Origin of the sequence: Hippea jasoniae, assembly GCF_000744435.1 — a bacterium.
Lineage (GTDB): Bacteria > Campylobacterota_A > Desulfurellia > Desulfurellales > Hippeaceae > Hippea > Hippea jasoniae.
Map to the genome: position 1 here is coordinate 1 of NZ_JQLX01000011.1, position 57,671 is coordinate 57,671.

Sequence of the window (57,671 nt, forward strand, 5' to 3'; positions counted from 1 at the left end):
TTTCACCCCTCCACCGGGAATTCCGCTTGCCTCTCCCGCACTCTGAGCCCTGCAGTATCCAATGCAATTCTTGGGTTGAGCCCAAGGCTTTCACATTGGACTTACAGGGCCGCCTACGCACGCTTTACGCCCAGTGATTCCGAACAACGCTCGCACCCTACGTATTACCGCGGCTGCTGGCACGTAGTTAGCCGGTGCTTCCTCTGAGGGTACCGTCAAGCATAAAGGGGTATTAGCCCTCTATGACTTCTTCCCCTCTGACAGGAGTTTACGACCCGAAGGCCTTCATCCTCCACGCGGCGTCGCTGGGTCAGGCTTTCGCCCATTGCCCAATATTCCCCACTGCTGCCTCCCGTAGGAGTCTGGCCCGTGTCTCAGTGCCAGTGTGGCTGACCATCCTCTCAGACCAGCTACCCGTCGTAGGCTTGGTAGGCTTTTACCCCACCAACTACCTGATAGGCCGCGGGCCCATCCTGAAGCGAGAGCTTGCAAGCAGAGGCCCCCTTTCCCCCTGCCTCTTGTGAGGCAGGGAACTATCCGGTATTAGCCCACCTTTCGGTGGGTTATCCCAGACTTCAGGGCAGGTTACCCACGTGTTACTCACCCGTGCGCCGGTTTACTCCTCTCCCGAAGGAGAGTTTCTCCCACGACTTGCATGTGTTAGGCACGCCGCCAGCGTTCGTTCTGAGCCAGGATCAAACTCTCATGTTAAAACTATGAAAGATATATATATCCTTCTTAGCTAAAACTCTGTTTCTTTTTCAGGGCTTTATCTTTCCATACTGACTTTTAAAAGATCATGTCGCATCCAGCGACGGAATGAGAATATAATACACTTTGGGGGATTTGTCAAGGGGGAAAATGATTTTTTTAATTTTTAAGAAAATATTGTCATAATAAGGTTTCACTGAGAATTAGTTATGTGATGTAGATTTTTTTTGAAAAATTCTGGCTGTAAAATGGCAATACTTATATTGGTTTTATATGCGGCTTCGATTTTATTCATTAAACCACCAGCCATGGAACTGTTCTTTGAAACAACGCAATCTATTTTAAGCTCTTTAAACATGGCAACATTGAATTCAACACTAAACACACCCTGCATAGCTATAATCCTGCTTCCTTTGATGCCACAGGATTTGCATCTTTTAATCGATTCTATATCGGGTAAAACCCTAAAGTATGCAATATCTTTAAACTCTTTAAATACACATAGATGCTTTGAGCCTATAGTAAACAGAATGCTGCTAAAGCCTTTCAAAAATTCCTTAAATTTCTGATAATCTTCAAAGAAGTAGGCTTTTTTGTAGTTTATTTGATTCTTTTCAATCAATTTTCTCTTTCTTGAAATGTATTTTATACCCAATTTTTTTGAAACCTCTTTTGCTATATTGCTAATCTCAAAAGCGTAAGGGTGTGTAGCATCGATTATTCTATCAATATTGTTTTTTATAACAAATTCCTCTAAACTTTTTTTGTCAAAAACGATATTAACAACCCTGTCTTTCAAATATTCAAAATCTTCTTTACCGTAGCTTGTAGCCACACTTATGAAAAAATCTTCCTTTATGTTTTCTGCTATCTGTTTTGATTCCGTTGTACCACCTAAAATCAAAATCATAACAGCTTTGCAACGGCCCTAAAGGCTGCAGCAGCCACAGCAGAGCCGCCTTTTTGACCAACATTCGTTATATAGGGAATATTGGTTTTTAATAACTGTTCTTTAGAAAAAGCCGCTTTAACAAAACCCACAGGAAAAGCTATTACTACGGAGTTTTTAAGCTGATTTTGTTTGTATAAATCAATTACTTTCAAAAGAGCCGTAGGAGCATTGCCAATAACAAAAATAATACCATCATATAATCCGTTGGCAAATTCAATCGATGTTTCTGCTCTTGTCAAACCTTTTTTTCTGGCAAGTTCAAGCACCCTTTTATCGTTTATAAAGCTCTTTAGCTCCAGGCCAAACTCTGCTGCCAATCTTTCGGTAATGCCTGCCTTAACCATCTCAACATCACATACAACACTCCATCGCTTTTTAATTGCATCTTTTACCAAATCAATAGCATTATGCGAAAATCGCACAAGTTCTGCATACTCCACATCCCCTGTGGCATGAATAATCCTTCTAACAACCTCTGCCTCCTCGCTGCTATATTTAGATAAATCCACCAAGCTATCAATAATCTGAAAACTTTCTAACTCTATCAGTTTCCCTTTCATCTTTTCAAAACCGCTACAGATAGATAGGCTTCCTTAAGTTTACTTGAGTCCGTATTTAGCAAATCTACAATCTTTTCATCTTCAAGGCAAATATTACTGCCAAGTATGGCGATTTGAGGATTTATTTTATCGATAATTTCATAAAGCAAATCAAGCCTGTTATTTACCTTCATCACAACAACCGTTTCAAAAAACTCAAACAGATTAACGATAAAATCAACTCCTTTTTTTAACTCAACAACACAAAAACTTTGATTTTTAGTGGTTAAAGGAACTTTGATCCTTGAAACAAATTCAATAAATGATGGTATACCTGCTATAGCTTCATAATCAACATCGCTATCCCTTAGCTTTTTAGCAAGATAGCTAAATGTAGAATAAATAGATGCATCGCCTATTGTAAGAAAAGATACTATTCTACCTTCATCAATATAGGCTTTTATCTTTTTTGCCTCTTCTGAGTATGCCTTTTCCAATTGAGCCTCATCGTTAGTCGTTGGAAAGTTGAACATCTCAACATGTTTATCTTTTAAGATATACCCTGCTGCTTCAAAGGCCACACTGCGTTTAGATTTTTGTGATTTTGGAACAATAACAATATCGCTTTTCTTTATAGCTTCTTTTGCTTTAATGGTTAACCCATCCCTGCAACCAGGACCAACACTTACAACAAACAACTTACCTGACATCTTTTAAAACCTCACCAATTATTATCACAGCGGGTGATTCAATTTTATCTTTAATCTCACTTACTTTCGATAAACTACTAAAAACTACTCTGTGGTTTCTACCTCCTAAATCAACACCAACAGCTACAGGCATCTCCTTTTTCATGCCATGCTTCAAAAGCAACGCCGCAATAGTTTCAAGATTCTCAACACCCATATAAACAACCACGGTTGCTTTTAGGTCTACTATAGCTTTCCAATCATACACCTCCTCTATTGAGCCTCCCTGTTTGGGATGACCGGTTATAAATACAACAGCATCCGAAACACCCCTGCTTGTCAATGGAACCTTTAAAAATGAGCTGAAGATAAAAGCAGCGGTAGTGCCGCTAATCCATTCAACCTCAGCATTTAAGCTATATGCAATATTTATTTCCTCACTAACCCTTGAAAAAACTGCCGCATCACCACCTTTCAGTCTACCAACAGTTTTGCCCTTTTTAAGAAACTTTTCTATTAACATATTAATCTCTTTTTGGTTGATGGAGTGTCTGTGTGGCGCTTTTCCTACAAAAATCTTTTCTTTATCAAATAGATCAACAATTTGTCTATTTACAAGCCTATCGTACAAAATCACATCACACTGCTTTAAAGCCTTTATTGCCCTCAAACTAATCAAATCAAAAACAGGAGGAGCAGAGATTATAAACAATTTACCTTGACCACTCATAAAACACCCTGTTTAAAAATTCTACATCATCAAACGACTTCGTATCGCTCCTTAAAAAATCCTTTTCTTTAACCTTTACAACCTTCATCTTCAGCTGCCTGAACAGTTTCCTTTTTTGAGGCGGGGTAGGATTTCTATTCATAGGGCCAACCTCATAGATGTAAATATCAGGTTTTAAAACAGCTATAATCTCTGGTGTGGTTCTTACAAAATACCTGTTGGATTTTACAGCGCAGATGCCACCTGCCTTTTTGATAATATCACATACAATGGAATTTTTGCCTGCAACAATATAAGGCGTTTGCATAACCTCAAAAACAACCCTTGGCTTATGTTTTATAGTCTTTAAAGTCAAAAGTTTTTTCCTTAGTGTTTTTAACAGTTCGTTAGATTCTTTCTGTCGCAAAAGCACCTTTCCCAATTCAGAAATTTTTTTCATAATACCCTCAAGTGTTTGGGGGTTGTAAACAAATATCTTTGCATTCTTAAACTTATCCATAGGAATCTGATTTTTTCTTTTAACAATAATTAAATCAGGTGCACAGGACATAATAAGTTCTATATTTGGCTTTAAATGGCTGCCAACCTTTTTGGCGTTTTTAAACAAATCAACATGGTTGGTTTTGCCAACAACGCATCCGCAGTTCAATTTCTGCAAAACATCAGCAACATCTGGTGATAAAATAACAATTCTTGAATAAGCAAAAGCATAATTAGTAAAAAAAATAACGATCAGAGCAAATACGACTTTCAATACCGTATGCTTCATCTATCAACTCCTTCGATATTAAGTTTGACTTGCCAAAATAAAGCAACCTTCCCTGTTTCAACAATAAAATTAAATCAAAAAAACCGATAGCTATATTAACATCGTGAACAGAAGCTATTACTGCGGAATTCAGGCTCTTTAAAATTTTCAAAAGCTTAAGTGTATTTTTGACATCAACGCCAGAAAACGGTTCATCAAGCAAAACAATGCCGCTTTCCTGATTGATTGTTTTTGCTATCAATACAACTCTTTTTTGGCCACCCGACAAAGAGCTAAAAAACCTATCTCTTAAATGCTGAATGCCGAATATATCTAAAATCTGCTGCGTCTTTTTTAGATCTGCCGCTGCAAATCTCCCATCCGATAACGCATACCGACCCAACAAAACGAGGTCAAAAACCGTTTTATCAAATGATATATCGCTAAATTGAGGCAAGTATGAGATTAAAGCAGCTCTTCTTTTTGGTGTTAACTTATATATCTTTTGTTTATTTATGTATATTTCATTTTCAGATAAACCTGCCAGAGTGTTTAAAAGGGTGGTTTTGCCACTGCCATTTTCACCTAAAATCGCCACTTTTTGCCCGGCTTTGATAGATACATCTTTTATATCAAGCAAAAAATCCCCAAATGATACAGATACCTTTACTAAGTTAATATTCAACTTTTGCATTACCCCTATCTCTAAACATGACAAACAAAAAAAACAAACCCCCAAGTATAGATGTCAAAATCCCAACCGGCAATTGTTCGCCCATAGGCATTATGCCTCTTGCTGCAGCATCTGATAAAACAAGTAAACTTCCGCCAAACAGCGTAGAAAAAATCAGATACAGTTTTAGATTGCTATGAGCAAAAGCCCTACTGATATGAGGCACTATCAAACCAACAAAAGGTATTATGCCACTGAAACTAACACTTACAGCTATCAAAACACTACTCAAAACAAAAAAAAGGTTTCTAAAAAACCTCACATTTACACCCATTGAAAGAGCTGTAGTATGATCAAACGAAAGGATATCAAGCTCAACACAAAATCTTATAATAACAATCAAAACAACAACCAAAACAGTAAAAATAAACACAACCTTAGAGAAGCTTACATCGTAAAATCCACCCATCAGCCAGTAAACAATGCTTCCAATGCTTTCTTCAAAGAAATACTTTATAAAACCTATTAAAGCCGTAGCTATAATATTCAAAACAATACCTGCAAGTATAAGGTCTGTTTTGTTGCTTGAGTATGAAGATAAAGACAAAATAAAAAATACACCAACAAGACCACTCAACAATGCAAAAATCGGCACAAAAAATATATTAACACCAATAGCAATAGATAGTGCAGCCCCAAATCCGCTTGAGGCTGCAATGCCTGTGGTAAAGCCATCTGCAAGAGAATTTCTTAAGATAACCTGCAAAACAGCTCCGCTTAAGCCAAGAGAAGACCCTATGCAGTAAGCCTCAAGTGCACGCGGCAGTCTAAAATCAAAAACAATCAACTTTTGTGTGGGTGTTAATGCCAAAGGATGTATGGTAATGCTACCTATAACAATGCCCAGTAAAATAGCCGCTAAAGAGACAAAAATCAGTATTACAAAAATCAAAATACCTTTCATTTAAGAATTATACCGTTGTCTTTTGCAACCTGTTTTATATGGTTTATGTATATATTTATCCAGTCGGGGTTTTCACCCAAGCCGTGAATTTCACATATAACCTTTATATGGGCTTTTTCAAAAGCCCTTTTCCATGAATCTTTTTTTCCACACATATCGTTATTTGCATGGTCTCCAGCTACAACCATCAAAGGTTTTAAAACAACCTTTTTAACCCTTGCCTGTTTAACAGCTTTCAGTGTATCCTCAAGAGAAGGGAAACCTTCAACCGTACCCACAAAAATTCTATCTGTTTTGTATATTTTCCTTAATGTCTTTTGAAGCTCTGCATAGACACCTGTTGAGTAATGTTCGTTACCATGCCCCATATACACCAACGCTGCGTTCAACTTTTTAGCAAGCTTAACATCCCTCGATAAGGCTTTGGCTGCTATTTTTATATCTTCATGATAATCATACTTCCAGACATTCCTGCCTAAAGCCGGTCTGCCTATAACAAGTTTTTTAAACGGCATATATTTTTTCTTCATTGTGTGAATTGAATTTAAACCTTTAATGTATGATAGCAAGTCATTAAACTCTTCACCATCATAAATCAGCGTAGGCTGAACAATTATAGTTTTATAACCCTGATCCTGAAGATCAGCTATAGTTGCAAGAGGTCCTTTAACATAAAGAAAATCCCTATATCTTGGATTATTTTTAAATTTTTTATCATGCTGTCTTTTATGCCAGATTCCCCTTATAATGTTTGATGTAAAAGCAAATACAACCTTTTCATGAGGAAATGCCTTCTCGGTAGCCTTTTTAATGTTTTCAATATCAACAAATCCAGTGTTGTAGGTGGTTCCAAAATCGGCAAGAACAATCGCCACACCCTTTTGCTGTTTATGCATTTTTGCGCAAACTGGTGATACAAACGAAATAAGCAATAAAAAGACAAGAAAGAGAAAACCATACCGCTTCATACAGCACCTCCAAAAAATTCTTTTACAAACTTTTTTGAAAACAGAAAATGTGTATAACTTGCAAGTGTAGCATTGGATATAAATCCATCCATATAGGTATCAGAAGTAGTTATCTTCCTTATCTTCAAAGCATAAGGCTGATTGACATCAACTAAAGAAGAGTAGTGAAACTCATGCCCTATTACAGGTTTACTAAAAAATTTCCCTGTTGTATCAGTGACCTCAACATAACCTAAACTTTTCTTTTTCTTATTCAATATGCTTTTTGCATCGAAAATTCCGCTAAAGTCAAAAAACTGATTATCAATAAAAATGCCTTTTAGTAAAACAATCATCCCCCCGCATTCTGCAAGTGTAAGTTTACCTGAAAGAATATGTTCTCTTATACTTTGCAATGATTCTTTGTTTTTACTAATTACAGAAGCATAAAGCTCTGGATAGCCACCGCCTAAATATAAAAAATCTGCATCACAAACAGGCTGGTTTTTTAAAACAGAAAAGTATTCAACCTCATAACCCAATTTCTTTAGGGCATCTATATTATATGCATAATAGAAATTAAACGCCTCATCATAAGCGATACATGCTTTTTTATCAAATACGGCTAAAGTGGTTTTCTGCTTTTGTTTGCACTCTACTTCTAAGGCAAGGAGTTTATTTAAATCTACCTCTTTCTTTATTTCATAGCCAATTTCATCATAGAATTCTTCATTTTGCTCGACTGCGGTCGTTAGCCCAAGATGCCTGCTTGGAAGCGTTAACTCTTTATTTCTTGTGATAAAGCCAAAAATTTCAACATCTGTGTAATTTTTTAAAGTTTTTTCTATCATGTTTTGATGTCTTAAACTGGCAATATTGTTTACAATGACACCTGCTATATTCACATTTTTGGCTAAATCTTGAATGCCCCTAACAACTGCGGCTAACGAATAAGACATGCCTTTGGCATCAACCACCAAAACAACCGGGATGTTTAAAATCTTTGCTATTTCATAACTACTTGCCTTAAATTGTTCGTCAATTCCATCAAAAAAGCCCATCACGCCTTCAATAACCGCTACATCACTCAAACAAAGTTTATCGTAAAATAACTCTTTTAATTCATCAGGACCAAGAAACAAAGAATCAAGGTTGTAAGCAAAAGAGGAGGCTGCCTTTGCAAGATGTGCTGTATCGATAAAATCAGGACCGCACTTAAAAGGTGCAACAGACAAACCTTTCTGTCTTAAAGCAGATACCAAACCTATAGTTATGATTGTTTTGCCACTATTGCTACGATCTGCAGCTATGAGAAACGCTGGCTTTCTCATCTAAGAGATGCCAGAGAAGTTAAAAAACATGACAACAAACCTCCCAATACCCGGGGAATTTACAGGCTTTAAGGTCTTCTGGCTTACGGGCTTCCAACCTACTCACCCCGCCTTCCCATCGCACAGGCGACAGTGGCATAAATGGGGTTTTCGTTCCCGATCACAGCTGCGGGTACAGCGTGGGATTCTCACCCAACTTCCCTTTAAAGCCTGCTTTATTTTATCAATTTATCATGTTTTTTCAATTAAAACTTGATGATTATTCAGCTCTATGATAAAGGAAAGATATGGTTTACCCTTTTGTTTTCAAACTTTCAGGAAAAAAGATACTTTTTATAGGTGGCGGAAGGGTAGCAAAAAGAAAGATAATGTCGATAATATCATCAAATCCATTTATAACAATCATAGCAGATTCTATAGATAAAGAATTAACAGAAATCACATCAAATATTACAATTATTCAAAAAAAGGCCACAGAGGATGATATCACTAACAACTTTGATTTTATATTCATATGCACAAACGATTACCAATTAAACAGAAAGCTTACAAAAAAAGCAAAAAAGCTGGGCATACCTGTAAATGTCGCAGACAACCCTCAAGAGTGCGATTTCTTTATGCCAGCCGTTATAGAGTATAAAGACTTTTTAATAGCCGTATCTTCGAAAGGCAAAAACCCCTCAGAAGCAAAGAAACTGAAAGAAAAGATTGAAAAAATAATAAGAAATGGTCGGGGTGAGTGGATTTGAACCACCGACCCCCTGCTCCCAAGGCAGGTGCGCTAACCAAACTGCGCTACACCCCGACGCAGGCAAAATTTAGCACAAAAACCTAACTAAATCAACACAAAAATCACTAAAATTTTTAAATTAAGCGAAAAATTTTTATATAATTTAGTTATTTAATAATCAATTTTTCTCTTGTCAAATAATACCCTCTAATGTAAAATATTATAGAAAAAAGTTAAGGGGGTATTATATGAAGTTTTTGGAGTTAATCCTTGTCATTATCACTATTGCAGGAATGTGGAAGGTCTTTGAAAAAGCTGATAAACCTGGCTGGTATAGTATTATTCCCCTATTTAATACCTACATCCTTTTAACAATAGTAAACAGACCCTGGTGGTGGCTATTGCTATTCTTTATCCCTATTATAAATATATATTTTGCTGTCGTAGTAAGTATTGATCTTGCAAAAAGCTTTGGTAAGGATTGGGTTTATGGTATAGGGCTTTTGTTTCTGCCTTTTGTTTTTTATCCAATGCTTGGTTTTGGGCAGGATAGATATATCGGCCCTCCAAACAGAATAGAGCAATTCGGAGATTAAAATGAAAAAATTATTAATATCTATATTCGTCTTTCTATTTCTCTGGCAATCTTCAATAGCAAAAAACAACCCAACAAAAAAAGACGATAAAATCAAACAGGCACAGGAAACCATAGAAATAGCAAATAAAAGCTTAAAAGAGCTAAAAGCTGAGCTTAAAAAACATGAAAAACTTAAACGGGACGCACTCCAAGATATGTTAGAGGATGCAACAGGGGTTCACATGAAACCGCATTATGCTGAAGGCGCCCCTCATATGTATAATCACATACCCACAGATCACGAAGTCATGCACAATCTTTCACCCTCAACCAGATTTGAAGATGAAAGAAGAACTGTTAACAGGCTAAAAAACGAAATAAAAGCTGTTGAAAAAGCCAAAAAAGAAGCTGAAAAAATCCTTAAAAACTCATCTAAATAAAGGAACTTAAGCATGTTTGTTTTTTTGCGATTTTTCCTTGCTTTATTAATTACGATTATGTCATTTTCAGCTTTTGCAGCATCACCCATGCAGGTCATAGATGACTATGTAGAGCCAGATACATCAAACAACTTTTTTGTCAAATTTAAGATGAAGGAATTTCCAAAAAGCGATATACTTGTAAAAATCGACTGTAGCAAACCTATTTATTTTAATCCAGACAACAGAAGGTTTGAGATTATACAGAAAATGATTCAATGGGGGTGTAATAAAAAGTTTAATGTTGAACTGAATGGCTCTGGAGTGTTTTTTTACAAAAAAGAAATTGTTAAAGTAGACAGAAGCAACGAGGATATAGACTATCACGCAAGGGTGGTTTACTGCCCTACTAATAATGTGGATAAATTTGGGTTTGGTAATTCCTACAGATGGCATAAAGAATTAAAACCCCAGCCCTCAAAAAATCCAAAAGAAAGGGTTTCTGTAGATGTTGGTGTTGATACACGCTATTACTACATAGCAAATTGGACAGAATACAGGGTTTGCAAAAATATTGATAAAAATAACAAAAGTCAGGTTAGTGTTTGCAAAAAAGTAAAATCCAAGGCAAAAGGGTATTTTGACGATTTAGTGGAACTTACAAAAATGCTATACAACCTACCAATAAACAATCCATCATTTTCCTATAAAAATATTGAAATAACAGCTTCATCTCCAGAAACAGTTTCTGCAACAAAATACTTTGGCATAGATACAAAGAAATTTGGCTGGATTGAATTTAGTGGTCGTGTTTTTACACAAGAGGGCAAAATACCGCAAGATGCTATTGTTAAATTAGAATCAGTCTCAACTTTAGTGGATAAAAATGGAAAATACAGGATAAAATACAAGGTATCAAACAAAAACGCAATAATGCATATAGATCAGGATTTTATTTTAGACAAAAGAATCAACAATCTCAGCATAACAACAATCCATGATAAGCTTGTGGCAAACGGCAGATATTATACTGTAAAATTAAGGATTATTGGAGATTCAAAACCCCTTGTAAATAAACCGGTTGTTTTAACCTTTGCAAGGGAAGGATTTTTTAAAAACAACAAAAGGGTTCATTATTTAACCGATGCAAAGTTCTCTAAGACAATAAAAACCAATGCCAAAGGATGGGTGGTTTTGAAAATAAGAATGCCCAAAGCAAAGTCAAATACAATAAAATCATCCAATATAGAAAAACTTTTCCCCATCCAGGCAACATTAAAGGTAAAACTTAAAGGACAGCAAGCCTCAACTACAACATCATTGCAAATCTTTAGCCCTTATCCAAAAATCACAAAGGTATTGCTCCCCGGTGGCATGGACGCTCAGCAGTGGCAGATAAACCCATCAAAAATTTTTATAGAGGATATTGACAGCAACAGATTTAACATAAAAATCATGGGCTATGGCAGATTTAAGACAAAAGGCGGAAAGATCTACTCAACCCTATTTAGACAAACAAACTTCAAAGGTAAGGTTTTTGAATTCTATTTTGCCTCAAAACAACTTGGGCTTGATCTAAACAAACAACCTGAGGTATGGAAAGAGTTTTTAGAAACCAATATAAAAACGGCTGTTAGTTTTTTGCTTGCTGCAAATGAGGGAACATCGTTTCAAAGATTAAGAGAAATCAAGTCAAAAAACCTAACAAATGCGATAGATTACGATACAGCTGCAGGCATAGTAAAGACAGGCTTTTCAGCTGAAGGCTACTACAACGCCACTTTGGGTTTTATCCATGAAACAAAGAAAGATTATGTAGGAAGCGCAGACTGGGTTTTAGGAGGTATATCTTTAACAAATGATGTGATTAGCCTTATTAAGAAAACCCCAACCACACTTGCCGCAAATCTACAAATGGAAGTAATGAAGGCGATTTATGAAAACGCCAAAACCACATACAACATCTATAAAAAATACAGAAAAATCACAGACAGCTATAAAGATATAATCTTTATTCCCATTTCTATTACTGTTTCAGATTCAAATGACTATTCAACATCAACAATTAAAAGCATAGCCGTTCGCTTCTGGAAGGAGAATAATTGAAATGTTTAAAAAGGTGTTTTTTACTTTTGCAATGCTCTTTTATGCCTTTAATATTTATGCGGCATCGAATAACGATATTAAAAACTTAATAAACCATTACTATAGTGCAATCCAGAATGAAAATATAAACTGGATAAAAAGTAATTTTAAAAACATCAACAACGGACAGCTAAAAATTTTCAAAGCTGTTTTTAAGGCTACAGATCAAAAAATCATATATGTTAAAGTAAAAAGAATACAAAACTACTCCACCAAAGCCATAGTTTTTACAAGTGTAAAATCTGAAGTATTTAGCAAATTGAATAACAAACACTTCACCTCAACCCAAAACAGTGTATTTTTGTTAGAAAAAGATTTAAAGAACAGATGGAAAATAGCAAGAATCTTATCTTATGAGGATTTTAAAATCCTTCTGCAAGCCCATCTTATTAAGGCATTAATGCCGCAAAATAACTCAAGCTTAAATAACTATAGCTATAACTCAGCAGATAGTGGTGAAAATTTTTTGCCTGATAATAACTCACAACATCGCAACAAAACAGGTGTAAAATACAGCTATGTTGGATGTTTTCGTGATAAAGGCAATCCATACGGCTACAAAAACAGAGATATTAACGGATTTGGCTTTAACAGCAAGAGCCTAACCATACAAAAATGCATAAACGAATGTGCAAGAAGGGGCTACAAATACGCAGGTTTGCAGTATTCTATTGCATGTTTTTGCGGCAACTCCTTTGGTAAATTCTCAAATGCAGGCAACTGTAACATGCCATGTTCTGGCAATAAAAATCAAATTTGCGGAGGCTCTTGGGCAAATAGCGTATACAAAATACTAAACCCAAAAACCGAAATTAGCTATCCTGAAGGTGTTGAGGTAAATATCGATAGACCGGGTAAAGATTATAAAAATTTTGATTTACCTTACCCTGATTACAATTTATGCAAAACAGCCTGCGAAAAAGAGCCATCATGCAGGGCATGGACATATATAAAACCATACACAATCCAGGGCGCTAAACCACGATGCTGGCTAAAAAACGGTATTCCCAATCCTACCCACAATAACTGCTGTATTTCAGGTATAAAAAACAAAACAAAAACTCAAAATAAACCATCAGGGATTGTTGAAAACTGGTTTAAGCACTGGAAAATATTAAACTCCATAGATTTTAAGATAAACAACAGCAATGATAAATTTGGCTGGAAGTATCCCGTCATAAAAATCGGTGATGCAATGCCGCCAGAAGGAGCAAAAGGCTCTGTAATATATCTGCATCCGATATCACAAACAATACCTCTCCATCTAATTGGACACTACCATATCGATGAAAACGATTCCTTTTTAAAATTCAGGGTTGCAGGCAACAGAAACGGAGACTGGCTGATGATTGTTAAAATAAATAACAAAACAGTATTAAAAAGAGTCGTAAACGGAAAAAGATGGCATGAATACAATATCAATGTCAAAAAATACAGAGGAAAAAACATAAAAGTTGACTTATTCATAAAAGCCAACGGCTGGTATTACGAATATGCGTTTATAGACGAAATCATATTAAAATAAACTTTCACATTAAAAACAAAAAACCTTAACTGTTAACAAACGGATGATTTTTTAGTGGCTTAGAGTGTAACTACAGTGTAACATCACCAGCATTTTTGAGGGGTTTAATTAATAAGTTCTATTGATTGAGAGATTTTGTTGATTTTAGGAATTGGCGTTAAAATAAAAATTCCTGGCGCGCCCGGTAGGATTCGAACCCACAACCCACGGATCCGAAGTCCGTTGCTCTATCCAGTTAAGCTACGGGCGCATGGAATAATTATATCACATCATAAAAATCAAGCAACCCCTACCAAAACAATCGCATAATAAATCTATCAAAATAATAAGTTCATTGGCTCAAAAGCGAATAACTTATGTGTAAAGTCGGTGTGTAGCTTATGCTGTTGATGACTAATTAAATCAGGATTTGTGATGATTTTGGGTGTAACTATGGTGTAACCTGATAAGCATTTTAGAGGGTTTAATCAAAAAATTTTACTGATTGAAAGATTTTATTGACTTTAAAGATTAGCGTTAAAATAGAAGTTTCTGGCGCGCCCGGGAGGATTCGAACCTCCGGCCCACGGATTAGAAGTCCGTTGCTCTATCCAGCTGAGCTACGGGCGCATCAGCAACACTTTACTACCACAATTTGATAAAAAGTTCAATAAAAAAATTGCAACTTTTAGGTGAGGGCGTTATAAATTAGTTATGTTAAATGTGAATTTCTGGCTAAAAAAACTCATCAAAGAGTGGATTTTTGCATCATCACTCCTTGGATTGATTATATTAAGCATCTATCTAAAAAGATTTCCACACTACGATATCGGGGATTTTAATGTTTTATTTAACCTATTTTTGCTATTTGTGGTGCTAAAAAGCGTTGAAAATGCTGGATTATTTGAATTTGCAAGAAACTTGATATCGGGCAAATTTATAAAAACAAAATTGGTTGTCTTATCAGCTGTTTTATCGTTGTTTGTTACAAACGATGTGGCGCTTTTGTGCACAGTACCCATTACCATTATTTCAAATGTTGAATATAAATCGATAGTTGTCATTCTGCAGGCAATTGCCGTTAATGCCTTAAGCAGCCTGCTTCCAACGGGAAATCCGCAAAATATGTATATTTATCTTTTTTACAATCTAAACCTTCCTGAATTTATAAAATCTATCTACCCGTTAAGTATCACATCGTTTTTTATTAGCGTTTTAATAGCAGTTGTTCTTGATATTTTCAAAACAGACAGCTCACAAAAACAAAGAAATCCTGTAAATAAAAATCTATTAATAAGTGTTGTGGATCTGATTTTTGCAATTCTTGTTGTTTTAAAAATTCTGCCTATCTACTTTGGTTTTTTGCTGCTTGCATATTATGCCATATACAACAGAAAAGCCTTTTTAATTGATTACATCCTTCTTGCAACATTTTTCGTCTTTTTTGGCTTAACCGATAACTTAAAGCAAGTTATAAATATACACCTAACCTATAACAACGCCGTATTCATAACATCAACCCTGTTAAGCCAGTTTATGAGCAATGTGCCTGCAGCCCTATTCTTGAGCGATTTTACCAACAAATGGCAACAGCTTCTGTGGGGTGTTAGCGTTGGTGGCTTTGGTAGTCTTATAGGCTCTTTAGCAAACCTCATCGCCTACAGGCTTTATGTTGTTCATGTGGACTCATCTGCTAAATTTTTAATAAAATTTCTCATACTAAATTATATATTTTTTACTCTGGGATGCGGCCTGTACTTTATAGTGCATTAAACCTTGTTAATAATCTCAAATCGTTGTATAAATTAAACATGAAACTTTTGTTGGCTACTTTTGTATTTGTCTTTAGTTTATTAATTGGCAATTCAGCTAAAGCTAAAAATATATGCGATAATATCAGTTTGATGAAAATTATGCCCTATATGCCAGCTGATTACAGGATTATCAGTAAAAAACCGCTAAAAGATACAAACCTGTGCGATATTTTAGTTCAGATAAACTCTCAGATTATTCCCATCTATGCAAATTCTCATATAGCGATTGTTGGAACTGCCTACAAAAACGGTATATCTTTGACAAAAAAAGAAATATCATCATACCTAAAAGCACAATTCAAAAAGAACTTTGAAAAATATAAAAACGATCTTAAGCAGTGTGTGGCAGCCACCTACAAACCCAAACCCTCAACAAAACGATTTTTCTATCTTATTACAAATCCCGATGACCCTTTGTGCGAAAACGCAAAACAGGATATAAAAAACATAGCAAAAAAATTTAATGTAGGCATAAAGGTTATTTTTGTTCAGCCAGAAGGGAAGAGCAAAAGGGTGGAGGACTTTATATGTTCAAAAAAAACCTTTAAAGATTATATTAACAGCAATTATGGAGATAAAAGCAGTTGTAAAAGCGCAAAAAAATATTTAAATAAAACTAATAATATAATTTTGAACAAATTAAAAATAACATCCTTTCCTTTCCTTGTTGATAAAAAAGGTAAAAATCAGTATGGCATAAACCCTGTATTGATAGAGAAATTTATAAAAAACATTGAAAAATAAGCTATAAAATAGATGTTAATTTTACGTTAAGTAAGCATTTATATTTGAATTAATTTTAATATTTTGCTATGAGTAAGCTTGGGGAGAAGGTACAATGAACAGGTTATTGGTTATATTTTTAACAATTATAGTATGCATAACATTTATATCAACAAAGGCATTTTCTATCCCTTATATTACCAGACTTTTACAGGAATATTCATACAAAGCTGACCTTTCTGAACAAACAAAGAAAGAAAGCGCTGGATATGTAATTATATTTACACGTCAGGATCTCGACAAAATGAAAATTAAATCCTTAAGTGAACTTATAAACAAAATCCCCTTTATGATCTATGGTGAAAATGAATTAGGATTGAGTGTTGTTGATTTTACTCCTTACGATTTTGATTCATTTAATCCCGTAGTTGTTTATATAAACGACAGAGAAATTATAACGCCTTTTGGAAGCAATGGCTTTCAACTGCTTGGTCAACTGGATACAGAATATATTGATCATATTGAAGTATATCTTGGTATGCCATCATTCGAAATTGGGCTAAACAGTGCATATATAGTAATAAAAATTTACACGAAAAAAGGTTATAGAGAAAACGCAACAATATCTGGAACGATGGCAGGTAGTTATGGAACTTACGAATCATATATTTATACTGGTGGCACAGAAAACTCTACATCATATTTTCTGTATGGTAATTATAAAAACTTGAAAAGAAGAAAATATCATCATAACAAATCATCTCTCTCAAAAAACAAGCAAACGGGAAATATTTATACTGAAATTGACAGCGGCAATATAAGAGCGGAGATGAACATACTATTTGGAAAATTTAATGACTTTATGGGCTCAAGTGCAGAGATTACACCTCTAAAAAACAAGGTATATGTCAGCTATATATATGGAGGTTTATATTATAAAAACAACAAACAAAATATAAAAGCTCATATAAACTATCAAAGAATTTACTCGAAAGCCAATGAACAATCAAAAGGGCCCACATATTTCTTTGGACAGCTTCAAAAGGGAATTGCCCCTTTTAATCACTACAAAAACTATATGAGACAAAGCTCAATAACCACTTTTTTTCAAAAGGGATTTAACTCGAAAAATAACCTCTTCATTGTGGGTAGTAGAATTAAAGTAAATCACCTCAAGTTTATAAAATTAACAAATGAATATGGAAACCTACCGGCAGCAGATTTTAACACTCAATATACATACACTTTGTTTTCTGAAGAAAGATATCAGTTAAATCAATCAAACATTGCCTTGCTCTCTTTTAAACAAAACTGGGCATTGAATAATGGTGGCGTTGCAGACTATTCCCTCCAATCAGGAAGAATTGGGTATATCTATAACGGCAATAAATATGGATTTAAATCTTTTCTGTTTGCCGGAAAGTTTTTACCACCTGCCAATATATTATACTATCAGAAATTATTAACAGACAAACAATTAAAGTCACAAAAAATAATGGTAACATCAGCTAAAATAAAAATCAAAACAGAAAATGCAACCTATGGGTTGTTGTATAGTCTTTTATTTGCAAAAGATTTCGTCTACTTAAACAGATTAAAAGGATATTTTGAAAATGAGCCAAAAACAGAAACAATTCATGCTTTATCGTTTACATCAACCTATTTTTTCAATCCGTTCAGTAAAATGGAGGATGGTATCTGGATTTATAGATTAATAGGCAGAGGTAATACATTAAGCAGATATACGGTAACAGGAGGATATATTACTTTGTTTAACACAATAGGAAAATTTGATTTATACAATAGCATATCATTCCAGCACGGCCATCCATATTATAAATCAGGTTTTACGTATGATTGTACAATAACATACAGTCCAAATAGAGATCTATCTATATATCTTAAAGGAATAAATATTTTAGGCAGATCCCCTAAAATCAACTATATAAGAATAAATCCTTATACCGGACAGAAAAACTTTTTAAATAATGTAAGTAGTTTTGACAGGACAATATGGGTTGGAATAGAGTACAAGTTCTAAAAATATTCATAATAGCTTTTTCTTTGGTATTATTAGCAACCAAAATCAACAGCGAAACATTGACGGATTTAAAACTCAGACTACTATCCTCAATAGCCCATATTATTTGTTCACAACGAGAGGTTAAAATCTATCTTGCAGACAAAAGCTTTATACAACTCCCTCAAAACAAATATAATTTAAGATTCATCAAAAACTGTTCTAAAGCAAACCTTGTATTAACATCAACACTAAGCAATCTAAATAGTACCTGTCTAAAAAAGCCTATATTCGTAACAGACTACGGCGAATACATACACCATAAAAACCTGATAATAGGTGCTTTATTCTGGCAGAAAGGAAGGCCTGTTCTGTTATTTATCAAGAAAAATCTTGAAAGGTTTCATGTAAAACTCCCCCCAACCTATTCAAGTTATACAGAGTAAAAATGAATCCATTAAAGAAAATCAATATTTTTTCTCTACAGCGCATTATATTTTTTATGCTCATTGTTTTCTTCATATCACTTTTTATTCTTTTTGAGCAATTCTCAAAAACACAGATAAAAATATTCAATGATGCTGAAAAAAACCAGATACACCAGATAGAAAAACTAACACATCATCTTTCAGATTTAATACTTTCAATATTCAATACAAACAAAAGCATGTTTGAAGTTTTAAAGAAAAATCCTATGTTGCGAAAGAAAATAAATAACACGTTAAATCTTTTTGTAGACGATACAGTAAAATATATCTATGTAATTAGAAAAGACAAATATGGTAAGTTAAGATATATTCTTGATGGTTCAAATAAAAGACAAAGGGCATTTTTTAATCAACCTTTTATTCCAGTCAATCCAAAAATTTGGAGTATCGCCTTTAAATATAGAAAAGATGTTTATTCCACCCAAAACAAAGCCTATGGTATATGGATAACATATATACATCCTATTATTTATAACAATAAAATACAGGGAGTCCTAGCGGTAGATTTATCTACAGATGTGTTCAAAAAAGTTATATCATCAATTTCTCCTTTGAGAATTTACCTTGCTTATATGGTTGCATTTATACTTCTTGTCATTGTTTTAATGGGAATTCAATTATACCTTTACCTAAAAGAACAATATATAGGTAGAATTGACTATCTTACTAGACTCTACAATAGAACATTTTTAAGAGAAATAGAAAGAAAGCTAAACCTTAAGGAAATTTCAGTTATAATAGTAGATATAGATTTTTTTAAGAAAGTCAATGATAGGTATGGTCATGCAGTTGGCGATATGGTACTAAAAAGTGTGGCAAGAAGACTTTTATCGGCAACCCGCTCCAATGACTATATAATTAGGTATGGCGGAGAAGAATTCTTAATAATACTGAGACACAAAGTTAAAAACGTATATTGCATAGAGAGTCCTAAAGACGTGGTAATGATTGCGGAACGTATAAGGAAAACAATTAAGAAAAAGCCCATTAGAATAAATGAATTAAATTTAAATATAACTGTTTCCATAGGCGTTGACCCATTCACCTGCAAAAGAAAAACCCTTCTTGACTCAATAGAAATTGCAGATGAAATGTTGTATAAAGCCAAAAATAACGGAAGAGATAGAGTAGAAATAGCAGAAAAATAAAATTTACTACAAAACACCTAAAGGATGGATAATATTTGCCTTAATAAGCAGTTCTGCATCGGCAAGAATATCTTTTGTTTTGCCCATCGTTAAAAGCCTGTGGTTTTCTCCTATAACAACACAGTAATCTGCTATCATTTCAACAAGCCTGAGATTATGCGTTGCAATTACTATCGTTTTTTTATTGCTCTTTAGTTTTTTTAGCATATCAACGACCCACCACTGGGTTTTTGGGTCAAGAAAAGCGATAGGCTCATCAATCAGCCACACATCAGGATTTAGAGCATACACCGAAGCAATAGAAACCTTCCTTTTTTCTCCCTCACTGAGGTTAAATGGATACTTATCAAGAAGATCCGAAAGATTAAGCTGGGATGCAATTTCAAAAACCTTCTCATTAGTTTTATCAGAATCATATCCAAACTGATTAAATGCAAGTGCGATTTCATCTTTAACTGTGGGCAAAAACAGTTGAGAGTCTGGATCCTGAAAAACAAAACCCACCTTTTTTCTAAAAAACTCGTTGAATTTTCTGTCTTTAAAAATCTTTTGCGAAAGCTGTTTTCCAAAGGCTTTCACCTGTCCGCTTTCTGCAAAATACAAACCATCTAAAATCTTCAAAAGCGTTGATTTACCGCATCCATTTGCACCCAAAATTGCAGTGCATAAACCCTCTCTAATCGAAAAACTTATATCATCAAGTGCCTTTATGCTGTCAAAATAAGAAAAACTCACATTCTCAAGTTCAAATATGTTTTCCATAAAGCATCACACTAAAAATCAAACATATAACGCAGAAGCTAAAAACAAAACTATAGGAGCTTTTAATCTGCGTTTTAGGTGTATAAGCTGAGGGCATATAACCCCTTGATTCCATTGCAAGCCACACACATTGACTCAATTTTAAAGAACGCTTAAGAAGCATTCCAATTCTATTTGATAGCCATTTGTAAGAAAAATTAAGGTTATCTTGCCTAAAAACACGACTTTTTTTGGCAATCAAAGAGTTTTCGCCATAATGAAGAAGCAGAAAAATATATCTATAGCTGATAAACAACGATATTAAGATCACTTCAGGAACAAAAAATGTTTTCAATACGGCAATTATATCGGTCCATTTTGTTGTTAAAACAAGAAGCGTTGTATAAGCCACAGAGGCTGTTATTCTTAAAACCAAAAGAGCCGCAGTATATAAACCCTGCGAGGTTATACCAATATCGATACCTTTTCCAAACAAAGAAACCTTAAATAGATGCAAAACCACATCGCCCTTTAAAACAACATTAAAAAGTGCTGGTAGAGCTAAAACCACCGCAAAAAACGGTATAAATAGAATTGTGCGTTTTAGAAAGAAAAGAAGAGGGATTTTTGAGGCTACGGCAAGAATTATACAAGAAACAATCAACCCAACAATAGGCAGCAAACCCTTAGAGAGGTTTGCTGCTATGATTAAAAGCAAAATACCCGCGGTTTTTAGGTGAGGCTGCACAAGTTGCAAAAAACCACTTCTGGAAGCAAAGTTTGAAGAAAAAACAGAACTTTCAACAAACCTATAGAAAGACTCAAGTGTCTTGTCAATGAAGTTCATTGAGCCTTTTTCTTAAAAAAAACTAAATCAAGTAGATAAAACACACCAACAAGCAGAATAATGCCCAAAAAAGCGCTCAAAATATAACCTGCTGTATCGTTTAAACCCCTTACAGAGTAGTCACTAAAGGGTGCATTCCATAGAGATGAAAATTTCTTAATTCCTTCGGGCACAAAACCCACAAGTTTTTGCAGGGTATCAGCAGACCACTCACCCCAGGCATCACCTTCTGCCAGCAATCCAAGAGGTGTAAGAATAGCCATGGCAACTAAAAATATAGACAACTTAAGCAATGTTTTTTTCATTGAGACCCTCCCTTAAGGCAAAAATTTCGGGTGTATACTTATAAACAAATGCCAGCACGCCAACTGTAATAACCACCTCTACAAAACCCGCTATGGTTAGATGGGCAAGCATCATGGCAGGCACAGCCTGACTTAAGGGATAAGGACAATAAAGTGGTGTTCCGTTTGCCGCATGATACAAAAGCGGTTGTATGCCAAGCTCAATTCCATCAAGTAAGGCTGCAGCATTGATCCCTACATATGAGCCTATAGCTGCTGCAACAAGCTGTCTTTTTGAGCCAAACGGAGCATCTTTTGAAATAAGTTTATAAACACCATATCCAACAAGCGGTAAAGCAATGGCCATATTGAACACATTAGCTCCATAGGCCAAAATTCCCCCATCACCAAAAAAAACAGCCTGAATAAACAACGCCATACTGACAGCAAGCACAGCTTCCCACGGACCTAAAACTATCGCAATCAGCGTTCCACCGATCCCATGCGCAGTTGTGCCACCCGGCACAGGTACATTAAACATCATAACAAGGAAGGAAAAAGCACTAAAAATACCAAGCAGCGGCAGTGTCCTGTTTGAGGTGTTTTTTATAACCTTTTTTGATGCATAGGCAAGAATAGGTAGAGAAATCGCATACATAACACCGCATGTTTGAGGACTTAAATACCCATCAGGTATATGCATAAAGCACCCCCTACAGATTGTTTTTCAAAACTTCCTTAATCTGCTTGTAAACCTGCAGAAAATCACCATTTTCCTTTATCAAGTCCACAACCGATGGTTCATATTCGATTACCTTCTCGTTATACGGAATATAAAAAATTCTGTCAAATTTTTCTTTATCTTCTATCCTGCTTTCAACCTTTTCAATATCCTTTTGTGATCTTACCCTGTTTATTGCAAGATAGATATACTCGATACCGATCTGCTTAGCAAGACTTAACATGTAATCCAAAAAAATCCTAAAATTTAATGGATTGATCTACATAAGAATCTAAGAATCTCATCCACTATAAAATCAATATCAACATTCATGCTGTTTAATGGTGCTGTGTTGGGTTTTAATTGACTACTAAAAGCCTTATCAACATAGAAAAGAAGCTCATCAACATTATCAACCCATACCATCAAACCGTTATCTATCTGCCATTTATCGTAATGCGAAATAAAGCTGCGGGTAGAGATTGTGGGTGTGCCCAAAAAGCAGGCCTCTGTGTTTATCGTTCCCCCTCCCCCGATAAATAGATCAGCATCCTTAAGCAGATGCTGCAGAATAATCTTTTCTTCCACTACATAGGCAAACGGAAACAGCTGTTTTAAATAATCGCTTTCATATCGAGGAATAATGATTATATTAGCATCAAATTTTTTGTATATAATCGGCAAAGCTTCGTATAGAATTGGATATCGTTTTTTCACATAGCTTGATTTATACTCCTCCTCCCTCACAACAACGGTAAATTTACTCCTATCAATGCCGTATTTTTTGTAGAAATTTTGAACATACTCTTTATCAAACTGAAAATCCTTTAACCATAACAACGGATCTATGAACTCATATTCAATAATTTGCTCTTTTTCCAAACCAAATCTTAAGAAAATCTCATCGGGCACCACAAAGGGTTTAAACATTTTTGTTGAAAGCGGGATTGTAAGCCTTGCTTGAGGTAACGCCATTTTAAAATTTGTCCTGTAATCTGAAAGCGGTATATCATAAAAATTGCATACAGGTATGCCAAGTCCATAGGCAATTCTTACAGCATCAACCGATGATAAACATATCAGCTTTTCAATATCAAAATCCTCAACAATTTCTAAAAGTTTTAACTGCCTATTTATCGAGTCATATAGCTTGTCTTTTAAATCTTCTCCACCAAAATTTCCAACATTTATATATTCAAGATTATAAAGCTGAAGCAGCTGCAATACCTCGTTGTAACCATCACCTCCCCTTGTGGTTATCAATATAGGGCTATTGTTTTGAATTTTTTTTATTATAGGATAAAAAAACAGTACAGATTTGGGGGTTATCAGGTCAAACCATATAAATTTACCATTCTTTTCTTCAAACTTCTTCTTCACTACAAATAAACCTTTTTAATTATCCTCAAACCAAAATAAACGACAGTCTGATACTTTAACTACCCTTAGCTATCTGCCGCAGTACCACGCATCCAAAATCAGCTTATATCTTTTTAATGTGTTATGCAAAGAGAATTCTTTAATTTTTTTGTTCTGAGAAAGCATTTTCTGTCTGTAACGTTCGTCTCTTAAAACCTTTAATATGCTATAAGCAAATTCTTCTATATTACCAAGCTGAACTCTATATTTTAAAACCTCTTCACTTCCTTTATAGTCATATGCAACAATCGGCAAATTCGCCTTCATAGCCTCCAAAAGAGCTATAGAAAAGCCCTCGTAATATGAAGGCATAGCAAAGAGAACCGCATTTTTAAAATACTTATAGGGATTATCAAAACCAACAAATTTCACCCTCTCTTCCAACCCAACTTTCTGCACAAGCTCAAGCAATTCGTCTTTTAAAATACCATCCCCAACAATAATTAGATTCTCGTCAATTTTATCACTGATTAACTTATACGCTTTTATAAGGTCTTTCTGCCCTTTCTGAGGGTGCAATCTCCCAACATGCAAAATATAATTACCATAGTTGCAATAATTATTTTGTAAGTTGAAATTATTTTCCACACCATTGTAAACGAGTGCGGCACCTTCAACTTCATTCATAATAGCTTTACTAACAACAATAACATGTGCATTATGATAGCAAACTTTACTATTTTCTTTGTAAAAATAATTAGATAATAAATGAACCCTTTTGTTTTCGTATCGAGATAAAGTATTATGAACAACAAATACCTTTTTTCTCTTGTCAATTATCTTCAGGTGACATAGTATAAAATTATTGTAATCTTCATGGCTGATTACAACATCTGGTTTTAGGGTTTTTAATATCTCTGTTAACCTATTAACCCTATACCTAAAAATCTGAGTTCCAGCGCTCTTTTTAGTTATATCCGTTTTTTTTGTTTTGATTTTCAAAATAGTTATCTTGTTGTTCAATCTGTATTTTATAGGTTTATTGTCTTCTGCTAATACTATGCTTATTTTGTAAAACTTTGCTAAAAAATTTGCCAGATTAACTACAAGCTTTTGAACACCGCCAATATCCAAATTCTGAGTGAAAATTACAATATGTTTACTTTTCATCTAATCCACACTTTATACAAACTCATATTCCTGTATAAATCTACCGCTCATCTTTGACTACCAATATCCATATTTAAAGCAACTCTTTGATGTTTCTGTAATTTACACCATTTCTAAGTAAATTCTTGTACATTTTATGAATTAAACTTCTTTTAAAAGTGGCAATTATAACCTGTTTTGAAAGATCTATATCTTTTAATTTCAAACAACTGTCTTTAAAATCATCAATCACACCCAATACTTTTATGTTATTTTTCTGCAAAAATTCTTTAAGCAGTACCCCTGCCTGTCCGCACCCATATATATAAACTTCCTTGTCCAATTCCTTTAATAATCTATCAAAATATTTTTTTCTTGAAGTTATATAATAATTAAACTCAACATTCTCAAAACTATAAAACAATCTTTTATTTATAAACCATTTATACTCTTCATACTTGCCTTCTTTTCTTAAAACAGGAATGATTTCATCTAAAAATTTCAAATCCCACTTTATTAAATCATAAGGAGACTTAGAAAGCTTTGCACTGAAAGACTCACCGTCTATATTAAGCCTCCATCCAAACACAACCTCATTAATAAATCTTATTTTTTTAGCAAAAATTAGAGAAAAAAATACTGAGGACAAATCGTGCTCAAAATTTAACTGTTTTACCCTACATATAATTTCTTTCTTAAATACTGTATTACCACCAAAACTAAATTGACTGAAAACCTCTAAAGCTTCTCTGCTATTTAATATATCTTTTTGAGAAAAAAAATCATTCTTTATATATTCACCATTAAAAATAATTTCTTTTTTTGCACTAATAATATCCTCATCATAAAATTGGATTTTATCAAAAAAGTTGTTATCTATATATTCATCATCATCTGCTATAAATGTTATATAATCACCTCTGGCCTTCTGTAAAACATTGAAGTAGCTTTTTTGGATACCTAAGTTTTTCTCGTTTTTAAAATATCTAATCTTATCATTCTTGAAACTTTTAATAACCTCTTCTGTCTTATCAATTGAAGCATCATCAACCACAATAATCTCAAATATAGATCCCATATTTAGGAGTTTTTCAAGACAAACTTTCACCAATTCAGCACGGTTATAAGTTGTGACTATTACACTTATTAAATGCCTATTCCCTTCTAATAAATGATGCTCCAACTATACCTCCTCGAATTGTAATCAAGTATAGCACCTTTTAGCTTGAAACTCTGTAAAAACCTTTTATCTCCCCTGCCACAACTTCTATTTCTTCTTCTGTTATATTCAACGGCAAGGTAAGAATTTTTTTATTCAGCCGTTCGCTGTTTGGCAGTTTAAACCCTCTATCTTGAAATGTCTTTTGCTGATGTATCAATATAGGATAATGTATTTTTGTTTCAATGCCTTTTTCAAATAGATACCTTTTTAAATCGTCTCTCTTTTCAGCTTTTATTACAAATGTGTGATAAGAATGGAATTTGTCAGCTGCTTCTTTTATCAATTCAACGCCCTCGATATCCGCAAGCAGTTCGTGATATTTCTTTGCGCTGGCTCTTTTTCTTTCAATTACACTATCAACTTTTTTTAACCTATGATTTAAAACAATCGCATTTAATGTATCAAGCCTCGACACTCTTCCGATAATCTGTTGCTCATCTCTTGTAATTAACCCATTATTTTTTAACAGTCTCAACCTTTCTGCTATATCTTGATTGTTTGTGGTAATTATGCCGCCATCACCAATGCCACCCAAGTTTTTAAGGGGGTGGAGAGAAAAGCATCCAACATCACCCAAACTGCCGGTCTTTTTACCTTTATATTTTGACCCTATACTTTGAGCAGCATCCTCTATAACCCTTAAATTATATTCTTTGGCAATATCATTTATCTCATCCATATCGCATGCAAGACCCGTAAGGTGAACAGGCATTATCGCCTTTGTTTTTTTAGTTATAGCTTTCTCTATCTTTTTGACATCTATTAAAAGGTCTTCTCCTATATCCACAAAAACAGCTTTTGCCCCAATCCACTCAATTGCATTTGCAGTGGCTATAAAAGAATTTGGAACTGTTATTACTTCATCTCCAACCCCTATATCAAGAGCCTTAAGAGCCAAAATTAAAGCATCGGTTCCTGAGGCAGTCGAAATTGCATATTTACAACCAATATATTTTGCAAAGTTATTCTCAAATTCCTCTATCTCTTCTCCACCCACAAAATTGCCTTTTAGGAAGATTTTTTTAAGTAATGGAGAAATTTCTTGCTCATATTCTTGTTCTGAGATTGATAAATTGATGTAGTTTATCATTATTATATAAAATTTACATGGTCATTTGGATTGGGATTTACAATACTTTCCAGCTTCAAATTTAAGGCGTGGAGTTTACAACCTATAGGGCATTTACTTAAATCTATCTGTTTTACCTTGTTTAAATGTTCCTTACTACCCCAAATTTCGCTAAACTTATTCTCGTAAATATTGCCTATCGTAAAACCTCTACCTTTCAAATTACCGCAAAACTCAACATTTCCATCCTCATCTATATACGGTGATAGCCATATAGCTCTGCATTTTTTATATCCTCTGTCTGTTTTTTTCTCAATAAGAGCTTCTATCTGCCACTTTTTCCAATACACCTTAAATTTTTCGTTCTCCTGTTTTTTGGCTATCTGCAGCTTTCTATTTACAATTTCCGAACGAAGCCTATTTTCTTCGTGATTAGTATTAAGCTCATTTTTATAAACAGGTTTATAAGATATATAATCCACATTAAGTGCTTTATAAAATTCAGCAGCCTTTTCAATCTCATCTATATTATATTGATTGAAAGCGAACTGAACGCCAACTGTTAAGTATTTTGCTCTTTTGTTCACAACACTCTTTATATTCTCAATCACCAGGTCAAAATCATTTGATAAATGGGTTTTGGTATGGGTGGTCTTGCTGCAGGAATCAACACTAAATCTTACAAATCTGCAATATTTACTTATAGCGTCGGTTATACTGCTTCTTTTCCAGCTACCATTTGTAAATAAACCTATATCATACCCAAGACCATGAACCCTTTCTAAAAAAACTTCAAATTCTGGATGGAGGGTTGACTCACCATCCCCAACAATAGTAATAGCCTTAGCACCGTATTCTTTTGCCTCTTTTAGGGCATCCAGCATTTTATCTATGTTAGCATTAATCCTATTTTTCATATCTTTCGCAAAATCTATATAACACCACACGCATCTATGGTTGCAATAATTAGTTAATCCAACGGTAATATGAACCGGATAGGTTTTTCCGGTTTCCAATAGCTCTTTTACTTTATTGTAATGATAAATTAATTTACTGCCCGCATCAAGTATCATTCTTTCTCCTCTAAATATTAAATTAACATTTGAAAAAAAAGTATTTTATTCTCCTTGTTGGAATCCATTTTATTTTTATAAATAAAATATGAGTTATCGTAATAATTCCAACAAAAAACAATAGTTTTATTATCTTTTTTTACTTTATTTAATTCATTGTATTCGATTTCTATTAATTCAATATCAGGATATTTTTGTTGTATTTTATTAATCACTAATCTATAAAAATAATCTTTTTGTTTTAAATAAACACAATACAATTTTCTATCTTCTATGTTGATAATATTATTTTCAATAGTTCTTAAGCCTTTTTTTAAAAAAACTATAGATAAAGAATAATCGCCCATTTCATCTATATCGAAACCATTTTTAACTGCTGCATTTATTATATCCTTGTAATTATATTGGATATTGTATGGATTTACTGAATAATATTCTATAAAAGTTAAATATTTATCTACTATACCGAAATGGGGTGAATAAATAAAATTTTCTATATACCAACCTCTTAATATTTTAAGATTAAATAAAGTAATTTGCAACAATAAATTTAATAGAGAAATGGTTTGTCTAATTATGATGTTTTTTGAATAAATTTTTTTCCTAATTTTATCAGCTATTTTTTTTTGAAAACCATAATATGAAAAAACAACATGCAGCTTCCCTTTCTTTTTTATAAAGTAGTTAAATTTATCAAAAATGTCATCTAAGGATAAATTAATATGGGGAAGAACTCCATAACATATAAAATAATCAATGCTTTCCTTTTCTATATATTTATCTAAATTTTCTAACTTATCTTTAATAAATTCAATTTGATTACAATTTTTTGTTTTAAAAAATAATTTTATTTCTTCTATACCATCTGACGGTTCAACAATATAGTATTTTTTTGTTTTTTTAATTATTCCCATATTATATAAATTTTTTGTTAATCTACCTGCTCCCGCACCTAATTCTAATACAATTTTATTGTGCAAATCCATTGTACATTTAAATCCCTGACTTTTTAAATAGTCTAAGTTTGAATAAAAATAACTTTTACTTTTACTATTAAGAAAAGATTGTTTTTTTAGGAAATCAGAATAAAATTTTTTCATACTCTTTCCCTACTACATGATTTCCCAACACCAATACATCCAAACCACTTGTAAAAAATGTCCTTATAGCATCTTTAGGTGATTGAACTATCGGCTCACCCGCCAAATTAAACGAGGTATTTAAAAGCAACGGTATGCCTGTTTTTTTATAAAAATGTTCAATTAAATTATAAAATCTTTCATTGTTATTTTTTGTAACAGATTGAACCCTTCCTGTTTTATCGTTGTGCACAACTGCCGGAACTTTTTCTGCAGCACTTTCTTTAAATTTCAAGATCTTCTCCATAAAAGGAGTATATACATAATCTTCAAAATATTCATCACCAAATTCATCAATAATTGCAGGAGCAAAGGGTCTAAATTTTTCTCTAAATTTTACCGCTGAGTTTATTTTTTCTTTCATATCTTTTATTGAAGGATTGGCCAATATACTTCTATTTCCCAATGCCCTCTGCCCAAACTCCATTTTTCCTTGAAACCACCCTATCACTTTTCCATCAACCAGATAGTCAGCAATCGCATTATACAATTTATTATCCTCTAAATATCTATATCTAATTTTGTACTGCTTTAAAATTGACTCAATATATTTGTTATCATACTGCTTTCCAAGATATGGAGATAAATTTGGTAATTTCAAGCTCTTGTTGTACAAAACAGCCCCTATAGCATTGCCGGCATCATCGGGGGCAAAAGATACATAAATATTACTGTAAGGAGTTAACTTATCAATTTTGCCATTCAACAAACAGTTCATAGCGGTTCCACCACCGTAGCATAAATTATCAATAAAAGGTTCTTGTTTGTGAAGCCATATCAATATCTCAATCACGCTTTCTTCAAAAACCTTCTGGGTAGCAGCCGCAATATCATAAACTTTTTGCGGGTCTTTAAGATAGTTGCAGGGCTCTCCTAACAAATTCATCAACTTATCACTAAAATATCCCCTCGTATCAAAATTGTAAAAATTAAAATAGCTCAAATCCAATTCTATATTGCCATCTTTTACAGATATTAATCTTTTGATTTCTTTATAATATTTCCTCCAATCACCAAAAGCAGATGCACCCATAACCTTCCATTCATCTTTCTCTGGTCTAAAACCTAAAAACTCAGTCATCGTTGCATAAAACATGCCAAGTGAGTGGGGAAATTTATGCTCTTTAATAATCTGTAATCTACCATCCTTCATAAAAGATAATATTGTTGAGCTATTTTCACCATATCCATCAGCTATCAAAATAGCAGAATCTTTAAAATCTGAGCTATAATATGCCATTCCTATATGGGATAGATGGTGATTTACAAACTTCACCTTCACATCCTTATCGCTAAACCTTATTATCTGTTCTGAAGGTTTTATGTATGTATCTGACATTTTAGAGAGCACTGCATTTATGTTAGAGTAAAGCCTTTGCATAGGGTGAGCCACCCATTTAGAAAACCCCGCCCTAAATCGCGTTGCATTCAGATATGGATTCCAGGCTATTATAATCTCATCAATATCATCAAAAGTTGCATCTATTGTTTCTAATCCCGCCTCTATCGCTTTAAATGGAAAGCCGTTATCATATTTTATTCTACTAAATCTTTCCTCTGCACTTGCAAAAACAAGACAATCATCTTTAAAAACCGCACAAGATGAAAAATAACCGGTATTATGAATCCCTACAGTTATCATATCGCTCCTTTTTATCAAATGACCTTTTCTCTATATTTAGGAAAAAAATCATTATCAAATCTGTTAGTTAGTTTTACCAGATTATCATAAACTTTTGAATCGAATATTTTTTCTCCTACATAATAGGGCAAAGTTTTTTTTGAAAAGCGCCGTTTAAACTCATAAACCCCACTTCTGCCACCGCCAAGGAAAAATATTCTTTTGCCTTCCTTTTTTAATTTTAAAGCAACTTGATGAAGTAACATTGCATTTGTATCTAAATTTATATCTACAGAACCTCCTAAAAAATAATAGCTTGTGCTTTTATTGTCCAACACTATCATTGCAGAGCGCAGGACACCATCCAACTTTATACCAAAGACCCTGCCGAATTTTTCATAAATAATACTCTTTAAAACTTCTTTATCAAAATAAAAATATTTATGAGCTTTATTTCTGTTCATTGTTTCAATGTATAACTTATAGAAACTATCCACATCAACCCTACATACTTCAAAGTTTAATTTACTTATTTTGTTGATATCGGATTTTCTTCCTTTTGAGTAATCTTTCCAAAACTCGGTTTCTAAATCGATATAAATTAAATCGTTCACCTTTCTGATATTCATAAAATTTGAGAACAGATCAAAATCAAACACATAGCAAGGATCAAATCTTATAAACATGCTTATAATTTTATTATCCAAACACCAATTCTGAAATGTTTCAAAAAAATATTGCAGTATCTCTCTGCTTGTATAATAAATTCCTCCATAATCAAAGGGAGTAATGATGTCGTAATACTTTCCCTTAGGCAAAAAGGTTAATTCATTTGAAATATCCCTTTTTATAAAATTAAAAAACGCCTTTTGTCCATTTCTTTCTATTTCAAATCTAATTGTTTTACCGTTTTCAAGTTTCTCAACTGTCTTTGCGTATTGGAAATCTTTATATATCATATTTTATTTATATACCCTACCAATTTTTTATCTCTACTTCACTTCCTCAATATCCCTACATCCCCACTCTGGGTAAAACTTTCTTATGTATCTATTTAGTTCAATCTCGGCTTGAGTGTAAACTCTTTTTTTCCCTTTTGTTGCTATACCCACTATCATTCCTGCTGCTACGGTGTTATTTGTTAATTTATCTATCAAAATAAAAGCACCAGTGTTTTTATTTTCCTCATAAAAGTCAAATGCTACTTCCTCATTTAAATCTATTTTTACCCTTGCAATATCGTTTAACTTTAAAGTGTAAACCCTCTCCTTTTCAAGTGTATGCACATCTCTTCTATACAAGACTCTACTAATTCTTGCAATTGTTTCTTTAGTATAAATTTTCAGTATATATTCCTGGTTTTCTAATTCTTTATCAAAAACAATTAGCATAGCTTCAAAGCTGTTAGAAACATAGGGTAGAGACTCATCTGGCTTACAAATTAAATCTCCTCTACTTACGTCAATATCTTCATAAGTTGTAAATGTTATACACCCTTTTTTATAAACTTCTTCTCTGTCAGAAATAGGTATAATATTCTTTACTTTTGCTCTTTGCTTTGATGGATAAACTACTATTTCATCGTTCTCTTTTATTTTTCCCCCAACTATCTCGCCACAATATCCCCTAAAATCTAAGTTGGCTCTATTTACATATTGGACTGGAAAACGAAAGTTTATATTGTCATAACTGATAGAAATAACGGAAAGATCATCTAAATACTCTAATAATGATTTACCTTCATACCAAGGCATATTGTATGATTTTTTTACAACATTATCTCCCTTTAGAGCACTAATTGGAATGAAATCTATTTTGTAGTTTAAATTCTTGTATGGAAGAGCTAATCTTAATTTGTCGAACATTTGAATAAAATCTTTTTTTATTTTTTCAAAAACTTCCTGTTTGTAGTCAATCAAGTCCATTTTATTGACAGCGACTAATATATGTTGAATACCCATTAGGGTTACAATAAAAGAATGCCTTTTTGTTTGAGTTAAAACGCCTTTTCTTGCATCTATCAAAATAATAGCTAACTCGGCATTACTTGCACCTGTTGCCATATTTCTTGTGTATTGCTCATGCCCTGGTGTATCAGCTATTATGTATTTTCTTTTATTCGTATAAAAATATCTATATGCAACATCTATCGTAATACCTTGAAGTTTTTCGTCCTTCAGGCCATCAACCAATAAAGCAAAGTCCATCTCATCTGTTGTACCGTATTTTTTTGTTTCATACTTTGCTTTTTCTATTTGATCTTCAAATGCTGCTTTTGTTTCATATAACAACCTTCCTATTAGAGTTGATTTTCCATCATCTACGCTTCCACATGTAATAAACCTTAGCGATTCTTTATTTGCATCGGCTTTTAGGTAATTTCTAATAGAATCAATAGAATTAATAGATTGCATCTTTAAAAATCCTTATATTGCTTGGCAATGTCATTGTTTGTGATATTTTTATGTTGACTATATCTAAAAATACCCCTCTTTTTTCTTTTCCTCCATGCTTGCACCCTCATCTTTGTCTATTAATCTTCCAGCTCTTTCGCTTCTATTTGTAAGCAATGTTTCCTTTATTATTTCTTCAAGTGTTGTTGCTTTTGAATTTATTGCTCCTGTTAGAGGGTAACACCCAAGAGTCCTAAATCTAACCCACTCTTTTTTTGCTTTTTTTCTTAAATCGTGTGGTACTCTATCATCATCTACCAATATCTTTGTTCCCTCAAACTCTGTTACCAATCTTTCCTTTGCAAAATACAACGGAACTATAGGAATATTTTCCTTATAAATATAAAACCATATATCAAGTTCTGTCCAGTTTGATAATGGGAAAACCCTTACACTTTCTCCTTTGTTTATGTGTGTATTGTATAAATTCCACAGTTCTGGTCTTTGATTTTTTGGATCCCACCTGTGGTTTTTGTCTCTAAAACTAAAAATCCTCTCTTTTGCTCTACTTGCCTCCTCATCTCTTCTTGCTCCACCAATTACTGCATCGAATTTATATTTGCTAAGAGCTTTTTTTAAAGCTTGCGTTTTCATTATCTCTGTATGAACTTTGCTTCCATGGATAAATGGATTGATTCCCATTTCTTTACCATCTTCATTTACATAGACAATCAATTCAACTCCCAATTCCTTTGCCCTTCTGTCTCTAAACTCTATCATTTCTCTAAATTTCCACATTGTATCTATATGTAGAAGTGAAATTGGTGGTTTTGCTGGATAAAAAGCTTTCATTAGTAAATGAAGCAATACAGAACTATCTTTGCCTATACTATACATCATTACAGGGTTTTTGAAGGTTGCCGATACTTCTCTGATGATGTATATGGATTCTGATTCTAATTCTTTTAAATTTTCATCTAACATTAATGTAACCTTTGTTTACTAAAAAGCTAAAAATACTCTTGCTTGCATCATCTGCTGACATTTTAATGGTTTTTATGTGAATATCGGGATGCAATGGAGGCTCATAGGGTGCATCAATACCGGTAAAGTTTTTTATAATGCCACTTCTTGCTTTTTTATATAATCCCTTTACATCTCTTTGCTCACAAACTTCAATTGGCGTATCTATATATATTTCTACAAATTCCCCAGCCTCCAAAATGCTTTTAGCAAATTCTCTATCTTTCCTGTATGGGGATATCAAGGCAACTAATACTATCAAACCACTATCTACAAACAGCTTTGCAACCTCTGTAACCCTTCTTATATTCTCTTTTCTACTGTGTTCATCAAATCCTAAATCTCTATTTAATCCATGCCTTATATTATCACCATCCAATAAATAAGTAAGATTTTTATTATTGAACAATAACGATTCAACTTTATTAGCAATAGTTGTCTTCCCACTGCCACTCAAACCAGTAAACCACAACACGCACGGTTTTTGATTGGTAAGTTGCATTCGATGATGTTTAGTGATGCGGGTTTTATACCAAAAAACATTATTACTGATAACTCGATTTTCAAATATTTTTCCCACAACATACTCCTATCAAATAATGAGCCATTTTGTATATATAAAGTTAGAGTTAAGTAATTATTGCATCCAACTCAATAACCTTTTTACCAAATAACTCTTTTTCATCCAAACCTTTTTGATAAGGACCTTTTACAATACAATCAACTTTGTCTAAATACTTTTCTTTAAACTCATCTCTATTCACTATATCGATACCCTTAAATTTTCCTTTTTTAAAATCATCTATGAAGCAAACAATATTTAAAAACTCTTTTAATTTTTCATAAGCAATACTTCCTGCTCTTTCTGTACCAAATATAGCAATGTTATCATTTTTTAATATACCTATCTTATTTATTAGAGAAGTATACAATTCTCTTTGTATATATCTTTTTTTCAGCTTTTCATTTTTTACAATATTTAAATAATTCCCCTGAAAAGGAACCAAAAAATTAACATCTTTTAATTTTTTAAAAATAGTTATTAATCCAATGTCATCATCAATTATATCTAATATCTTTAGCTTATTTAAATTTTGTTCATTATATACAACTTCTTTATTTTCCATACTTTTCTTGCTCAGCCACATCCCTTCTATTTTGTAACAATTTGCTTTTGCCAAATCTTCAAAAAAAATGGGATGATAGCTATAGAACCCATGATTTAATTGTCCCTGCATAGGGGTTGAAAGAATAATGTAACCATGCGTTTTACATAAATATGAATATTTTTAAAAACATTATACTGATTAAATATATGTTCGGTAGTTCCAAGATTTAATACTATATCATACTGATTGCTAAACCCATACTCTTCCTTTAAATCATAATTTAAATCAAAATCTTTGGCGCCAAAATACCCATCAGTATCAATAAAATCAATTTCTTTAAAACCCAAATATTCCCAAAACCACTTGGAAGAATATCTTCCATTTTCAAAATATTTATTTAAATCAAAGTCTTCTATATTTAAAATCTTCAAAAAATTTTCATGTTGGTTAATATCATCAAAAAGATAATCAATACTTCCTAAAGTCACTATTGAGTTTCTATTTTTTACATCTTTAAAAAAATCCTTTAAAAATAAAAATCGATTCATTCTCGGATGTAATTTTTTTGTTTTCATAATACATATCCTCATATTTTAAAGACTATTATAAAATTCAATCTCTTCTGATAAGATTCCTTCTATTTTGCTTCTAATATCTTTATCTATATTAGAATATTTGTTTAAATGAGATGATGTTAAGTTTGATGACATTTGTATTCCCCCTTCTTCTGTAATATCTTTATAAATGTTTGTATTTAATTTATTTAATATTTCCTTTTTGGAAACATCCATATTTAAAAATTTTAATATTTTTGATAATACATTAACTGGTTGTTTAAGCAAATTTTCAAATTTAATTATTAAGTATTTACCTTTATATATATTGTTTAAATAATGAAGAGTGCTTTTAAACGCTAACTTATACAGAATTGCTCTTTGTTCAATAATTTCCATTTGACCTAAATATACGTTTAAATTTTTGGGTAGCATTAAAGAAAACTTTGAATAGACCATTTCTAATTTTTTTAAAAAAAGTTTGTAATTATCAGATACTTCCACAAATTTTTTTTGACTAGCAGAAATAACATTTTCTATAGGTTCTCTAATTATTAAAATTGGTGTAAATCTTTTTATTACATCTAAATCACTATATAGTAAAAGAGTTTGTAAAGGCATTTTGTATATAAATTTATTTATATCCTCAACTCTCTTATAACATTTTTTTTTGCCAAAAATATTTGTAATGTCATTTGATATATAATATTTAATGAAATTTGAATAAAGATAAACATCTTTAGATAATTTTTTCAATATTTCAGCCTGAATATTGGTTGGAAGTGTACAAATGTTTTTATATTTACCCAATTCATTTCTCAATATTGTTGTTCCACTCCTACCTATAAAATTCAAAATGACATATTCTTTAATTGGCATCAAAAATTCCATATCTCCTTAACTAACTTCTTAATTATATCAATGTTAAAACAGTAACTTTATTTCTTGGTTTAGCTTTTTTAATTTTATGCAATATTGTTTCTTTGACTTTGTTTTCAGTAGTACATAAAAAAATATAAAAACTTCCGTAACCTTGAATAACCTTTAGAAAATCTTTTTCACTTATAAAATCACTTCTTTTATATGTATTTACAATATCAACTACACATCTGACATCTAAATGTCTAAACATATTTACATTAACTAATTCTGCAAATAATCTTCCAGCTGGCCAAACGATAAGAGGAGATGTTTTAACAATATTTACAATTTTTTTACTCAATAAATCTTTTCTTTCTAAAATATTAGGCAATTTAACACTATTAACATTTCTAAATCTATCTTCACACCATTTATTATCACAAATTTTTGATGGTTTTTTAAATAAAAAACCTTTTCTTAACTCTTTATATACCTGAGAATTGAATAAATCTTTAATAGTGAAATTTTCGGCATCAAATTTATAATATCTATTACTTCCACAACAGGTACCATAATGTCCAGTATGAAATATCGTTAGCGTTTCAAATATTTCGTTACACACAAATGGATCTTGTTTAAAAAGTTTAAATTCAATTTCTTCATTATTACTATAAATTTCTGTTAACACTTTTAAGTTATGAGGGATTCCTAATCTATCCAATTTATATGCCAAGTTGTTATAAAGCTCGTCTATTTCAGCTTTACTGACCTTATTTATGTTTTTATTTTTTATAAAATCATCATCTCTTACGCAACTAAAGCTAGCACTTGAAACAAATATATCATTATCAAATAAAAAATTTGCAAATTTGTGAAATTCTCTAATATTTTCTTTTATTAATACTGTGTGAGATTTGATCTCTATCCCAACTTTACTTGCTATTTTAAGAGTATTTAAAAAAATTTCATATTTATCTACATGTATAATTTCTTTAAAAGTTTCTTTTTTAATAGCATCTATAGAAATTTGCAAAGCATCTAAACCTATCTCTTTTAAATAATAAATTTCTTTTGTATTTAATAGTGTTCCATTTGTTTGTATTTCAACTCTTTTATTTTTTTTCTTAAGTTCTTTTATAATTTCTAAAATACCATCATATAACAGCATCTCACCTGAGCCACCCAACACAACTGTCTGTATTTCATCTCCATCTTTAATATCATCTAATATCTTACGAAGTAATTTATCATCCATCGTTCTTTTATGTTTATACAAATTTATTAACTTTTTAGAATTCTGAGGGAAACAAAATTCACATCTAGCATTACATTTATTAGTTAAAGAAAGTTGCAATACTCTTGGTTTTCCTAAATTTATAAAATCATTTTTTGTTATCTCTAATTTTACTTCATCAATCATCAATTATCTCCATAAAAAGTTTAAGATTTTTGCTCATCTTTTGATTATTACATTTATAATTACGTTTACTATTATATAAATAGTTTTTGTAAGTTAGGCGAAATATGGAATCTAAAACAGACTTATTATTTATAGCAAAGGATAAAAGAACTAAAAACCTTTTTTCTTTAAATGTTGAGAAAATCAATTTTATTTTATCCATTGAAAGCGTTTCCGAATACAAATAATATAGTAGTTCCATTAAATCTCTTGTATAAAAACCTATCATATTCTTTTGTCTTTTTTCCGTCCAATGCTCAAAAGCCTTGTCATTACTTTCTGGATAGTTTTTAGGATGTACAGGATTAAAACATTTCTTATTTCTTTTTAATAAAGTTAACAACTCACTATCCCAAAAATAAATATGAATATTCACAACAAAAGCTATAATATACAAATCTTCACCTATTTCGTAAACTCTTTCTGGAAAAAGTTCTTTTAATTCTTTTACTTTTTCTATATTATCCGTTAAATACACTATCCTTTCATCAATTTCTAAAACCTTTTTTAATATTTCAATATCTTCATGATTTTGGGGATAATCACTGCTTATTAAAAATTTCTCTTGGATACCCAATTCATCCATAATTTTTCTTTTTATAGCTTCTACCCTGTTTTTATCATTTGCAAATTCTTCAGCTCTTTGCAATCTTCTATTAATTTTTACCTGCCTAATAGCATTATTCGCATTCTGTATATATTTTTTTACAGCATCATTCATTTTATCACCTATATAAAATTCACGTGCGCTACACTTGGATGCTTCAGCTCATACAAATACTCATTTATGGCGTTTGGTCTGCAATTTGGTGGACAAACCTTTTGGACATCAAGTTGTTTTTCCAACAATTCTTTTACCTGTTTCCTTTTTTCTGAATGCCAGATTTCCTTAAAACTGTTTTCATAAATATTTCCATACATAAATTCTTCTTTTCCAAGATACGGCAAACAGGAAATCAAGTTGCCTCCGCTATCTAAGATAGTAATAAAGTTGCACCCATAGCAATGTTTATATGTCCTTTTGCCGTATTTTTTAAAAGCGTTTAACCTTGCAACTACCTTAAAGTTTTCATTTGAATACGCTTCTATCTTTTTAAAATACGCATATATATCAATATCAAAGCCTCTATTTCTATAAAATTGGTTTTCATTCTGCAATACAAATGGCTTTATCGATAAATAGTCAACTCCAATGTCCCTTAATATAAATATCAAATTTTCAAGTGAATCAATATTTTCCGGCAATAAAACAAACTGAACACCTAAGGTTGTTTCTAATTTTTTATCTTCCTTTAATTTTTTTACATATTCGATATTTTCAATTACTTTATCAAATCTATCTCTTTGATGGATTTCACTGTATGTTTTTCTGTCCCCACCATTCACACTAAACCTTAAGAAGGTTAAAGAACCTATGGCTTTATCAGAAAGCCTATCTTTTAATAATTCCCCGTTTGTAAACATACCAACATCTATGCCGAGCTCTTTTGTTCTTACAACAAAATCATCAATATCGGGATGCATCAAAGGCTCGCCTTCTCCAGCATAAAGCATACTTTTAACACCAGCCTCTTTAACTTCTTCTAAAAACTCCAAAAGTCTTTCTTTTTTAAGCTTTCTATTTGGATATCCTATATAATCATAAGCACAAAAAATACATCTATGATTACAGCTACCAACAGGACTTATCTCCACATAGAGCGGATAACAATCACCCTTTTTCAAAAACTCAGCTACCCTGTCTGGATGGTAGTGAAGCTTGTGAGAATCTAAACTAAACTGCATATCTATACAAATCTCCTTAATAATTAAAATTATTTTTCACAATAAAAATTAATTCATTTATCATAACTATTGAAAAATTTTAACACACTCTCATATGTTAATATCTTTTTACCTGCCAACTCAGTAATATCAAATCCTTTTTGATATGGACCTCTAACAATAAAACCCACTCTATCTGCAAATTTTTTTCTAAATTCTTCCCTTGAAACTATTGGAATTGAAAATAATTCTCCTGTCTTGAAATCATCGATAAAGCAAATTACATTAAATTTCTCTTTAAGATCTTCATAAGTAATTGTTGCTGCTCTTGCAGCTCCAAGGATAGCTATTGATGAGCTATTCTCAATAAGTTTATAACCTTGAACTAAATCTTTATAAACTTCTCCAATCTCATCAATTCTTTCATATTTTTCTATACTCTTATCGACTAATTCACTCATATCATAACCCAAAGCTTTCAACTCATTCTTTGTAAGAGAATATACAAAATCTATCATATCATCAGTTAAAAATCTATTAAAATCGCCAATCTTTCTGCCTGGGTTATAGTGACGAAAATATTTATGTATATTAGGAAGGTTTTCAACTAAATTCTTATTTAAAGTTTTATCAATAGCGTCCTTTATAATCTTATCATCTAACATATTCTTATTATCTATTTTTTTAATAGTTTCAAATGGATAACGTATCAAATCTTCATATCTAACTAATAGATACTCATTTTTATATTTAAAATATCCATTAACGAACATTTTCCACTCTTCTATAATTGATAATAAGAAATCAAGATTTTTATATCTACTAAGAGCTAACAAATTTTGAGATTTATATTTTTCCATAAATTCAAAAACTTCTTTCGATTCATCTATGTATTTCATATAATAGTTAATAGTATCAAAGATGTTTCTTGTTAAAAATATTTTTTTCAAAGTTTTTAAGATATGGATTTTTTTCAATTTTATCCGGTGGTGCATAAATCCTCATCATATAATTATCTTTATTATTATTTTCACAGTTAGATAAAAAACTTAGAAAATCATTACTTATATATCCATTTACAATTTTTTCAAAAGCATTATTACTTCTATTGATTAATAAAGTGTGAATATTCATACAGCTTTTTTTTCCTATCAAAGATTGACCAATATTAGCTATAATTTTATAATTCAAAGCTCCATTTTCTTCTAAGAGTTTAAAAAGATCGTTTAAAAGATTTTGTATAGTTACTATAATTGGTGGTTTTCCTTTAGTATTAAACAATTTAGCCAACATATTCCCCATTACAGTTGAACCTGTTTTACCCATTGCACTCAACAGAATTTTCACTGATTTTCCTCCTTAAACAATATATCCCCATAAAAATTCATCAAAATATTTTCTAATTTTTCTTTGTTTAATTTATCTTTTAAATATTTAATTACATTTTCTCTGTATAAATTATAGTTTTTATTTCTCAAAATATCTCCTAATTTTTTTTCATCACCTTTTTTTAAAACAAATCCTATTTTGTATTTTTCTACAATATGTGCTGTTGCCTCAAGAGACTCAGAAGCAATAATTGGGAATCCCATAGTTATGTAAGTATATAATTTTGTTGGTATAGTATCAATTCCGTTTTGATTTGGATTGGTTCGGTAAAAGTTTTCCAAAATTGCTCCCCAGTATGGTACATCTTTTGCTTGATCAAAAATTTCTTCAATAGGGGTTTTACTGAAAATTTCAATATTATCATTTAGTTTATTTTTTAATTTCAATAAAGTATCATTTAATCCATGAGAAGAATATATCCTTATTGTGCATCCGCTATTACAAATATCATTAAATATTTTAGACAAAAAAGACCCTTCATAAATTTCTTTTGAATATCTATTTTCATCAGCAATAACACCAATATATAATAAATTTGTAACAATTGATTTGTTAATATTCAATCTATCATTTATTTCAAAAAAATCTGATACTGGTGGGAAAAAAATATTTTTTGATTTAATATTTGCCATATCTGAAACTTTATTACCATAAGTTCTATGTATAATCCCATCTACGATATTATAGTGTGCTATTAATTTTGCACTTTTGTAAGCACAAAGAGCTATTTTTTCTGAGATATTCCAACTTTTTGTTAAACATTTTATATTTTTTTCATCATTACCAATTAAATCTGGTAAATAATCCCCTATATCAAAAATAACTTTTGTGTATTTAAATAATGATTTCAAAACAACAGCTTCATTATAGCCATTACAATGAACATTATTAATATAAAATACCCACTTTTTAGTTTTTCTATATTTTAAGAATATCATTAAAAAATCATAATACTCCATAATGATACTCCTTTGACTTTGAATAATTTTTGCATCCTTTTGATTTTTTACAACATAAACAATAAGATCTGGTGAATAAAAATTGGACAAAGTTTCTAATTTAAAATAAATATCGGATAAAGGAGATATCAAAGTAACTAAAATTTTATTCTTTTTTAAAAAAAAATTTGTAAATTTACTCTTAGTTATTTTAGCTAAAACTTTTAATAATAAAACTTTTTCCCTTAAAGATAAATTTATATTGTTCTTTGAAAAAATACTATGTGGCACATTAATAAAATTTCTATATCCATACCTTGCAAATTTTTCTTTTAGTAGATCAGTATATTTTTCAGAGAGATTTATTATAATTATGCTTTTTTCAAAATTAACAATTTCATCTATTTTATATATAAAGTGTTCGTTTTTATAGTCATCAAAAAAATATACTTCATTTAAGTCTAATAATTCTTTAATTTTCTCCGCTAAACCATTATAAGGGGTAAAAGCGATAATATAATTGTTAAGAAAAACTCTTTTGTAATTTTTAATACAATATGATAAAATGACTGATAATATATTAGTAATTTTATTGTTATCTAAAAAAAATTCTATAAATTCGTTGATAACATCAGATTCTTTTTTCAAAAATCCTTTACTCCTTGCAATGTTTTTACAAATGCAAAATCAATATAATATTTACATAAACAATTGAAAAAGTTATGTATTTTGTCTTTCAACATAAAATTCTTTTCTGACTTTACTTATAAATTCAATAAGTTTCTCTATGTGAGTATCAATATAAAAAATTTTCCTTTCCTTCATTGTTACGCGATATAATTCATTCCATTTAATATCTTTTATTATTTTTTTAAAATTAATAATTTCAGGTTCTTCTATAGGAATAAAAAACTCTTTGGGGAACTTGTATGTAACATGAACTACCATCCTATTTAAAAACATCGGTAATCCCGCTGCACCGACAGCCAACAAACTTGAAGACACAGTAGTTAGTCTAAACATAATAAGCAACTCTTTAAGTTCTTTATGATTTATACTATTTATCATATCTAACACCTCAAATCCATTATCAACTATCCAACCTGCATGATACTGACTAATTTCCTCTATTAGTTCAAATTGACTCACGATAGAATTGTGCTGATGGAAATATCTCTTTTGTTCTTCTTTTAAACTTTCCATAAATTCGTATATTGTATCACTTGCAACATAATTATGCACATGAATTCTTTGAGATAAAATTTCTTTTAACATATTAGTTGAATCTCTGAGTTTATCCCCCATACCGCCAATAATTACTATATGGAATTCTCCATTATCAATTTTTTTTCTCAATTTAGGAATGTATTCGTTATATCTATAAAAAGATAACATAGGTTTATCTATACCAATAATATACTTTAAAGTGTTATGTATTTCATCTGTATTTGAATTACATATAATACCATCTGCTAATAATAATGTTTTTCTATATATTTGAAAATAATCATTAATATATTCATGATTTTTGATCACAGAATGGACAACATCATAAAGAAAAAGAAATTTAGGGACTTTTATTATTGACAATAAAAATGCTACAAATGCATAATTAATAATTGCTTTTTTGGCGTCAAATCCTGGATTATAAAAAGAAATATCATTAATAAAAACATTTCCTTTTTTTAAGTTCAAACAAAAATATACCATCTCTAAAGTTGTTAATTTATAACAATTTTTAATAACAAAATCATGAATCGTGCTATCTTGTTTTGCGTAAGCTAAATTATCTGATAATGTTAGTACATAGATTTTATAACCTTTCTTTTGCAAGCTTTTAAAAGTAGGTCCATAGTTATTAAATAACACTCCATTTATTGATATTAAAACGTTATCATTCAAAAAGTGTATTTTTTTTAGTAAAAAATCTACTTTGGCAACGTCTAATTTCTGTCCATGTAACATATCTAAATAAATATCTTTATCTATATATTTTTGTACCAAATCCTTTATCCAAACAATAGAAGCATCGTTACCTACTCTTTGAATCAAACTATTCTTTATGCTATCTCTGTAAGAAACTATTATTATATGATCAAACTTTTCTGCATTTATAACTTCTGGGGAAATAACAGTATATCCTTTTATTTTTTTACCCGCTTTAAAATCATCTAAAATGACAAAATTATATTCATTAATAACATCTATTATTTTTTCTATATAACTATTACAAGGGTATATTGCTATCTTATTAGGTTTACTATATTTTAAAAACTTTTTTAAAGCCGTTATACACTGAGTTCTCAATAAAATATCGTTATCAATATCATTATATATATTTAAACTTTCAATTACATGTTTCTCATTTAATGAAGTTTTAGATAAAATATTTTTCAAGTGATTTAGCATAAAATTAATAATTGTTCTCTTTTTATTCATCTTCGTAAAAAAAATTAATATTATATTTCTCTAATTTTAATTTAATTTTTATGGCTAATTCTTTTTTTTGAATAGTTAAAATCAAAAAATAATTATTTAATACTACAGGTTCACTTAACTCTTCAAATTTAATAACCTTAACACCTTGATAGTTGTCTGCATAAAAATTATCATCGATAATAAAGTCAATATTTTTTCTAAAAAATTTTAATAAAAAAAATATTTCTCTCCCATAATTACCTAATCCATATAAAACAATATTATTAGGAAGATGTTCTATTTTTTGTATAAACACTTCATTTTTCTCAAATATTGACAAAAAACTTTTTCCTTCACCAATCTCATTTAGAATAGAACTTAGCATTTCTATTATCTTTATAAAAGTTGAAATTTCATAGTAATTTTCAAGCAAGTATTCTATTTTCTTCAATATAATATCGTATTTATTTTTTATATTATCCTTAAATCCTAATAACATTATACACTTATAAATCTTTTCAATTATTTCTTTCAGCATATCCTTTGATAGCTCAATATTTCCTTTAATATACTTTTGCTGAGCCTCTTCAAAAAGTTCAAAAGTGATGTTATTAGAAAGCAGCTCTTTTGCCTTTGATATGTAGTAAGGCAATCTAATATTATTTTTAATTTCTTCACCTGATATATTCACCAAAAAATCTTTTTCAACTAATTTTAAATGATCACTGCCCGCATTTTTTTTCATCCAGGAAGCTAAAGCCAAAAAATTAAATTCCCCATTTTTTATAATCTTATTCGTTCTTTTTTCGACTAATTCAAAAGTATACATTGAAGCGTATTTACTATTATTTACATAACCTATTTCATTACCAGATAAGTCATCAAGGAAATTTACAGCCGCTGATCCATCTATACTATAAAATTTTTCCAAGTTTTTGGTGAAAACACTTGTTTTTATTGCAATAGGATGCAAATGAAAACCTCTCATTAAAAAACCATTAGAGACTTTTTCTATTAAAACTGAAGGCCAATTAGTAAAATTTTTTTCCGAAATTATATGTGATTTTGAGTTAATATGTATATGCTTGATAGCTAATTTAGATAACTCTGCAGAATCAACAGAAATACAATTTGTTTTTTTATTATAATATTTTTTTCTACAAATACGTGCCAATGAAGGATTTACTCTAAAACCTAACATATAAACAATTTTTTTGCCATCATAAATCAAATCATAAATATATTTAAAAAAAGAATTAGAATATATAGCATCGGCAACCATTAAAAACATATAATCATTCATTTTGCTTTTTTGGGTTATAATGTCAAAATGACTATAACTCATAACATAATACTTATCTTGTTCGCCATTTAATATTTTGTCGATGTATTCAAAATTCACATTTGCAATATCTTTTAATTTTTTAAAAGAAATTGATTCTTCAAATAAATGCTTATTACTCTTCGATGTATAAATAAAATAATCAATAATACAATTTCTATCACTTAGATAAGGTAAATTATTATCAGCTAATTGAGAAGGCAATGAGTATTCTAAAAAACTTTTTACATATATATCTCCCCAAACCGGCACACAAAAAACTAATCTTATTTTATTGATCATTTAAACTTTTTATAGCTTCACTTACTAACTTTATAATTTTTACATTATTTAACTTAGATAATTTTGCTTCTATTATATCTTCATAAAGCGTAGATAATATGAGGATTAAATTGATGTTATTTTTTGTAATTTTACTTTCATCAAATAGCTCAACTTTTCTATTATTTATCATTTTGTTATTTGGCTTGTCGTCAAAAAAAATTTCAACTTTTAATCTGTCTGAGTCAACATTTTTAAAAAACTTTTTAGTAAATTCTCCTGCCCCAAAAATTGCTATTTTATGATCTTTAAAATACTCATTTTGTTCTAAAAATCTAATAATCTTTTCAATATAAATATCATCTTTTGAATAGTTGATTTTGTTGCTTAAAATTTTTTTCAATATATTAACGTCTGGCACACTTCCCTCGAATTTTTTATTGCACAAAATTTTACATACTTTTAAATTGTAACCTGCTGCCATCATTATTCTAAATTTAAGTACTTCCTCATCATTCCAAGCCTGCTTAGGATCGCCATCAAATGCATCTTTTGGTAAGGTTTGCAACCCTCCACAACAATAATTCACCTCACCATCTATATTTATTTGAAAATGAGTAAAAGGCTGTCTGCAGCGCTGGGTATATATACTTTTATGTTGTTTTAGTTTATTTGAAAGATTATTTAATTTTAAGGATGAAGAACTAAAGTTCAAGTTCAAATTATATAATGAACATTCATCTTGAAGTTTTTCCAAAAACTCCAAAATTTCATCATCTTCCATATTTGTAAAATTATTTGAATCTAAATCAGGATGAAAAACAGCTTTAACCATATTTAAAGTTATATTGCTAATACCTAAATTATGTAAAAGTTTTGGAAATTTTAATAAAGATTTACTATTCTGCTTAAAAAAAACACTCATAATAGAAATCTTATCTCCAAAAACATTATATAAATATTTTAAATTTTCCAAAAATATTTCAAATTTTCCACCTTTTCTTAATGATTCATAGATTTCTTTATCGGCTCCATCAGTACTGATGATTATAGATCCAATTTTAAGCTTTGATAATCTAATTATATCTTTCTTCTTTAAAGTTTGAGCGTTTGTAGATATATGAATAGATTCATAATATTCTTCTAATTCTTCTAAAATTTCAATAAAATAAGGATATAAAAAAGGCTCTCCAGCTCCGCTAAAAGCCAATCTTTTGAAAGGCCCATTCTTTTTTATAAAATTTATCAATTTTTCTTTAGAATTTATTTTTTTATCAAAGATAGAAATTTTACTGCCATAGTGATTAAAACAAAATGGGCAGTCTAAATTGCAAATAGTGCCAACATCTAACAAAACAGTTTCTGGTGGCCATGGCAATGTTGCTGCTTCTTTTAACTCATTTATTTCTTTTTTTGTATAATTTTCGCTGAACCTTTTCCAATCATCATCAATATATGAATATGGCATCATAAAATAATCTCTTGTTTTCTTTTTCATTTTCTGTTCCCGTAATAAATTCCAAACATCTTAATTCCTGACCATAAAAAACCTTCGTTGCATACTATCCATAACTTATAATCAGGTTCAATTTCTTTAATAAATTTCGGGATTTCATAAATATCCTCTGGTTTATGATATAAACATATTGCTAACTTTGGTTTACATTTTTTTATTAAATTTTTGGCACCTTTTAAAGCTTTAAGCTCATAACCTTCTATATCCATTTTAATAAAATCTACATGTTCTAAAATATCATCTAATTTTACAGTTTCAACTTTCATATCAGTTTCATAATCTACAATCATGCTGCCACCTGAACTTTCAACAAAAAATTTTGTGCTGTTACTATCTCCCAAAGCCTTGTTAAAAATAACAATATTTTTAATTTCTTTTGTTTCCTCTTTAATTCTGTTAAAGCTATCTTTATTTGGTTCAAATCCGTAAACAGTATTGTTCGTATATTTTGCAAAATTGGTTATTTGCTGTTCCCAACCATAAGAAGTACCTGCATCAACAACTATATCATTCTGCTCTATAATAACATCATTATAAAAATACAAATTTTCGATCTTGGTTAAAGTCTGAAACTTTGCATTCAGATCATATGGATATCCTTTTGCGATCATTTCCTTCGTTTTATTTAAATAATCAAAAGGATAACCTCTCAATAGAAATTCCTTAAAACAATTTGGCTCAAAATATTTTAATGCTTTATCTATATAGTGTTTGTTAGCAATATTTGGAACGCCATAAGCTTGAGTAATTATCTGTGCCATAAATAATTCTATAGAATCAACTTCTTTATATCCCTTTTTGTAACACTTTGCTTTTAATTTTGTAATTAAAGCTTCATTGTTTGGTTCTACTGCTAATATTACTTTTTCATCTAATAATGGAGCATCTTCGATTTTATAACAATACTCACACTTTTTATAATCATCAATAAAAAATAAAACTTCGCATCCCATATCATCCAGCATTTTAGATAAAGCTATCCCTAAATCTCCATAAGGATAAATTATAACTCTATTTTTCGGAATATTATCTTCAATCCATTTCTTAAAATATTTTCTATAATACAATTTATTCTTCCTTAACAAAACTCAAATATATTTGTCCTCTACCAAATAAAGGCTTTAAAAATTTCATATCTCTAACCTCATCTGGTGATAAATTCTCTTTTTTACTTAACTTTATAAATTCATGTATAGCTAAAGAAAGATTTTTATCAACTTGTTTCAAATTATTGGATATTGCTTCTAATATCTCTATCATCTCTCTTTTCTTATTTTGATTATCATTTTTTTCTAATGACTTAACTATCAAAATTAACCTTTTACATAACATTGAAAGTTCTATATTTTCCTTTTCTTCTCTTTCTCTATATATTTTCAAGTAATTTATAAAATTATGTCTAATTGAATTAAATTGTTTTATAAAGTATTCATTATATTCTGTAGGCTCAATCGGAAGACTTTTATACCATCTAAAATCTTGAAAAATATTCGGACTTGCCCCATAAAAAAAATAATCTCTCTTAAAAAATCCAATGGCATCTACAATGCTAAAAGTGTGATTATATATTGCGTCACAAATCAAATCAGCACACCAATCTTCATATTTCCTTGTCATACCTTTTATACTATCTAAATGAGGGGTAAAAGCTCTAACCAAGATGTTAATTTTTCCTTCAAAATTTTTCTCATTTTTTATAAGCTCATTTGCTAAATATCTTCTTAAAATTTCAAAAAACATTGAAATCTCATCAGCAACAGTAATAACCAAAAAACCATCTTTTTTTACAAAGTTTGATAATCTTTTTAAAAAAGATTCTCTATTAGACAGTCCTTGAATTAATCCTTCACACAAAACAATGTCAAACTTATCCTTACAATCAAAATCTTCTAATAATATATTATAAAACTCAACATTATCTTTAAATCCTCTCTTATTAAAATTATCTAATAATTCATTAAATCCTGCTTTATTTGGTTCTATTAAAACATATCTGCTTGGTTTCATCAAATAAGTAGCTAATGAATTGTATCCTCCACCAGATCCAACCTCTAAAACATCTTTACCTTTAAACAACATCTTAGGTAAGCCCAATTGTCTATATAAACCTTCCCTTCTTTTACAATGTATATCAAAATTATTAATATTTTGCCTCACAGGAGAAATCTTATATTTTTCGTAAAATGCTACATACTCATTCATTTTTATACAAATCCTAAATGTTCTTTATCAATATTTAAATATTCTAAAATCATTGTATTTTTTTCATTTGCAACGCAATGGTGATTACAAACTTTAGAGGGATTAATTTTGAAGAATTTTTCTTTATTATTGAACCAAAACTCTTTAAAACTAACATTCTTTATACTTCCAATCAAACCATCTTCTAAGTTATATGCTTTATCCTGACAGGGATAAATATTTAAATCTGCGCCTATGACAGGTAAAATTTGTAAATAAGGACACCAATCGTAATTTTTTTCAAATGAATCTAATTGGGTGTGATAAGCATCAAACACTTCAAAATTATCATCTTCAAGCTCTATTTTAGTTTTTATAGCCAATTCTTTTGCTTTATCAAAAAAAGAACTATGGTATTCGTTATTTTTTCTCCCGGAATTATCCACAATACAAGGAGCTATTTTGAAACTATCTACACCTAAATTTTTCATTAGTTTTGCAAAGTCATAAATATATTTATAATTATTTTTATCGACAATATAACTAATTCCTAAAATGCATTTTCCGCCAATTTTTTTAAAGTTTTCAATGTTTTTTAATATTTTTGTGAATTCTCCAATTTTAACATTTCTATATTTTGAATAACTTTCATCATCCCAACCATCTATGGATATCCTTAACCAAGTTGCATGATGAGCAAACAATTCAGCTATTTCACCTTTTAATTTACTTCCATTAGTTAAAGAAGCAAATGCAATTTTGCTTTCAATAATCTTTTTTACCGTTTCTAAAAAGTATTCATAGACAAATGGCTCTCCACCGCCACTGAAAGTAATTGCTTTAACTCCCATATCTTTACAATCTTCAATTATTTCAAACATCTTATCTTTTGGTATAGAATCTCTAATATTCATATCTTTGCCTAATTGAAGATTATCTGCTCTGTAGGCACAATACCAACAATTATGGTTGCATCTATTCGTAGGTTTTATTCTGATATGAATTGGAGGTAAAATCTCTTTTGTGCTTTTTGGTAAGGATGCTAATTTTTCTTTATAATAGAAAATTTTATACTTTGAATACTTTCGATTCATCATATTATTTTTAACTTTTTAGTTTTCCAATTCCTCTCAAAATAAGCCATTACATTTCTTACTCAAAATAGATAAACTCATAATCGCCGCTATATCCAAACTCCTTATACAACCAGATCCACTCATCAGGCCTAAAAAAGCATTCACAGGTTAATGCCCAGCACTGCAAATTAAAAAGCTCTCTTTCGTTTCTATAGCTCTCAACCACAATATATTTATTTTTCCCTACTCTTTCAATTTCTTCTAAAGCAGTTTTTAAATCATAGATTTTCAAGTTATGTAATGTCGTTATTGAAATAACTAAATCAAACTCATTATCGCCAAAGGGGTAAACATCAGCTGCATCGTATACAAACAAATTATCTCTAATCTCTTCTTTTGCATTATCGATTGCATACTTACTTATATCAAATCCAGCAACCTCAGCACTTGGAAGTAATTTTTTCAATTCATAGAGTAAAAACCCTTTTCCACATCCAACATCTAAAATTCTACATCCATCTTTTAGATCGTATTCCTCTATCAAGTCCTTTGCCACAATTTGCCATCTACCGTCATATTTATATCCGCCGTAGCCGTATCTTCTATCCCCATCCCAAAAATTCTTATCGTACTTTCTTGCCTCTATCATACATTCAACTTTATTATCAATCATTCTTGAGATGTAATCTCTCTTTGTTCTCTTATGAAGTTTATTTACTATATTTAAAAACCTACCCATCTTTTTTCTCCTTTTCTACATAATCTTCTAAAGCTTCTTTCCAATTCCGTAAAGGCTCTAACTTGTTAGAAGTTAATCTGGTATCAAGTGGCTTTTTACCTTTCTCGTATTTCGAAAAATCTTTGGCTTTTGCTCTATTAATAGTGACATCATCTATTCCCATAAGGGTAAAAAATTGTTTTGCAAAGTCGTATAAACTTGCGCCATCGCCACCATTAAAGATATGATAGATACCAAATTCTAATCTATTTATTACTATTTCTATCATCTTTACGGCAACATCCACATTATATGATGGCATACTAACAATGTCATCAGCAATATTTAAAACCTTTTTACCGCTTTTATAAAGATTATACATCTTTTCAATAAAGATATTTCCTCTATTTTTTCTTTTTCCAAATAGTATTGGTATCCTGAAGATATAATATTTTGAACATAAATTCCTCACCATTAATTCGCCGTTGAACTTTGTAAGTCCATACATGTTTAATGGATTTGGAGTTGAATTTTCATCATATGGCGGATTTTTTCCATCAAATATGGCATCTGAACTAACTTGAGCCAAAACATATCCATTTTCTTCACAAAAAACAGCTAAATTTTTAACAGCAAGCGAGTTAACCTCAAAGGCTTTTGTAGGATTTGCCTCGCAAGGTTCAACACCCAAATAAGCAGCCGTATTTATCACAATATCAGGGCAAAAGGATTCTATTTTTTCAAAATCATCAATATGTGTAATATCAAAATCTCTGTGCAATAGAGGCAGGCATTCAATACCCAGGCTGTTTAGTTTATCAACTATGGCATTTCCAACCAGCCCATTTGCACCAATTACACACACCTTCATTTTGTTGCGCCGCTATTCATTATTTCTAAAATCCTTTTGCCTACACTATTCCCATCTATTTTATAGTATTTTCTCAAATAATCTCTATTGCCAATCTTGTGTATATATTCATTTTTTATACCAAATTTATATACCCTTTTATTAACCCTATCCCTCAATAAACTTCCAAAACCGCCATTTACAAAATGCTCCTCAAGACTAAAAACATACTCATACTGTCTTAAAAATTCCTCCCAATCAAAATCGCTGTTTATAAATGGAACCGTTACAACATCTATATCAATTATATCTAAAATCTTTTCAACCTCATCCACAATAGAGCCATGAACAAGCAAAACGGCATTTGAGTTTGACTTGTTTATATAGTTTGGCTTTGTTATATCAATATCTTTTGTATGTAAAATTTTATCTCCGCTTTTTGCTATTCTTATATAGCTTGGTTTGTTTGAAGCAATCGCATATCTTAAACATTCTATCCCCTCAGCTGGATCAGCTGGTGAAAATATCTGCAGATTTGGCAAAGACAGAGCAATTGTAATATCTTCTACACTGTAGTGGGTCATGCCTGCTGGAGCATAGGTGATACCGCTTCCAATCCCTATTAAAACAACAGGCAATTCCTGATAGCAAATATCGTTTCTAACCTGCTCATAACACCTCATTAAAACAAACGGGATAATATTATAATAAAACACCTTATGACCATTTAAAGCCAAACCGCTAACAATTCCAACGGTAGCCTGCTCATTTATTCCTGTATTCAAAAACTGTTGCGGCAACTGTTTTTTAAACTCATCCCATACACCAAAACCAGCATCTCCCACTATCAAAAAACCATTTTTATCCCTTTTGCAGAATTCAAAAATCTCATTTGCAATTCTATTTCTCATTTACTATTCAAGCTCCTTCAAAGCCTCTTCTAAAAGCTCATCGGTAACCACAAAATAATGCCACTTAAGCTGGTTTTCCATAAAACTAACGCCTTTGCCTTTAACAGTATCACAAATTACAGCTTTTGGTTTTGAGGTTTTAATTTTTAAGGTTTCCTCAATTTCTTTATAGTTATGTCCATCTATCCTGAACACATCCCAATTAAAGGCTTCAAATTTTTTATCTATCGGCTCATAAGAAAGCAGCTCACTTGCCCTGCCATACCCTTGCAGATTATTTCTATCTATAATTATCGTTAAATTATTCAAGCCAAGATGCGGTGCAAGCATCGCTGCCTCCCATACACTACCCTCTTGAGATTCCCCATCACCCATTAAAACATAAACCTTTCTATCGCTCTCTTTTAACCTAAATGAATAAGCCATTCCGCAACCAATCGGAAAACCATGCCCTAAACTACCAGCGCTTATTTCAATATACTTATTTGAGGCTCTATCTGTATGAGCAGGCAAAACCCCTCCATTTTGATAATAGCTCAACAATTCATCTTCTTTTAAAAAACCTTTTTCATACAAAGTTGCATACAATGCCATAGCCGAATGGGCTTTGCTTAAAATAAAAATATCCCTTTTTTCATAGTCTTGCAATCTTAATATTTGGAAATACAGCACAGTCAAAATATCAACCACGCTTAATGCAGAGCCAACATGCGGTGATTTTGAGAGATTTGCAATTTTAAGAATATTTTTTCTAATATTTTTAGCGTGCTGTTCTATCATATCATACCTTTTATCTCTTCTATTAAATCATCAATATCAAACTCATCCATACAAAACTTTTCATACTCACAGACCGCTTTATAACAAGGCATTTTAGGACAACTGCTTTTTGGGGTTAAAAACTTAACATCTCCGTAAGGATAAATTTCGCTATAATCTGTAGGTCCAAACAAACCAATAACCCTTTTGTTTAGAGCCATTGCAAGATGAAGACCCAGGCTATCCTGTGTTACAATCAGCTTTGACTGATTAATCCAATCAATATACTCCTTCAAATTATTAAGCCCCTTTTGCCAATCAACTCTATATCCCAACTTAGTCAATTTATCGTATAATTCATTCCATTTTTCTTTACTCATAGCCTTTGTAGGCCATTTCAAACCAACTTTATAATTAAGACCTACATCAAAAACCTCTTTTGTTTTTGGCTTATATCCAAGGGAATATCTCTGTTTTTTCCATTCAAGACCCAAATGCTCAATCAAAATCTTTTGCCAATAATCTTTTTTTGCACTTTTATTATTAATATAATCCATAAAACTCACTTTTTTCTCATATTCGGTTATTTCAAAATCATTTCCAAGTCTAAAGCCGAATTTCCTCCATGCATCTATCATATCAGCCAATGCACAGATTCCAGGGTGTTTTTCTAAATTAATAACAATATCAAACCGCTCTCTAAGCAACAAAAATCCCACAAACTCATCCCATATAATAAGCTTATCGATATACGGATTGCCCTCGACAAGTTCAGCAGACTTCTCATGCGTTAAAAATATTATTTTACTATTCTTGTATTTTTCTTTTAATGCTTCAAGTATAGGGGTTGTTCTTATAACATCACCTAAAGATACAACTTTTGAAACTTCTTTGTCTAAGGTTTCAGAATATCCAAGCTCTATAATCAAGATCTTCATCATATATCTCTTATATCAATAATATCAACGGATGTATGGCCGTATTGCTGAAACCTATTGGTTTTAATTTTAACATCACACGGGTTGCAGTCTCCATAAAAATAACATTCTCTATATTCATCTATCATATCGGCACTGAATTCATCATCTAAAATATGAGCATACGGGTTTCTTCCGGCATACAAATCAGAATGACACCTATAAACATATCCTGCCGGATCTATTAAAAGTTCTGTCGTTTTACATTTACAATATTTCAATTTATCACCACAAACAGCTCCTTCATATTTAAATGTTCCATAAATCTTGCCGTTATATTCTCCCAAAAACTCCTTGGTTCTAAAATCAATATTTTCCTTTAACGCCTTCTGTTGGGCTCTCAATACCTGCTCTTTAATCTTTTCATCTGGGTGTAATATTCCATAAATTCCTACCCTGAATCCAGCGTCTTCCATCTTTTTCGTTTTATATATTAAATCGTCTATATCGTTTTGCCCTGGATGATAGCTAACTCTTATTGGTGCATATGGAGCCTTTCTTGTAAATCTTTCAACAGGCACATTCTTTATAAACCAATCCACATCAAACATCATATTTGTTAGTAAATCCATTTTTATTTCTGGCTTTACCTCTTTGGTTAGGATATCAAAACCTTTATAGAGAGTTGGTTCACCACCCTGTAAAGTAATTGGCAAATCTTCCCTTAATTCCAGCATATTTGCTATTTTTATCCACTCTTCGACTGTTAAATTTTTCCTTGTTGCCTGCTTATATCTACTACCACCATTATGAAGGTTTATGCAATATGGACAGTTCAGATTACAGGCAAGTGTAAGAAAAAATGCCACATAATTGTGATGTTCCTTTAGTTTAACCATTGCCTACCTCTTTTACTATTTTCTTTCAAGCTGCACTGCAAGTCCACCTTTTGCAAGAAATTCTTGCAGTGCCTGACCAGCCGCAAAATAGAAAGGTGCAAGATATACATCTATCACCCACCCATAAACATGTTTATTTATAAAACCCGTAAAAATAAATCTATCTTCAGGGATACCGTATTTTTTAATTTTTTCTTTAATGCCTTCGTTATTCCCACTGCCGCAGGCAAGATATATTGTATTTGAGTTTTCCTTCATTATCTCGGCCACTGTTTTTATATATTCATCATTATCAATCTTAACCAATCTACCTATTGTTCCTAAAATTACCGTATCCTGCCCATATTTTTCAAGCAGTTGTTTTTTTAGTTTTAAACCCTCTTTTTTCTCTTCTTCGCTTCCAACAAGTTCTTCCTTTGAGAAAGGAATACTAAATATTTTCCATTCATAATCTTTGCATTCTTGAGAAAAATGCGAGATTCTTTCATCTATACCCTCAAAATCTATGGCGCAATTACCATGCGACCAATAGATTTGCCTTGGGGCTGTTCTTGTTATAAATAAAAAATGCACAGTTGGATGCAATATGCCGTTTGCTATTAAAATATCAAACTTTTCATTAATTATAAAATCTCTTATCTTTAAGGCTTTCTGAACCTGATTGTAATAAGCTGAATTTATACAGTTTAACTCTTTATGAAAGTTTATGTATTTAAGCCCTGTCGATTTTAATATATCCTCATCCTTTTTTAGACCGGGACCCAAATCACAAAACTCTATATTTAAAATGTAAAACTCATAATTTTCATCTTTTAAACTACCCAATACTTTAAATAACTCTTTTGCCACATTATTTGGTGAGTGTAAAACAGCCCTATCTATTAAAAAACCTACCTTCTTCTTTTTATTACTATAACCGTCTTGTACAGGTTTTATGTTGTATTTTTTTATCATTGTATTTTTTATAAATTTTGATATTTTGCTGTCTATTTCTCTGTTAAACCTTTTGCGTTCATTAGATGTTTTATTCTCATGAATAAAAGAAATAGTTAAAGGCGCATACAGAAAAAATACCATCTCATCATTTTTGGATTTTATTTCGCTATATAGGAGTTTTTTGAGTATCGGATAAAACATAGCAAATTCTTTATCTATGTATTCTAATCTCACATGAAAAAACTTAATCAAAAACTCCTTTTTCTTGTAAGTAGTAGCATTCTTATATGTATTGCCATAGAAAAACTTACCCAAAACAT

Annotated in this window: 57 protein-coding genes, 3 tRNA genes, 1 rRNA gene and 1 riboswitch (1 of these 62 running past the window's edge); of the genes, 10 read left to right on the top strand and 51 right to left on the bottom strand. The window is 31.1% G+C overall.

The genetic code is table 11. The features are described 5' to 3' along the window. The 10 genes from EK17_RS02190 to EK17_RS02235 form a co-directional block, all read right to left on the bottom strand. Nucleotides 1–711 (bottom strand): 16S ribosomal RNA (locus EK17_RS02190); the annotation flags it as partial. A gap of 193 nt (nucleotides 712–904) precedes the next feature. Continuing rightward, nucleotides 905–1,621 carry a precorrin-6A reductase gene (gene cobK / locus EK17_RS02195; protein WP_051904363.1) on the bottom strand — a complete coding sequence of 239 codons (717 nt, stop codon included), beginning with the start codon at nucleotides 1,619–1,621 and terminating at the stop codon, nucleotides 905–907. Then, on the bottom strand, nucleotides 1,618–2,223 hold the full coding sequence (locus EK17_RS02200; protein ID WP_035587121.1) for a precorrin-8X methylmutase: 606 nt from the start codon (nucleotides 2,221–2,223) through the stop codon (nucleotides 1,618–1,620). Before EK17_RS02200 ends, cobK begins: the two co-directional genes overlap by 4 nt. Further along, nucleotides 2,220–2,912: a precorrin-2 C(20)-methyltransferase gene (cobI, locus tag EK17_RS02205; protein ID WP_035587122.1), complete on the bottom strand. Its 693-nt coding sequence runs from the start codon at nucleotides 2,910–2,912 to the stop codon at nucleotides 2,220–2,222. The genes EK17_RS02200 and cobI overlap by 4 nt, the downstream gene beginning before the upstream one ends. After that, nucleotides 2,902–3,621 carry a uroporphyrinogen-III C-methyltransferase gene (gene cobA, locus EK17_RS02210; protein WP_051904364.1) on the bottom strand — a complete coding sequence of 240 codons (720 nt, stop codon included), beginning with the start codon at nucleotides 3,619–3,621 and terminating at the stop codon, nucleotides 2,902–2,904. The genes cobI and cobA overlap by 11 nt, the downstream gene beginning before the upstream one ends. Continuing rightward, on the bottom strand, nucleotides 3,605–4,390 hold the full coding sequence (locus EK17_RS02215; protein ID WP_035587123.1) for an ABC transporter substrate-binding protein: 786 nt from the start codon (nucleotides 4,388–4,390) through the stop codon (nucleotides 3,605–3,607). The genes cobA and EK17_RS02215 overlap by 17 nt, the downstream gene beginning before the upstream one ends. Then, on the bottom strand, nucleotides 4,335–5,063 hold the full coding sequence (locus EK17_RS02220; RefSeq protein WP_035587124.1) for an ABC transporter ATP-binding protein: 729 nt from the start codon (nucleotides 5,061–5,063) through the stop codon (nucleotides 4,335–4,337). Before EK17_RS02220 ends, EK17_RS02215 begins: the two co-directional genes overlap by 56 nt. Next, on the bottom strand, nucleotides 5,044–6,006 hold the full coding sequence (locus EK17_RS02225) for a FecCD family ABC transporter permease (protein WP_035587125.1): 963 nt from the start codon (nucleotides 6,004–6,006) through the stop codon (nucleotides 5,044–5,046). The genes EK17_RS02220 and EK17_RS02225 overlap by 20 nt, the downstream gene beginning before the upstream one ends. Next, a complete protein-coding gene (locus tag EK17_RS02230) occupies nucleotides 6,003–6,974 on the bottom strand; it encodes a sirohydrochlorin cobaltochelatase (RefSeq protein WP_035587126.1) in 972 nt (323 codons plus the stop codon). Before EK17_RS02230 ends, EK17_RS02225 begins: the two co-directional genes overlap by 4 nt. Then, complete coding sequence (locus EK17_RS02235; RefSeq protein WP_035587129.1) at nucleotides 6,971–8,284, bottom strand: cobyrinate a,c-diamide synthase; 1,314 nt, start codon at nucleotides 8,282–8,284, stop codon at nucleotides 6,971–6,973. Before EK17_RS02235 ends, EK17_RS02230 begins: the two co-directional genes overlap by 4 nt. Nucleotides 8,285–8,337: 53 nt before the next feature. Next, a riboswitch (cobalamin riboswitch) is annotated at nucleotides 8,338–8,530 on the bottom strand. Nucleotides 8,531–8,571: 41 nt separating this feature from the next. Between EK17_RS02235 and EK17_RS09240 the strand changes: the two genes are divergently transcribed. Then, nucleotides 8,572–9,033 (top strand): precorrin-2 dehydrogenase/sirohydrochlorin ferrochelatase family protein, encoded by a 462-nt coding sequence (locus tag EK17_RS09240; RefSeq protein WP_084675057.1) that lies wholly within the window; start codon nucleotides 8,572–8,574, stop codon nucleotides 9,031–9,033. Here EK17_RS09240 and EK17_RS02240 read toward each other — a convergent pair. Then, nucleotides 9,012–9,089 (bottom strand) — tRNA-Pro (locus EK17_RS02240). The genes EK17_RS09240 and EK17_RS02240 overlap by 22 nt on opposite strands. Nucleotides 9,090–9,262: 173 nt before the next feature. On the opposite strand from EK17_RS02240, the gene EK17_RS02245 reads away from it, so the two are divergent. From EK17_RS02245 to EK17_RS08915, 4 genes are read left to right on the top strand one after another with little or no spacing between them, the layout of a single operon-like run. Further along, nucleotides 9,263–9,610, top strand: a complete 348-nt coding sequence (locus EK17_RS02245) for a DUF5684 domain-containing protein (RefSeq protein ID WP_035587130.1) — start codon at nucleotides 9,263–9,265, stop codon at nucleotides 9,608–9,610. 1 nt (nucleotide 9,611) lies between these two features. Beyond that, complete coding sequence (locus EK17_RS02250) at nucleotides 9,612–10,031, top strand: hypothetical protein (protein WP_035587132.1); 420 nt, start codon at nucleotides 9,612–9,614, stop codon at nucleotides 10,029–10,031. 57 nt (nucleotides 10,032–10,088) lie between these two features. Continuing rightward, complete coding sequence (locus EK17_RS02255) at nucleotides 10,089–12,116, top strand: hypothetical protein (protein ID WP_198018130.1); 2,028 nt, start codon at nucleotides 10,089–10,091, stop codon at nucleotides 12,114–12,116. 1 nt (nucleotide 12,117) lies between these two features. After that, entirely contained in the window at nucleotides 12,118–13,680 is a 1,563-nt protein-coding gene (locus EK17_RS08915) for a WSC domain-containing protein (protein ID WP_051904365.1), read from the top strand. A 173-nt stretch (nucleotides 13,681–13,853) separates the two neighbouring features. Here EK17_RS08915 and EK17_RS02265 read toward each other — a convergent pair. Both EK17_RS02265 and EK17_RS02270 read right to left on the bottom strand, forming a co-directional pair. After that, a tRNA-Arg gene (locus tag EK17_RS02265) sits at nucleotides 13,854–13,930 on the bottom strand. Nucleotides 13,931–14,212: 282 nt separating this feature from the next. Beyond that, nucleotides 14,213–14,289: transfer RNA gene (locus EK17_RS02270), tRNA-Arg, on the bottom strand. A gap of 84 nt (nucleotides 14,290–14,373) precedes the next feature. On the opposite strand from EK17_RS02270, the gene EK17_RS02275 reads away from it, so the two are divergent. The 5 genes from EK17_RS02275 (at nucleotide 14,374) to EK17_RS08920 (ending at nucleotide 19,852) form a co-directional block, all read left to right on the top strand. After that, nucleotides 14,374–15,432 (top strand): SLC13 family permease, encoded by a 1,059-nt coding sequence (locus tag EK17_RS02275; protein ID WP_035587135.1) that lies wholly within the window; start codon nucleotides 14,374–14,376, stop codon nucleotides 15,430–15,432. A 38-nt stretch (nucleotides 15,433–15,470) separates the two neighbouring features. Next, nucleotides 15,471–16,217, top strand: a complete 747-nt coding sequence (locus EK17_RS02280) for a thioredoxin domain-containing protein (RefSeq protein WP_035587138.1) — start codon at nucleotides 15,471–15,473, stop codon at nucleotides 16,215–16,217. 94 nt (nucleotides 16,218–16,311) lie between these two features. Beyond that, nucleotides 16,312–18,237 (top strand): TonB-dependent receptor, encoded by a 1,926-nt coding sequence (locus tag EK17_RS02285; RefSeq protein WP_035587140.1) that lies wholly within the window; start codon nucleotides 16,312–16,314, stop codon nucleotides 18,235–18,237. Nucleotides 18,238–18,260: 23 nt separating this feature from the next. Further along, nucleotides 18,261–18,662, top strand: a complete 402-nt coding sequence (locus EK17_RS02290; protein ID WP_156957501.1) for a hypothetical protein — start codon at nucleotides 18,261–18,263, stop codon at nucleotides 18,660–18,662. Nucleotides 18,663–18,664: 2 nt separating this feature from the next. Next, nucleotides 18,665–19,852 carry a GGDEF domain-containing protein gene (locus EK17_RS08920; protein ID WP_051904366.1) on the top strand — a complete coding sequence of 396 codons (1,188 nt, stop codon included), beginning with the start codon at nucleotides 18,665–18,667 and terminating at the stop codon, nucleotides 19,850–19,852. Nucleotides 19,853–19,858: 6 nt separating this feature from the next. Here EK17_RS08920 and EK17_RS02300 read toward each other — a convergent pair whose 3' ends face one another. From EK17_RS02300 to EK17_RS02485, 38 genes are all read right to left on the bottom strand, one after another. After that, entirely contained in the window at nucleotides 19,859–20,614 is a 756-nt protein-coding gene (locus tag EK17_RS02300; protein WP_035587145.1) for an energy-coupling factor ABC transporter ATP-binding protein, read from the bottom strand. After that, nucleotides 20,598–21,440, bottom strand: coding sequence for a cobalt ECF transporter T component CbiQ (cbiQ, locus tag EK17_RS02305; RefSeq protein ID WP_035587146.1), 843 nt, complete (start codon nucleotides 21,438–21,440; stop codon nucleotides 20,598–20,600). The genes EK17_RS02300 and cbiQ overlap by 17 nt, the downstream gene beginning before the upstream one ends. Next, on the bottom strand, nucleotides 21,437–21,745 hold the full coding sequence (locus tag EK17_RS02310) for a PDGLE domain-containing protein (RefSeq protein ID WP_035587147.1): 309 nt from the start codon (nucleotides 21,743–21,745) through the stop codon (nucleotides 21,437–21,439). The genes cbiQ and EK17_RS02310 overlap by 4 nt, the downstream gene beginning before the upstream one ends. After that, nucleotides 21,726–22,427 carry a cobalt transporter CbiM gene (cbiM, locus tag EK17_RS02315; protein ID WP_035587148.1) on the bottom strand — a complete coding sequence of 234 codons (702 nt, stop codon included), beginning with the start codon at nucleotides 22,425–22,427 and terminating at the stop codon, nucleotides 21,726–21,728. Before cbiM ends, EK17_RS02310 begins: the two co-directional genes overlap by 20 nt. Before the next feature lie 10 nt (nucleotides 22,428–22,437). Next, entirely contained in the window at nucleotides 22,438–22,698 is a 261-nt protein-coding gene (locus tag EK17_RS02320) for an ATP-binding protein (RefSeq protein WP_198018131.1), read from the bottom strand. Between the two features lie 14 nt (nucleotides 22,699–22,712). Continuing rightward, nucleotides 22,713–23,825 (bottom strand): DUF354 domain-containing protein, encoded by a 1,113-nt coding sequence (locus tag EK17_RS02325; RefSeq protein ID WP_198018132.1) that lies wholly within the window; start codon nucleotides 23,823–23,825, stop codon nucleotides 22,713–22,715. 69 nt (nucleotides 23,826–23,894) lie between these two features. After that, complete coding sequence (locus tag EK17_RS02330) at nucleotides 23,895–24,974, bottom strand: glycosyltransferase (RefSeq protein WP_035587150.1); 1,080 nt, start codon at nucleotides 24,972–24,974, stop codon at nucleotides 23,895–23,897. Between the two features lie 73 nt (nucleotides 24,975–25,047). After that, nucleotides 25,048–26,136 carry a glycosyltransferase family 2 protein gene (locus EK17_RS02335; RefSeq protein ID WP_035587153.1) on the bottom strand — a complete coding sequence of 363 codons (1,089 nt, stop codon included), beginning with the start codon at nucleotides 26,134–26,136 and terminating at the stop codon, nucleotides 25,048–25,050. A gap of 37 nt (nucleotides 26,137–26,173) precedes the next feature. Next, nucleotides 26,174–27,271 carry a DegT/DnrJ/EryC1/StrS family aminotransferase gene (locus tag EK17_RS02340; protein ID WP_035587154.1) on the bottom strand — a complete coding sequence of 366 codons (1,098 nt, stop codon included), beginning with the start codon at nucleotides 27,269–27,271 and terminating at the stop codon, nucleotides 26,174–26,176. After that, entirely contained in the window at nucleotides 27,268–28,317 is a 1,050-nt protein-coding gene (locus tag EK17_RS02345; RefSeq protein ID WP_035587155.1) for a radical SAM protein, read from the bottom strand. The genes EK17_RS02340 and EK17_RS02345 overlap by 4 nt, the downstream gene beginning before the upstream one ends. Nucleotides 28,318–28,334: 17 nt before the next feature. After that, the gene (locus EK17_RS02350) at nucleotides 28,335–29,417 is read right to left on the bottom strand and encodes a methyltransferase domain-containing protein (protein WP_035587156.1); all 1,083 of its coding nucleotides are present in this window, start codon (nucleotides 29,415–29,417) and stop codon (nucleotides 28,335–28,337) included. Then, nucleotides 29,398–31,098, bottom strand: coding sequence for a carbamoyltransferase family protein (locus tag EK17_RS08925; protein ID WP_156957502.1), 1,701 nt, complete (start codon nucleotides 31,096–31,098; stop codon nucleotides 29,398–29,400). The genes EK17_RS02350 and EK17_RS08925 overlap by 20 nt, the downstream gene beginning before the upstream one ends. Before the next feature lie 14 nt (nucleotides 31,099–31,112). Next, nucleotides 31,113–32,036: a hypothetical protein gene (locus EK17_RS02360; protein ID WP_035587157.1), complete on the bottom strand. Its 924-nt coding sequence runs from the start codon at nucleotides 32,034–32,036 to the stop codon at nucleotides 31,113–31,115. A 33-nt stretch (nucleotides 32,037–32,069) separates the two neighbouring features. Continuing rightward, complete coding sequence (locus tag EK17_RS02365; protein ID WP_035587158.1) at nucleotides 32,070–33,491, bottom strand: sulfate adenylyltransferase subunit 1; 1,422 nt, start codon at nucleotides 33,489–33,491, stop codon at nucleotides 32,070–32,072. 63 nt (nucleotides 33,492–33,554) lie between these two features. Continuing rightward, nucleotides 33,555–34,454 (bottom strand): sulfate adenylyltransferase subunit CysD, encoded by a 900-nt coding sequence (gene cysD, locus EK17_RS02370; protein WP_035587159.1) that lies wholly within the window; start codon nucleotides 34,452–34,454, stop codon nucleotides 33,555–33,557. Then, nucleotides 34,444–35,073: an adenylyl-sulfate kinase gene (cysC, locus tag EK17_RS02375; protein WP_198018133.1), complete on the bottom strand. Its 630-nt coding sequence runs from the start codon at nucleotides 35,071–35,073 to the stop codon at nucleotides 34,444–34,446. The genes cysD and cysC overlap by 11 nt, the downstream gene beginning before the upstream one ends. Nucleotides 35,074–35,122: 49 nt before the next feature. Next, entirely contained in the window at nucleotides 35,123–35,620 is a 498-nt protein-coding gene (locus EK17_RS02380) for a hypothetical protein (protein WP_156957503.1), read from the bottom strand. A 95-nt stretch (nucleotides 35,621–35,715) separates the two neighbouring features. Continuing rightward, nucleotides 35,716–36,177, bottom strand: a complete 462-nt coding sequence (locus tag EK17_RS02385; RefSeq protein WP_035587161.1) for a hypothetical protein — start codon at nucleotides 36,175–36,177, stop codon at nucleotides 35,716–35,718. An 18-nt stretch (nucleotides 36,178–36,195) separates the two neighbouring features. Continuing rightward, nucleotides 36,196–37,047 (bottom strand): sulfotransferase domain-containing protein, encoded by an 852-nt coding sequence (locus EK17_RS02390; protein ID WP_035587162.1) that lies wholly within the window; start codon nucleotides 37,045–37,047, stop codon nucleotides 36,196–36,198. A gap of 22 nt (nucleotides 37,048–37,069) precedes the next feature. Further along, on the bottom strand, nucleotides 37,070–38,437 hold the full coding sequence (locus tag EK17_RS02395; protein WP_035587164.1) for a radical SAM/SPASM domain-containing protein: 1,368 nt from the start codon (nucleotides 38,435–38,437) through the stop codon (nucleotides 37,070–37,072). Further along, nucleotides 38,430–39,197 (bottom strand): hypothetical protein, encoded by a 768-nt coding sequence (locus tag EK17_RS02400; RefSeq protein WP_035587165.1) that lies wholly within the window; start codon nucleotides 39,195–39,197, stop codon nucleotides 38,430–38,432. The genes EK17_RS02395 and EK17_RS02400 overlap by 8 nt, the downstream gene beginning before the upstream one ends. Nucleotides 39,198–39,205: 8 nt before the next feature. Continuing rightward, nucleotides 39,206–40,261 carry a radical SAM protein gene (locus EK17_RS02405; RefSeq protein WP_035587166.1) on the bottom strand — a complete coding sequence of 352 codons (1,056 nt, stop codon included), beginning with the start codon at nucleotides 40,259–40,261 and terminating at the stop codon, nucleotides 39,206–39,208. A 53-nt stretch (nucleotides 40,262–40,314) separates the two neighbouring features. Next, nucleotides 40,315–41,139, bottom strand: coding sequence for a hypothetical protein (locus EK17_RS02410; RefSeq protein ID WP_156957504.1), 825 nt, complete (start codon nucleotides 41,137–41,139; stop codon nucleotides 40,315–40,317). Between the two features lie 16 nt (nucleotides 41,140–41,155). Next, nucleotides 41,156–41,587, bottom strand: a complete 432-nt coding sequence (locus EK17_RS02415) for a hypothetical protein (protein ID WP_035587171.1) — start codon at nucleotides 41,585–41,587, stop codon at nucleotides 41,156–41,158. Beyond that, entirely contained in the window at nucleotides 41,584–43,215 is a 1,632-nt protein-coding gene (locus EK17_RS02420; RefSeq protein ID WP_035587173.1) for a glycosyltransferase family protein, read from the bottom strand. The genes EK17_RS02415 and EK17_RS02420 overlap by 4 nt, the downstream gene beginning before the upstream one ends. 72 nt (nucleotides 43,216–43,287) lie before the next feature. Next, the gene (locus EK17_RS02425) at nucleotides 43,288–45,006 is read right to left on the bottom strand and encodes a hypothetical protein (RefSeq protein ID WP_035587175.1); all 1,719 of its coding nucleotides are present in this window, start codon (nucleotides 45,004–45,006) and stop codon (nucleotides 43,288–43,290) included. Further along, the gene (locus tag EK17_RS02430) at nucleotides 44,999–46,579 is read right to left on the bottom strand and encodes a hypothetical protein (protein WP_156957505.1); all 1,581 of its coding nucleotides are present in this window, start codon (nucleotides 46,577–46,579) and stop codon (nucleotides 44,999–45,001) included. Before EK17_RS02430 ends, EK17_RS02425 begins: the two co-directional genes overlap by 8 nt. 19 nt (nucleotides 46,580–46,598) lie before the next feature. Beyond that, nucleotides 46,599–48,086 (bottom strand): radical SAM/SPASM domain-containing protein, encoded by a 1,488-nt coding sequence (locus tag EK17_RS02435; protein WP_035587177.1) that lies wholly within the window; start codon nucleotides 48,084–48,086, stop codon nucleotides 46,599–46,601. Further along, entirely contained in the window at nucleotides 48,083–49,171 is a 1,089-nt protein-coding gene (locus EK17_RS08930; protein WP_051904369.1) for an FkbM family methyltransferase, read from the bottom strand. Before EK17_RS08930 ends, EK17_RS02435 begins: the two co-directional genes overlap by 4 nt. 1 nt (nucleotide 49,172) lies before the next feature. Further along, nucleotides 49,173–50,306: a class I SAM-dependent methyltransferase gene (locus tag EK17_RS02445; protein WP_035587178.1), complete on the bottom strand. Its 1,134-nt coding sequence runs from the start codon at nucleotides 50,304–50,306 to the stop codon at nucleotides 49,173–49,175. A gap of 2 nt (nucleotides 50,307–50,308) precedes the next feature. Beyond that, nucleotides 50,309–51,379 carry a radical SAM/SPASM domain-containing protein gene (locus tag EK17_RS02450; protein ID WP_035587180.1) on the bottom strand — a complete coding sequence of 357 codons (1,071 nt, stop codon included), beginning with the start codon at nucleotides 51,377–51,379 and terminating at the stop codon, nucleotides 50,309–50,311. A gap of 58 nt (nucleotides 51,380–51,437) precedes the next feature. Continuing rightward, a complete protein-coding gene (locus EK17_RS02455) occupies nucleotides 51,438–52,100 on the bottom strand; it encodes a class I SAM-dependent methyltransferase (protein ID WP_035587181.1) in 663 nt (220 codons plus the stop codon). Continuing rightward, on the bottom strand, nucleotides 52,093–52,950 hold the full coding sequence (locus EK17_RS02460) for an SDR family oxidoreductase (protein ID WP_035587183.1): 858 nt from the start codon (nucleotides 52,948–52,950) through the stop codon (nucleotides 52,093–52,095). The genes EK17_RS02455 and EK17_RS02460 overlap by 8 nt, the downstream gene beginning before the upstream one ends. Then, nucleotides 52,947–53,840, bottom strand: coding sequence for a transketolase family protein (locus tag EK17_RS02465; protein WP_035587186.1), 894 nt, complete (start codon nucleotides 53,838–53,840; stop codon nucleotides 52,947–52,949). The genes EK17_RS02460 and EK17_RS02465 overlap by 4 nt, the downstream gene beginning before the upstream one ends. 3 nt (nucleotides 53,841–53,843) lie before the next feature. After that, nucleotides 53,844–54,620 (bottom strand): transketolase, encoded by a 777-nt coding sequence (locus tag EK17_RS02470; protein WP_035587187.1) that lies wholly within the window; start codon nucleotides 54,618–54,620, stop codon nucleotides 53,844–53,846. Then, the gene (locus EK17_RS02475) at nucleotides 54,617–55,537 is read right to left on the bottom strand and encodes a glycosyltransferase family 9 protein (protein WP_035587188.1); all 921 of its coding nucleotides are present in this window, start codon (nucleotides 55,535–55,537) and stop codon (nucleotides 54,617–54,619) included. Before EK17_RS02475 ends, EK17_RS02470 begins: the two co-directional genes overlap by 4 nt. After that, nucleotides 55,537–56,415 (bottom strand): radical SAM protein, encoded by an 879-nt coding sequence (locus EK17_RS02480; RefSeq protein WP_051904370.1) that lies wholly within the window; start codon nucleotides 56,413–56,415, stop codon nucleotides 55,537–55,539. The genes EK17_RS02475 and EK17_RS02480 overlap by 1 nt, the downstream gene beginning before the upstream one ends. 15 nt (nucleotides 56,416–56,430) lie before the next feature. Beyond that, on the bottom strand, nucleotides 56,431–57,671 hold the 3' portion of the coding sequence (locus tag EK17_RS02485; RefSeq protein ID WP_035587189.1) for a glycosyltransferase family protein. 241 nt of this gene lie beyond the right edge of the window; 1,241 of the gene's 1,482 nt are visible here — the last part of the coding sequence; its start codon lies beyond the right edge, outside the window; its stop codon occupies nucleotides 56,431–56,433.

Coding starts and splice junctions, on each gene's coding strand:
- cbiQ (WP_035587146.1), bottom strand. CDS start 21,440: ATGAACTTCATTGACAAGACACTTGAGTCTTTCTATAGGTTTGTTGAA.
- cysD (WP_035587159.1), bottom strand. CDS start 34,454: ATGTTAGATGAAAATTTAAAAGAATTAGAATCAGAATCCATATACATC.
- EK17_RS02445 (WP_035587178.1), bottom strand. CDS start 50,306: ATGAATGAGTATGTAGCATTTTACGAAAAATATAAGATTTCTCCTGTG.
- EK17_RS02405 (WP_035587166.1), bottom strand. CDS start 40,261: ATGCAGTTTAGTTTAGATTCTCACAAGCTTCACTACCATCCAGACAGG.
- EK17_RS02455 (WP_035587181.1), bottom strand. CDS start 52,100: ATGGGTAGGTTTTTAAATATAGTAAATAAACTTCATAAGAGAACAAAG.
- EK17_RS02330 (WP_035587150.1), bottom strand. CDS start 24,974: ATGAAAAGTAAACATATTGTAATTTTCACTCAGAATTTGGATATTGGC.
- EK17_RS02385 (WP_035587161.1), bottom strand. CDS start 36,177: ATGAAAACAAAAAAATTACATCCGAGAATGAATCGATTTTTATTTTTA.
- EK17_RS02410 (WP_156957504.1), bottom strand. CDS start 41,139: ATGAAATACATAGATGAATCGAAAGAAGTTTTTGAATTTATGGAAAAA.
- EK17_RS02245 (WP_035587130.1), top strand. CDS start 9,263: ATGAAGTTTTTGGAGTTAATCCTTGTCATTATCACTATTGCAGGAATG.
- EK17_RS02230 (WP_035587126.1), bottom strand. CDS start 6,974: ATGAAGCGGTATGGTTTTCTCTTTCTTGTCTTTTTATTGCTTATTTCG.
- EK17_RS08925 (WP_156957502.1), bottom strand. CDS start 31,098: ATGATAACTGTAGGGATTCATAATACCGGTTATTTTTCATCTTGTGCG.
- EK17_RS02280 (WP_035587138.1), top strand. CDS start 15,471: ATGAAACTTTTGTTGGCTACTTTTGTATTTGTCTTTAGTTTATTAATT.
- EK17_RS02365 (WP_035587158.1), bottom strand. CDS start 33,491: ATGCAATCTATTAATTCTATTGATTCTATTAGAAATTACCTAAAAGCC.
- EK17_RS02215 (WP_035587123.1), bottom strand. CDS start 4,390: ATGAAGCATACGGTATTGAAAGTCGTATTTGCTCTGATCGTTATTTTT.
- EK17_RS08915 (WP_051904365.1), top strand. CDS start 12,118: ATGTTTAAAAAGGTGTTTTTTACTTTTGCAATGCTCTTTTATGCCTTT.
- cobK (WP_051904363.1), bottom strand. CDS start 1,621: ATGATTTTGATTTTAGGTGGTACAACGGAATCAAAACAGATAGCAGAA.
- EK17_RS02390 (WP_035587162.1), bottom strand. CDS start 37,047: ATGGAATTTTTGATGCCAATTAAAGAATATGTCATTTTGAATTTTATA.
- EK17_RS09240 (WP_084675057.1), top strand. CDS start 8,572: ATGGTTTACCCTTTTGTTTTCAAACTTTCAGGAAAAAAGATACTTTTT.
- EK17_RS02380 (WP_156957503.1), bottom strand. CDS start 35,620: ATGGAAAATAAAGAAGTTGTATATAATGAACAAAATTTAAATAAGCTA.
- EK17_RS02200 (WP_035587121.1), bottom strand. CDS start 2,223: ATGAAAGGGAAACTGATAGAGTTAGAAAGTTTTCAGATTATTGATAGC.
- EK17_RS02345 (WP_035587155.1), bottom strand. CDS start 28,317: ATGATACTTGATGCGGGCAGTAAATTAATTTATCATTACAATAAAGTA.
- EK17_RS02450 (WP_035587180.1), bottom strand. CDS start 51,379: ATGAATCGAAAGTATTCAAAGTATAAAATTTTCTATTATAAAGAAAAA.
- EK17_RS02360 (WP_035587157.1), bottom strand. CDS start 32,036: ATGATATATAAAGATTTCCAATACGCAAAGACAGTTGAGAAACTTGAA.
- EK17_RS02460 (WP_035587183.1), bottom strand. CDS start 52,950: ATGAAGGTGTGTGTAATTGGTGCAAATGGGCTGGTTGGAAATGCCATA.
- cbiM (WP_035587148.1), bottom strand. CDS start 22,427: ATGCATATACCTGATGGGTATTTAAGTCCTCAAACATGCGGTGTTATG.
- EK17_RS02425 (WP_035587175.1), bottom strand. CDS start 45,006: ATGAATAAAAAGAGAACAATTATTAATTTTATGCTAAATCACTTGAAA.
- EK17_RS02465 (WP_035587186.1), bottom strand. CDS start 53,840: ATGAGAAATAGAATTGCAAATGAGATTTTTGAATTCTGCAAAAGGGAT.
- EK17_RS02225 (WP_035587125.1), bottom strand. CDS start 6,006: ATGAAAGGTATTTTGATTTTTGTAATACTGATTTTTGTCTCTTTAGCG.
- cobA (WP_051904364.1), bottom strand. CDS start 3,621: ATGAGTGGTCAAGGTAAATTGTTTATAATCTCTGCTCCTCCTGTTTTT.
- EK17_RS02235 (WP_035587129.1), bottom strand. CDS start 8,284: ATGAGAAAGCCAGCGTTTCTCATAGCTGCAGATCGTAGCAATAGTGGC.
- EK17_RS08920 (WP_051904366.1), top strand. CDS start 18,665: ATGAATCCATTAAAGAAAATCAATATTTTTTCTCTACAGCGCATTATA.
- EK17_RS02475 (WP_035587188.1), bottom strand. CDS start 55,537: ATGAAGATCTTGATTATAGAGCTTGGATATTCTGAAACCTTAGACAAA.
- EK17_RS02310 (WP_035587147.1), bottom strand. CDS start 21,745: ATGAAAAAAACATTGCTTAAGTTGTCTATATTTTTAGTTGCCATGGCT.
- EK17_RS02300 (WP_035587145.1), bottom strand. CDS start 20,614: ATGGAAAACATATTTGAACTTGAGAATGTGAGTTTTTCTTATTTTGAC.
- EK17_RS02275 (WP_035587135.1), top strand. CDS start 14,374: ATGTTAAATGTGAATTTCTGGCTAAAAAAACTCATCAAAGAGTGGATT.
- EK17_RS02285 (WP_035587140.1), top strand. CDS start 16,312: ATGAACAGGTTATTGGTTATATTTTTAACAATTATAGTATGCATAACA.
- EK17_RS02250 (WP_035587132.1), top strand. CDS start 9,612: ATGAAAAAATTATTAATATCTATATTCGTCTTTCTATTTCTCTGGCAA.
- EK17_RS02470 (WP_035587187.1), bottom strand. CDS start 54,620: ATGATAGAACAGCACGCTAAAAATATTAGAAAAAATATTCTTAAAATT.
- EK17_RS02255 (WP_198018130.1), top strand. CDS start 10,089: ATGTCATTTTCAGCTTTTGCAGCATCACCCATGCAGGTCATAGATGAC.
- EK17_RS02395 (WP_035587164.1), bottom strand. CDS start 38,437: ATGATTGATGAAGTAAAATTAGAGATAACAAAAAATGATTTTATAAAT.
- EK17_RS02435 (WP_035587177.1), bottom strand. CDS start 48,086: ATGAAAAAGAAAACAAGAGATTATTTTATGATGCCATATTCATATATT.
- cobI (WP_035587122.1), bottom strand. CDS start 2,912: ATGTCAGGTAAGTTGTTTGTTGTAAGTGTTGGTCCTGGTTGCAGGGAT.
- EK17_RS02350 (WP_035587156.1), bottom strand. CDS start 29,417: ATGAAAAAATTTTATTCTGATTTCCTAAAAAAACAATCTTTTCTTAAT.
- EK17_RS02220 (WP_035587124.1), bottom strand. CDS start 5,063: ATGCAAAAGTTGAATATTAACTTAGTAAAGGTATCTGTATCATTTGGG.
- EK17_RS02400 (WP_035587165.1), bottom strand. CDS start 39,197: ATGAATGATGCTGTAAAAAAATATATACAGAATGCGAATAATGCTATT.
- EK17_RS02480 (WP_051904370.1), bottom strand. CDS start 56,415: ATGGTTAAACTAAAGGAACATCACAATTATGTGGCATTTTTTCTTACA.